General features: G+C 42.7%; 45 protein-coding genes, 8 tRNA genes, 1 rRNA gene, 1 pseudogene and 1 riboswitch (2 of these 56 cut by a window edge). Of the genes and pseudogenes, 43 read left to right on the top strand and 12 right to left on the bottom strand.

Features of this window, described 5'->3' with window-relative positions; genetic code table 11:
* The 3 genes from EYS05_RS03600 to EYS05_RS03590 form a co-directional block, all read left to right on the top strand.
* Nucleotides 1–1,284 (top strand): 23S ribosomal RNA (locus EYS05_RS03600) (it extends 1,606 nt beyond the left edge of the window).
* Nucleotides 1,285–1,382: 98 nt separating this feature from the next.
* Nucleotides 1,383–1,455, top strand: a tRNA-Asn gene (locus EYS05_RS03595).
* A gap of 94 nt (nt 1,456–1,549) precedes the next feature.
* Entirely contained in the window at nt 1,550–2,440 is an 891-nt protein-coding gene (locus EYS05_RS03590; protein ID WP_118515112.1) for a ribokinase, read from the top strand.
* A 155-nt stretch (nt 2,441–2,595) separates the two neighbouring features.
* On the opposite strand, the gene EYS05_RS03585 is transcribed toward EYS05_RS03590, so the two are convergent.
* Nucleotides 2,596–3,162: a flavodoxin family protein gene (locus EYS05_RS03585; protein WP_118515110.1), complete on the bottom strand. Its 567-nt coding sequence runs from the start codon at nt 3,160–3,162 to the stop codon at nt 2,596–2,598.
* A gap of 300 nt (nt 3,163–3,462) precedes the next feature.
* Here EYS05_RS03585 and EYS05_RS03580 point away from each other — a divergent pair.
* The 11 genes from EYS05_RS03580 to EYS05_RS03530 all read left to right on the top strand — a co-directional run bounded on the left by EYS05_RS03580 (nt 3,463) and on the right by EYS05_RS03530 (nt 8,236).
* Nucleotides 3,463–3,534: transfer RNA gene (locus EYS05_RS03580), tRNA-Glu, on the top strand.
* A 54-nt stretch (nt 3,535–3,588) separates the two neighbouring features.
* Nucleotides 3,589–3,661 (top strand) — tRNA-Thr (locus EYS05_RS03575).
* Between the two features lie 4 nt (nt 3,662–3,665).
* Nucleotides 3,666–3,739, top strand: a tRNA-Ile gene (locus tag EYS05_RS03570).
* 24 nt (nt 3,740–3,763) lie between these two features.
* A tRNA-Asp gene (locus EYS05_RS03565) sits at nt 3,764–3,837 on the top strand.
* A 9-nt stretch (nt 3,838–3,846) separates the two neighbouring features.
* Nucleotides 3,847–3,919 (top strand) — tRNA-Val (locus EYS05_RS03560).
* A gap of 24 nt (nt 3,920–3,943) precedes the next feature.
* Nucleotides 3,944–4,027, top strand: a tRNA-Leu gene (locus EYS05_RS03555).
* A 215-nt stretch (nt 4,028–4,242) separates the two neighbouring features.
* Nucleotides 4,243–4,995, top strand: a complete 753-nt coding sequence (locus tag EYS05_RS03550) for a tRNA threonylcarbamoyladenosine dehydratase (RefSeq protein ID WP_118625950.1) — start codon at nt 4,243–4,245, stop codon at nt 4,993–4,995.
* A gap of 158 nt (nt 4,996–5,153) precedes the next feature.
* A complete protein-coding gene (gene hydE, locus EYS05_RS03545) occupies nt 5,154–6,197 on the top strand; it encodes a [FeFe] hydrogenase H-cluster radical SAM maturase HydE (RefSeq protein ID WP_138276617.1) in 1,044 nt (347 codons plus the stop codon).
* 146 nt (nt 6,198–6,343) lie between these two features.
* A complete protein-coding gene (locus tag EYS05_RS03540) occupies nt 6,344–6,928 on the top strand; it encodes a TetR/AcrR family transcriptional regulator (RefSeq protein WP_138276616.1) in 585 nt (194 codons plus the stop codon).
* Between the two features lie 77 nt (nt 6,929–7,005).
* Complete coding sequence (locus EYS05_RS03535; RefSeq protein ID WP_138276615.1) at nt 7,006–7,416, top strand: metal-dependent transcriptional regulator; 411 nt, start codon at nt 7,006–7,008, stop codon at nt 7,414–7,416.
* A gap of 88 nt (nt 7,417–7,504) precedes the next feature.
* Nucleotides 7,505–8,236 (top strand): histidine phosphatase family protein, encoded by a 732-nt coding sequence (locus EYS05_RS03530; protein WP_021650251.1) that lies wholly within the window; start codon nt 7,505–7,507, stop codon nt 8,234–8,236.
* A gap of 364 nt (nt 8,237–8,600) precedes the next feature.
* Here EYS05_RS03530 and EYS05_RS03525 read toward each other — a convergent pair whose 3' ends face one another.
* Nucleotides 8,601–10,313, bottom strand: coding sequence for an ABC-ATPase domain-containing protein (locus tag EYS05_RS03525; RefSeq protein WP_138276614.1), 1,713 nt, complete (start codon nt 10,311–10,313; stop codon nt 8,601–8,603).
* A 261-nt stretch (nt 10,314–10,574) separates the two neighbouring features.
* Here EYS05_RS03525 and EYS05_RS03520 point away from each other — a divergent pair, with 261 nt between their 5' ends.
* From EYS05_RS03520 to EYS05_RS03500, 5 genes are all read left to right on the top strand, one after another.
* Nucleotides 10,575–11,969 (top strand): aminopeptidase, encoded by a 1,395-nt coding sequence (locus tag EYS05_RS03520; RefSeq protein WP_138276613.1) that lies wholly within the window; start codon nt 10,575–10,577, stop codon nt 11,967–11,969.
* A gap of 270 nt (nt 11,970–12,239) precedes the next feature.
* Nucleotides 12,240–12,947, top strand: a complete 708-nt coding sequence (locus EYS05_RS03515) for an ABC transporter ATP-binding protein (protein ID WP_118608647.1) — start codon at nt 12,240–12,242, stop codon at nt 12,945–12,947.
* Nucleotides 12,948–12,949: 2 nt separating this feature from the next.
* Entirely contained in the window at nt 12,950–14,731 is a 1,782-nt protein-coding gene (locus EYS05_RS03510) for an efflux RND transporter periplasmic adaptor subunit (protein WP_138276612.1), read from the top strand.
* Nucleotides 14,724–15,956, top strand: a complete 1,233-nt coding sequence (locus tag EYS05_RS03505; RefSeq protein WP_138276611.1) for an ABC transporter permease — start codon at nt 14,724–14,726, stop codon at nt 15,954–15,956. Before EYS05_RS03510 ends, EYS05_RS03505 begins: the two co-directional genes overlap by 8 nt.
* Before the next feature lie 158 nt (nt 15,957–16,114).
* Nucleotides 16,115–16,188, top strand: a tRNA-Arg gene (locus EYS05_RS03500).
* Nucleotides 16,189–16,426: 238 nt separating this feature from the next.
* On the opposite strand, the gene EYS05_RS03495 is transcribed toward EYS05_RS03500, so the two are convergent.
* The gene (locus EYS05_RS03495; protein ID WP_138276610.1) at nt 16,427–18,430 is read right to left on the bottom strand and encodes a diguanylate cyclase domain-containing protein; all 2,004 of its coding nucleotides are present in this window, start codon (nt 18,428–18,430) and stop codon (nt 16,427–16,429) included.
* Between the two features lie 364 nt (nt 18,431–18,794).
* Nucleotides 18,795–19,008 (bottom strand): annotated as a pseudogene (locus tag EYS05_RS18150) (transposase zinc-binding domain-containing protein); the annotation flags it as partial.
* A gap of 259 nt (nt 19,009–19,267) precedes the next feature.
* Between EYS05_RS18150 and EYS05_RS03485 the strand changes: the two are divergent.
* The 6 genes from EYS05_RS03485 (at nt 19,268) to EYS05_RS03460 (ending at nt 23,313) form a co-directional block, all read left to right on the top strand.
* Nucleotides 19,268–19,855 (top strand): hypothetical protein, encoded by a 588-nt coding sequence (locus EYS05_RS03485; protein WP_138276609.1) that lies wholly within the window; start codon nt 19,268–19,270, stop codon nt 19,853–19,855.
* On the top strand, nt 19,855–20,091 hold the full coding sequence (locus EYS05_RS03480) for a hypothetical protein (RefSeq protein WP_005424066.1): 237 nt from the start codon (nt 19,855–19,857) through the stop codon (nt 20,089–20,091). Before EYS05_RS03485 ends, EYS05_RS03480 begins: the two co-directional genes overlap by 1 nt.
* A gap of 10 nt (nt 20,092–20,101) precedes the next feature.
* Entirely contained in the window at nt 20,102–20,497 is a 396-nt protein-coding gene (locus EYS05_RS03475; RefSeq protein WP_015543171.1) for a protein-export chaperone SecB, read from the top strand.
* Nucleotides 20,498–20,910: 413 nt separating this feature from the next.
* Nucleotides 20,911–21,141, top strand: coding sequence for a hypothetical protein (locus tag EYS05_RS03470; protein ID WP_021650258.1), 231 nt, complete (start codon nt 20,911–20,913; stop codon nt 21,139–21,141).
* A 14-nt stretch (nt 21,142–21,155) separates the two neighbouring features.
* Nucleotides 21,156–21,968 carry a Cof-type HAD-IIB family hydrolase gene (locus EYS05_RS03465; RefSeq protein ID WP_138276608.1) on the top strand — a complete coding sequence of 271 codons (813 nt, stop codon included), beginning with the start codon at nt 21,156–21,158 and terminating at the stop codon, nt 21,966–21,968.
* A gap of 337 nt (nt 21,969–22,305) precedes the next feature.
* Nucleotides 22,306–23,313 (top strand): calcium/sodium antiporter, encoded by a 1,008-nt coding sequence (locus EYS05_RS03460; RefSeq protein WP_138276607.1) that lies wholly within the window; start codon nt 22,306–22,308, stop codon nt 23,311–23,313.
* A 131-nt stretch (nt 23,314–23,444) separates the two neighbouring features.
* Here EYS05_RS03460 and EYS05_RS03455 read toward each other — a convergent pair whose 3' ends face one another.
* The 4 genes from EYS05_RS03455 to EYS05_RS03440 all read right to left on the bottom strand — a co-directional run bounded on the left by EYS05_RS03455 (nt 23,445) and on the right by EYS05_RS03440 (nt 28,289).
* Nucleotides 23,445–23,918: a transporter gene (locus tag EYS05_RS03455; RefSeq protein ID WP_110102843.1), complete on the bottom strand. Its 474-nt coding sequence runs from the start codon at nt 23,916–23,918 to the stop codon at nt 23,445–23,447.
* A gap of 6 nt (nt 23,919–23,924) precedes the next feature.
* Entirely contained in the window at nt 23,925–25,016 is a 1,092-nt protein-coding gene (locus tag EYS05_RS03450) for an acyltransferase family protein (RefSeq protein ID WP_138276606.1), read from the bottom strand.
* A gap of 617 nt (nt 25,017–25,633) precedes the next feature.
* Nucleotides 25,634–26,755: an NAD/NADP-dependent octopine/nopaline dehydrogenase family protein gene (locus tag EYS05_RS03445; RefSeq protein WP_110102840.1), complete on the bottom strand. Its 1,122-nt coding sequence runs from the start codon at nt 26,753–26,755 to the stop codon at nt 25,634–25,636.
* A 43-nt stretch (nt 26,756–26,798) separates the two neighbouring features.
* Nucleotides 26,799–28,289, bottom strand: coding sequence for a YfcC family protein (locus tag EYS05_RS03440; protein WP_110102839.1), 1,491 nt, complete (start codon nt 28,287–28,289; stop codon nt 26,799–26,801).
* A gap of 210 nt (nt 28,290–28,499) precedes the next feature.
* On the opposite strand from EYS05_RS03440, the gene EYS05_RS03435 reads away from it, so the two are divergent.
* Together EYS05_RS03435 and EYS05_RS03430 are read left to right on the top strand one after the other, a co-directional pair.
* On the top strand, nt 28,500–29,165 hold the full coding sequence (locus tag EYS05_RS03435; protein ID WP_158293301.1) for a response regulator transcription factor: 666 nt from the start codon (nt 28,500–28,502) through the stop codon (nt 29,163–29,165).
* Nucleotides 29,162–30,508 carry a sensor histidine kinase gene (locus EYS05_RS03430; protein ID WP_110102837.1) on the top strand — a complete coding sequence of 449 codons (1,347 nt, stop codon included), beginning with the start codon at nt 29,162–29,164 and terminating at the stop codon, nt 30,506–30,508. The genes EYS05_RS03435 and EYS05_RS03430 overlap by 4 nt, the downstream gene beginning before the upstream one ends.
* 142 nt (nt 30,509–30,650) lie before the next feature.
* Here the strand turns inward: EYS05_RS03430 and EYS05_RS03425 are convergent, their stop codons facing one another.
* Nucleotides 30,651–30,845 (bottom strand): helix-turn-helix domain-containing protein, encoded by a 195-nt coding sequence (locus tag EYS05_RS03425; RefSeq protein ID WP_110102836.1) that lies wholly within the window; start codon nt 30,843–30,845, stop codon nt 30,651–30,653.
* Between EYS05_RS03425 and EYS05_RS03420 the strand changes: the two genes are divergently transcribed.
* The 7 genes from EYS05_RS03420 (at nt 30,844) to EYS05_RS03390 (ending at nt 37,091) form a co-directional block, all read left to right on the top strand.
* Nucleotides 30,844–31,833: an RHS repeat-associated core domain-containing protein gene (locus EYS05_RS03420; RefSeq protein WP_110102835.1), complete on the top strand. Its 990-nt coding sequence runs from the start codon at nt 30,844–30,846 to the stop codon at nt 31,831–31,833. The two genes, EYS05_RS03425 and EYS05_RS03420, sit on opposite strands and share 2 nt — an antisense overlap.
* 60 nt (nt 31,834–31,893) lie before the next feature.
* The gene (locus EYS05_RS03415) at nt 31,894–32,502 is read left to right on the top strand and encodes a hypothetical protein (protein ID WP_138276605.1); all 609 of its coding nucleotides are present in this window, start codon (nt 31,894–31,896) and stop codon (nt 32,500–32,502) included.
* 34 nt (nt 32,503–32,536) lie between these two features.
* Nucleotides 32,537–33,193: a hypothetical protein gene (locus EYS05_RS03410; protein WP_138276604.1), complete on the top strand. Its 657-nt coding sequence runs from the start codon at nt 32,537–32,539 to the stop codon at nt 33,191–33,193.
* An 82-nt stretch (nt 33,194–33,275) separates the two neighbouring features.
* Entirely contained in the window at nt 33,276–34,292 is a 1,017-nt protein-coding gene (locus tag EYS05_RS03405) for a hypothetical protein (RefSeq protein ID WP_138276603.1), read from the top strand.
* A gap of 30 nt (nt 34,293–34,322) precedes the next feature.
* Nucleotides 34,323–34,916 (top strand): hypothetical protein, encoded by a 594-nt coding sequence (locus EYS05_RS03400; RefSeq protein WP_138276602.1) that lies wholly within the window; start codon nt 34,323–34,325, stop codon nt 34,914–34,916.
* Nucleotides 34,917–35,678: 762 nt separating this feature from the next.
* On the top strand, nt 35,679–36,032 hold the full coding sequence (locus tag EYS05_RS03395) for a hypothetical protein (protein ID WP_138276601.1): 354 nt from the start codon (nt 35,679–35,681) through the stop codon (nt 36,030–36,032).
* A gap of 147 nt (nt 36,033–36,179) precedes the next feature.
* Entirely contained in the window at nt 36,180–37,091 is a 912-nt protein-coding gene (locus EYS05_RS03390; RefSeq protein ID WP_138276600.1) for a hypothetical protein, read from the top strand.
* 116 nt (nt 37,092–37,207) lie between these two features.
* Here the strand turns inward: EYS05_RS03390 and EYS05_RS03385 are convergent, their stop codons facing one another.
* Complete coding sequence (locus EYS05_RS03385) at nt 37,208–38,437, bottom strand: chloride channel protein (RefSeq protein WP_174235828.1); 1,230 nt, start codon at nt 38,435–38,437, stop codon at nt 37,208–37,210.
* A 61-nt stretch (nt 38,438–38,498) separates the two neighbouring features.
* Nucleotides 38,499–38,571, bottom strand: a riboswitch (Fluoride riboswitch).
* 179 nt (nt 38,572–38,750) lie between these two features.
* Here EYS05_RS03385 and EYS05_RS03380 point away from each other — a divergent pair.
* On the top strand, nt 38,751–39,314 hold the full coding sequence (locus EYS05_RS03380; protein WP_118625918.1) for a prolyl-tRNA synthetase associated domain-containing protein: 564 nt from the start codon (nt 38,751–38,753) through the stop codon (nt 39,312–39,314).
* A 4-nt stretch (nt 39,315–39,318) separates the two neighbouring features.
* Here the strand turns inward: EYS05_RS03380 and EYS05_RS03375 are convergent, their stop codons facing one another.
* Nucleotides 39,319–40,260 carry a glycosyltransferase family 2 protein gene (locus EYS05_RS03375; RefSeq protein ID WP_118625916.1) on the bottom strand — a complete coding sequence of 314 codons (942 nt, stop codon included), beginning with the start codon at nt 40,258–40,260 and terminating at the stop codon, nt 39,319–39,321.
* Nucleotides 40,261–40,467: 207 nt separating this feature from the next.
* On the opposite strand from EYS05_RS03375, the gene EYS05_RS03370 reads away from it, so the two are divergent.
* The 5 genes from EYS05_RS03370 to xylB all read left to right on the top strand — a co-directional run bounded on the left by EYS05_RS03370 (nt 40,468) and on the right by xylB (nt 46,179).
* A complete protein-coding gene (locus EYS05_RS03370; protein WP_138276599.1) occupies nt 40,468–41,442 on the top strand; it encodes a bile acid:sodium symporter family protein in 975 nt (324 codons plus the stop codon).
* Nucleotides 41,426–42,277: an AraC family transcriptional regulator gene (locus tag EYS05_RS03365; protein ID WP_118515068.1), complete on the top strand. Its 852-nt coding sequence runs from the start codon at nt 41,426–41,428 to the stop codon at nt 42,275–42,277. Before EYS05_RS03370 ends, EYS05_RS03365 begins: the two co-directional genes overlap by 17 nt.
* A 112-nt stretch (nt 42,278–42,389) precedes the next feature.
* Nucleotides 42,390–43,007, top strand: coding sequence for a DUF4867 family protein (locus EYS05_RS03360; RefSeq protein ID WP_118515066.1), 618 nt, complete (start codon nt 42,390–42,392; stop codon nt 43,005–43,007).
* An 83-nt stretch (nt 43,008–43,090) separates the two neighbouring features.
* Complete coding sequence (locus EYS05_RS03355; protein WP_118625912.1) at nt 43,091–44,575, top strand: L-fucose/L-arabinose isomerase family protein; 1,485 nt, start codon at nt 43,091–43,093, stop codon at nt 44,573–44,575.
* Between the two features lie 143 nt (nt 44,576–44,718).
* The gene (gene xylB / locus EYS05_RS03350; RefSeq protein ID WP_138276598.1) at nt 44,719–46,179 is read left to right on the top strand and encodes a xylulokinase; all 1,461 of its coding nucleotides are present in this window, start codon (nt 44,719–44,721) and stop codon (nt 46,177–46,179) included.
* Between the two features lie 74 nt (nt 46,180–46,253).
* Here the strand turns inward: xylB and EYS05_RS03345 are convergent, their stop codons facing one another.
* Nucleotides 46,254–47,144, bottom strand: coding sequence for an AraC family transcriptional regulator (locus tag EYS05_RS03345; RefSeq protein WP_138276597.1), 891 nt, complete (start codon nt 47,142–47,144; stop codon nt 46,254–46,256).
* 261 nt (nt 47,145–47,405) lie between these two features.
* On the opposite strand from EYS05_RS03345, the gene EYS05_RS03340 reads away from it, so the two are divergent.
* The 3 genes from EYS05_RS03340 to EYS05_RS03330 all read left to right on the top strand — a co-directional run.
* Complete coding sequence (locus EYS05_RS03340; protein ID WP_174235827.1) at nt 47,406–48,650, top strand: galactokinase; 1,245 nt, start codon at nt 47,406–47,408, stop codon at nt 48,648–48,650.
* A 280-nt stretch (nt 48,651–48,930) separates the two neighbouring features.
* A complete protein-coding gene (locus EYS05_RS03335; protein WP_118515058.1) occupies nt 48,931–49,395 on the top strand; it encodes a DUF1700 domain-containing protein in 465 nt (154 codons plus the stop codon).
* A 673-nt stretch (nt 49,396–50,068) separates the two neighbouring features.
* Nucleotides 50,069–50,272, top strand: partial view of a carbohydrate ABC transporter permease gene (locus EYS05_RS03330; RefSeq protein WP_227752301.1) — the start only. 663 nt of this gene lie beyond the right edge of the window; 204 of the gene's 867 nt are visible here — the first part of the coding sequence; its start codon is at nt 50,069–50,071; the stop codon falls past the right edge of the window.

Here is a 50,272-nt window from a genome sequence, read left to right as displayed (position 1 = left end):
TCATATTGTACCCGTACCGTAAACCGACACAGGTGGATGAGGAGAGAATCCTAAGGCCGGCGGAAGAAGTATTGCCAAGGAACTCGGCAAAATGGCCCCGTAACTTAGGGAGAAGGGGTGCCTGCGAGAGCAGGCCGCAGAGAATAGGCTCAAGCAACTGTTTAGCAAAAACACAGGTCTATGCGAAACCGAAAGGTGAGGTATATGGGCTGACGCCTGCCCGGTGCTGGAAGGTTAAGAGGAGAGGTTAGCAGCAATGCGAAGCTTTGAATTTAAGCCCCAGTAAACGGCGGCCGTAACTATAACGGTCCTAAGGTAGCGAAATTCCTTGTCGGGTAAGTTCCGACCCGCACGAAAGGCGTAATGATTTGAGCGCTGTCTCGGCAATACATCCGGTGAAATTGAAGTGCCAGTGAAGATGCTGGCTACCCGCGCCAGGACGGAAAGACCCCATGGAGCTTTACTCCAGTTTGGCACTGGGGTCCGGTGTTGCATGTACAGGATAGGTGGGAGGCTGAGAAACGGTAACGTCAGTTGCCGCGGAGCCGCTGTTGGGATACCACCCTTGTGATATTGGGCTTCTAACCAGCCGCCGTAATCCGGCGGTGGGACAATGCCAGGCGGGGAGTTTGACTGGGGCGGTCGCCTCCGAAAGGGTATCGGAGGCGCCCAAAGGTTCCCTCAGAATGGACGGAAACCATTCGAAGAGTGCAAAGGCAGAAGGGAGCTTGACTGCGACACCGACGGGTGGAGCAGGTACGAAAGTAGGGCTTAGTGATCCGGTGGTATTAAGTGGGAATGCCATCGCTCAACGGATAAAAGCTACCCTGGGGATAACAGGCTTATCACTCCCAAGAGTTCACATCGACGGAGTGGTTTGGCACCTCGATGTCGGCTCATCGCATCCTGGGGCTGTAGTAGGTCCCAAGGGTTGGGCTGTTCGCCCATTAAAGCGGTACGCGAGCTGGGTTCAGAACGTCGTGAGACAGTTCGGTCCCTATCCGGCGTGGGCGCAGGATATCTGAGAGGAGCTGTCCTTAGTACGAGAGGACCGGGATGGACGGACCGCTGGTGGACCGGTTGGCTTGCCAAAGCCATGGCCGGGTAGCCAAGTCCGGAAGGGATAAACGCTGAAGGCATCTAAGCGTGAAGCCCCCCTCAAGATGAGATATCCCATTCTTAGTGAAGTAAACCCCCTTGAAGACGACGAGGTAGATAGGGCAGAGGTGGAAGTGTGGTAACACATGGAGCTGACTGTTACTAATCGGGTGAGGGCTTGACCAAGAAACGCAGGTTAAGAATTGATTCAAGAGTTTGATTAACGATCAACAAGCATGTATGTAGTTTTTAAGGTACAAACCTTAAATTAAATATTTTAGTAATCCTCCTTAGCTCAGTCGGTAGAGCATGCGGCTGTTAACCGCAGTGTCGTTGGTTCGAGTCCAACAGGGGGAGTTTTTTTATTTCCTGTAAACTTTATGTTTGCAGGATTTTTTTGTATAATAAAGAATAGAAGATAATGCAGATAAAATCAGAAGGAGGGGTTTTAATGAAGGTTTTGAATTTTGGATCGCTGAATTTGGATTATGTATATCAGGTAAATAGTATTTTGATACCGGGCGAGACACAGGCATCGACTGACCGTAAGATTTTTTGTGGTGGGAAGGGATTGAATCAGTCTATTGCTCTGGCGAAGGCAGGAGTGCCGGTTTATCATGCAGGATTGATCGGAGATGGTGGAGAAATTCTGCTGGAAACTTGCCGTGATAATCATGTAAATACCGAATTTATCCATCAGATTTCAGGTCCGTGTGGACATACAGTGATACAGGTAGATCAGAATGGTCAAAACTGTATTTTGCTCTATGGTGGCGCAAACCAGAGCATTACGAAAGAATTTGTAGATGAAGTCCTTTCACATTTCGATAAGGGAGATATGCTGCTTTTGCAGAATGAGATCAGCGAACTGGACTACATCATAGAAAAAGCCAGCGAGAAAGAAATGCAGATCATTCTCAATCCATCTCCTTATAACAATAAATTGGATAAATGCGATCTAAATAAGATTTCCCTGTTTCTTGTGAATGAAATTGAAGGTGAGCAGATCACAGGAGAGAAAGAACCAGATGAGATTCTGAAGAAATTCAGTCAGATGTATCCAGATGCTTCTGTAGTACTGACACTTGGAGGAGACGGAGCTGTATATCAGGATAAAAAAGGTATATACAGACAGGGGATTTTTCCGGTAAAGGCTGTTGATACTACGGCAGCCGGAGATACTTTTACCGGCTATTTCCTCGCGTCTGTTCTGGAAAAAATGAGCCCGGAAGAAGGCCTCAGAATGGCCGCAAAAGCATCTTCAATCGCTGTTTCCAGGCTAGGAGCAGCAGCATCTGTGCCAATGCGGAATGAGGTTATGGAGGCACTGGAGAGGGAATAAGAATTATGGCAGTATAAATATTGGACGTGTCATAATTATAAAATGTAATAGGACCATGTTGAAAATACAGATGAAAAATAATACAGCGCAGCGAACGGTGAATCTTCGCTACGCTGCATACTACTATAATAAGGGAAAATAGTCTCCCGATAAAACTATCTGATAAAATTAGTCTTGATCTTTTCTTCAGTTTCCGGAGCATTGATACCGGCGTTCTTTCCGGCTTCAATACATTTCAGAAGCCATGTCATGTTGTTGCCAAGTGTACGCATGATCTGAAGACCTTCTTCATCTTTATGGACTTCATCCGGGGTATTACCATGAACCATTGTCCAGTAATTTCCGGAGACTACCGGCATCTGATGATATGTAAAATATTTAGTCAGAACGTCCAGAGTTGCAGTTGTGCCGGCGCGTCTTGCAGAAGCCACAGCTGCGGCTGGCTTGTGTACCATATATTTTCCTGCCATAGAAGCAAATTTATCCATAAATTCCATGATCTGTCCGGATGGGGAAGCCCAGTAAACAGGAGAGCCGACAACAAGAGCATCAGCCTCTTTCATTTTTTCAGCTGCGGCTGTGACATTTTCGCGGGAAGGATCTCCAGCCTGGAAGATCTCAGCTTCAATGCCATTCTTTTTTAAAGTGTTGGCAACTTCTGTGAGTGCTGTATAGGTGCAGCCTTCTTTGCGCGGACTGCCGTTCAGTAATAAAACCTTCATTATAATGATCATCCTTTCAAAATTCTTTTAACATCATTATATACGTACAAAAAATAAAGTCAATCTCTTGAAGGACGCTCATAGATGATGAAAAAACGAGAATTACAATGCGAAACGTGTTGTGGATCACGGAGTGAACAGTAAAACTTTCGCATTCTATAAGGGCTTGAGGCCAGTTTTGCAGGTTTGTAAAAAAAATTGAAATTTTTCAAAAAAAAGCTTGCAATTATAAAAAAGGTATGGTATTATTTAATTCGTCGCTGAGGGAAATACAAAACAGCGAAACACAAAAAGAAATATGGCTCCATGGTCAAGCGGTTAAGACACCGCCCTTTCACGGCGGTAACAGGGGTTCAAATCCCCTTGGAGTCACTTAAAACTAAACTGGATATTCATTGACTCGATTCAACATTTGGTGTTTAATACGCCGATGTGGCTCAATTGGCAGAGCAGCTGATTTGTAATCAGCAGGTTATCGGTTCGAGTCCGATCATCGGCTTTTTGGACCTTTAGCTCAGTTGGTTAGAGCAACCGGCTCATAACCGGTCGGTCCTGGGTTCGAGTCCCCGAAGGTCCATTTTAAAAGTTTTATATTTTGTATGGCCCAGTGGCTCAGTTGGTTAGAGCGCCGCCCTGTCACGGCGGAGGTCGAGAGTTCGAGTCTCTTCTGGGTCGTTCATATTTGGGGTCTTAGCTCAGCTGGGAGAGCATCTGCCTTACAAGCAGAGGGTCATAGGTTCGAGCCCTATAGGCCCCATTTTTGAACAAATTAATTGAATATGCGGGTATGGTGGAATAGGCAGACACAAGAGACTTAAAATCTCTCGGGGGCAACTCCGTGCCGGTTCAAGTCCGGCTACCCGCAGTATCAGTGAGATTCCTTTTTCAGGGATCTTTTTTTGTGTCATAAAATATATTGATGAAAACGGGAAAATATTCCTAGCTTATTAGTAGGGATATTGACAAGGCTATTTTCCCATGATAGAATCCTGACAGTTGTAAAACGAATCGGACAGATATAAAAAAATATCCGTTGTCGGTATAAATATACATGGAAAGAATATAAGGAGAGGTCAGAAAATGCTGAATCAGTTTTCAAGAACAGAATTATTAATCGGAAAAGAAGGAATGGAAAAGCTGAAAAATTCCAGAGTCGCAGTATTCGGAATTGGCGGTGTTGGCGGATATACGGTGGAAGCACTGGTCAGAAGTGGCGTAGGTACCCTGGATCTCATTGATGATGACAAAGTATGCCTCACTAATATCAATCGCCAGATTTACGCAACAAGAAAGACCGTAGGAAAATATAAAGTTGATGTAGCCAGAGAACGTATTCTTGAAATCAATCCGGATGCAGTTGTAAATATCCACAAAACATTTTATGTGCCGGAGACAGCGGATTCCTTTGATTTTTCTCAGTATGATTATGTAGTCGATGCGATCGACACTGTAACCGGAAAGCTGATGCTCGTAGAGCAGGCAAAGGCTTCAGGAACACCGATCATCAGCTCTATGGGGGCCGGAAATAAGATGGATCCGACAGGTTTCATGGTGACAGATATTTATAAAACGTCTGTCTGCCCCCTTGCAAAGGTTATGCGTCGTGAACTGAAAAAACGGGGGATCAAAAAACTGAAGGTGGTTTACTCACAGGAGAAGCCCATGACTCCAATTGATGATATGGCGATCAGCTGCAAGTCTCATTGCATCTGTCCTCCGGAAACAGAAAGAAAATGTACCCAGAGACGTCAGGTACCGGGAAGTAATGCCTTCGTGCCTTCCGTAGTGGGACTGATCATTGCCGGTGAGGTTGTAAAGGATCTTATTAAATAAAAATTGAATCATTCTGTGTTACTGAGAACGGAATGAACAGTAACCATTCTGTAAGAACAGATATTGCATGTATACTTATATTGTGCAATATCTGTTTTTTTGTGATAAAATATTTTTTACAGATAGTTTTGTAAATAAAAGAGAAGGACAGATAAAGTATGGGGATCGTTGAAAAATTTATAAAATTAGGACAGCTGACAAAGGAAGAATATCCGGAACTTCTGCACTTATATCAGGATTCGGATGCGATTCGTCTGCTTCGGGAAGAGGCTGTCCGTATACAGAAAAAATATTTTGAAAACAAAATATATACAAGAGGTCTGATAGAGTTTACCAATTACTGCAGAAATGACTGCTATTACTGCGGAATCCGCCGTTCTAACAGGAATGCCAGCCGTTACCGCCTTACGAAGGAGGAAATCCTGCAGTGCTGCGAGAATGGCTATGAGCTGGGATTTCGGACATTTGTGCTCCAGGGAGGGGAAGACCCATGGTTTAATGATGACCGGATGGTTGACATCATTCGGTCCGTCAAACAGGGATATCCGGACTGTGCGATCACGCTGTCCATTGGGGAGAAATCAAAAGAAAGCTATCAGAGGTTTAAAGATGCCGGAGCAGACCGCTATTTACTCCGTCATGAGACGGCCAGCGAGGAACATTATCGTTATCTTCATCCGGAGAGTTTAAGTCTTGCAAACCGTAAACAGTGTCTTTATACCCTGAAGGAACTGGGATATCAGATAGGTGCCGGATTTATGGTAGGTGCGCCGGGACAGACGCTGGAGTATCTGGCGGAAGATCTTGTTTTTCTTAAAGACCTGAATCCGCATATGGTGGGGATCGGACCATTTATCCCGCACCATGATACGAAATTTGCAGAGGAACCGGCAGGAAGTGTGGATATGACACTGTTTCTGTTGTCTGTCATCCGGATCATGCTTCCACAGGTACTTCTTCCGGCAACCACAGCACTGGGGACACTGGACCCCAGAGGCAGGGAAAAAGGTTTTCAGGCGGGTGCAAATGTAGTAATGCCCAATCTTTCTCCGGTGAAGAACCGTAAACAGTATGAACTTTATGATAACAAGATCTGTACAGGCGAGGAAGCAGCAGAGTGCAGAGGGTGTCTTACCAGACGTGTGGAGTCTGTAGGCTATGAAATCGTTACAGACCGTGGAGATTCTCCGATGACGGACTGACACTGGGCATAAAATACTTTCTTTTTTCAGCGATTTAAGGTAAAATACAAGTAAGACCAGATTGCTAAAATATTAACAACTAGTCAGAAATAAGCGGAATTTTCCTGCAAAGCGGAATGCAGGAATAATGATGGAGTGCGTAAAATATGGAAAAATCAGAAAATGCTGTGCGGAGCAGACTTCTGGAAGCGGGGAAGGAAGAATTCAGAGACAGGGGATTTCTGAAGGCTTCTCTTCGTGCGATCTGCAAAAAAGCAGATGTGACTACGGGAGCGCTATATTTCTTCTTTGAAAGTAAAGCAGCTCTTTTTGAAGAAATCGTGGAAGAGACGGCAGAGGATCTGAAGCGGATCATGGGAGACTTTACGGATGAGGAAAAACAACTGCATCCGGAAGAATATGACAGGATACTTATGGAATTTATCTGGGAAAACAGGGATATCGCAAAAATCCTCATAGATGGAGCTGAAGGTACCAGATATCAGAATTTCCGTGAGGATGCCTGCACGAAAATGGAGCAGATCCTTAATGAACGTTTTCAAAAGGAATGTGGACAAGAAGTTGATCACGAGCTGGTACATATCCTGGTACAGATGAAATTTCAGGGATATTGTGAACTGCTCCGGGGAAACTGCTCCAGGGAAAAACTCCTGGAAATTTCCAGAATTCTGCAGATATGCTCCAGCCAGAGCCTTCTGGCAATTGAGGCAGAACTAAACAGAAAGCAGTAAAAACCATTGCTCATTCTCCCGAAGTATGTTATGATTAACTTGGTTAGTTTTAACAAACCGAGGGAGGTGTAAATAACGTGAGATCAAATGAATCATCTGAAGATTATTTAGAGACGATCCTGATCCTTGGAAACAGGAGCTCTCTTGTAAGAGCTGTGGATATCGCGGCAGAGATGGGCTTTAAGAAACCGAGTGTCAGTGTTGCCATGAAGAATCTTCGTCAGAAAAATCTCATCACAGTAGCTGACAACGGAGATATCCGTCTGACAGAGGATGGACATAAGATTGCCGATAAGGTATATGAACGTCATCAGCTGATCTCTTCCTGGCTGATGATGCTGGGAGTCCAGGAAAAAACAGCGCTTCATGATGCCTGCAGGATCGAGCACATAATCAGTGAGGAGAGCTTTCTGGCATTGAAAAAGGCAGTTTATGAGCTGAGGGAGCAGCAGGCTGCGCTCCATGGAGAAACCGCAGATCAGGTTTGACCCCTGCAGCAGAAGATATCAGGAATTGACAACTGAAAAAATAAGAATATAATGGAAATCCAGGTTATGAAATGGAGGACACCAAGAGATGAAATTACTTTTTATACGACATGGAGACCCGGATTACACAATAGATTCCCTGACCGAAAAGGGCTGGAAGGAAGCGGAATTTCTTTCTGAGAAGATCGCAGCTCTTGATGTCAGGGATTTTTATGTTTCTCCGCTTGGAAGAGCAAAGGATACCGCATCCTGCACGCTGAAGAAAAACGGAAGAACAGCTACAGAGTGCAAGTGGCTGAGAGAATTCGATGTAAAGATCAGAAGACCGGATCTTCATGGGGAAAAGATCATTCCCTGGGACTGGCTTCCCCAGGACTGGACGAAGATCGAAAATTTCTACAGCTTTGACCGCTGGTGGGATAATGACATCCTGCGAGAGGGAAAAATGAAAGAAGAGTATGATTGGGTCACACAGAATTTTGATAAAGTTCTGGCAGAGCATGGCTATGTGCGGGAAGGACATTATTACAGAGCAGAAAAAGCCAATGAAGATACGCTTGTGTTTTTCTGCCATTTTGGTGTAAGCTGTGTACTCATCAGCTATCTTCTCAGTATTTCTCCGCTGGTGATGCTGCAGAATTTCTGTGCGGCGCCGTCATCGGTGAGCACCATTGTTACAGAGGAGAGGCGAAAAGGGATCGCGTCCTTCCGCATGAGCTCTTTTGGAGATATTTCTCATCTGTATGCACATCAGGAGCCGCCGGCTTTTGCTGCCAGATTCTGTGAGACATACGATAACAAAGAGCAGAGACACGATTAAAAAGCGAAAGAAATGGTTGTAATAACCATAGAAAATAATGATCAGCAGGATTATTTTGGGAAATGATTAGACTTCGTTAATAAATTTTATAAATTTATTAGAAATTGTACAAATTTCTCTCACATTTATCCTGTATGATATAAACATCTTAAGAGAACAGAAGCTCTTAAGAAAAACTCTTTCCTTTCCCTAAAATATGTATGAAGATAAACCACCGTTCCATTGGCAAGACAGAGCCGACAGGACGGTGGTTTTGCATTGCAGAAAAATACTGCCGAATGACAGAGGAGATGAAGGTTTCCAATGTTTATCGGCAGCATTTTTTTGTTGGCTGAGATTATTGAATGTACAGCTTCAGGCACGGCTACGGCCTGCGATAGCGGTTAAAGCAGGAGTAGATTTCCTGGATCCTGGGCATGGCATAACCGCATGGAATATAAGAGCCTTCCGAGAAGAAGGACAATCCCTGCTTTTTCAGCTGAGCATCCAGATAAGCGACGATCTCCGGCAGAGTACGTTTTCCGTCAATAAGATGTTCGCAGGCATATTTCAGAAGCAACGCCAGGGATGCAGTCTGTTCGGAGTCGATCAGCTGTTCCACATAGCGGAGATCCACTTCGGTTTTTCCAAGAGAAAAGCCATCTTTGCCGTGAACCTTGGTTTTCAGTCTTTCCGGCTGTCCGGGACGGCTGTGGCGGGATGGAGCCACTTTGGCCCTGGTCATGATGCGATGGCTTTCCGGAAGGCGGAATGCAGGGGCCTCAATGTCTGAGAGAGGATATTCCTGACAGAGCTTTCCGGTAACTGCTGTGATGTCCACCGGATGATAATTATCCATCTGGATCACAGTATCCGCAATATGGAAAAAAGCTCCGGAGCTTCCGGCAACCAGGATAGTGGAGATCCCTGCCTTTTCATAGAGATCCCGGGCACGTTCCAGAAATGGAGTGATGGGCTCCTTTTCCCGACAGATCACCCGCTGCATGAAGGAATCACGAACCATAAAGTTGGTAGCAGAGGTATCCTCGTCAAGGAGAAAGACTTTACTTCCTGCCTCCATACTTTCCACGATACCGGCAGCCTGTGAAGTGCTGCCGCTGGCATCCTCTGTAGAAAAGCAGAGGGTGTCTTTTTTATTTGGAAGATCGTTGATAAAAAGAGAAATATCCACATCTTTGATAAAACGGCCGTCCTCGGAGCGGAGCTTCTGGGCAGAAGGATCGGTAATGACATACTCCCGGCCATCACCGGAAATGTGATCGTAAATTCCCAGCTCCAGTGCGTTAAGTAAGGTGGATTTGCCATGGTAGCCGCCACCTACGATCAAGGTGATGCCGCAGGGAATGCCCATGCCTGTGATGGTTCCTCTGTGGGGCAGCTTCATGGAAACTCTCAGGCTTTCCGGAGAAACAAAAGGAACAGAGTTTTTCATCGGGCGTGAAGAGATTCCGCTTTCCCTGGGGAGGATAGCGCCGTCACTGACAAAGGCAGCCAGAGAACGTTTTTTCAGTTCCTGACGGATAAATGCCTGATCTTCGGCAAGGCAGATGGCTTTTCTCAGCGCTTCCGGGTTAAGATTTCGGTAAAAAAATGCCTTGTGAACACAGACCGGAAGAAAATCAAAGAGGATTTTTTCTAGTTCGGGGGAGCTGATGGTTCTGCCATTGGCCGGAAAACCGATGAAAAAACGTGCAGTGATGCCTTTTTCCGTTATTTCACAGGCAGTACGTGCAAGAACCTCCTGACCGCAGTGGCTTACTGAGATCAGGCCGCTTTTTCCGGAACCCTTTGCACGGAAGGTATAACGGTTTACCTGCTGTTCAAACTGGCGGTTCAGAAAGTCTCCCAGTGTGATGCGGGTTAGGGAATCCTTATAATATTCTGCCGGAAATCCGGTGTCGCGGTGGGAGAGCTTTACACTGATGTGAGAGGGAGAGGCAAAAGGATCCCCCTGTACGTGGTCAATGGACAAAATATAACGGTCAAACTGGTATGCACCCCGCAGAGACTTGTATGCAGGATAGCTTTTGCGGTTGATGCTGTGAAGAAGCTCTTTTAACTGAGCAGATGATTGCATGTTGTTTCCTCCTTTGCCCTGTGGAAGAATACAGGTAAAGTCTACGGTGAAACAGAAAGTTTTCCGTGTGTAAGATACCTGAAAATTTTGGATACAGGGCCAATTCTTAAGAACTACTATAACGAATCATAAAGATTTTGTAAAGAATGGGAATTGCGGTGGAAATTCGTAAATGTTTGACATATAATAGTAGACAGATTGCAGATAATATGATGAGAAACGGCAGTTGTCGGAAGCTATAAAGAAAGGTGGACCACTAAAATGGAAAGAAGAAATGCGTGGCTTTCTTATAAGGAAGCAGAAGAAACAGAAATGGAGAAGCTTGCGAAGGCTTACAGAGAGTTTTTGGATAAAGGAAAAACGGAACGTGAATGTGTTGCAGAAATCGTAAAGGAAGCAGAGGCTGCCGGATATGAATCTCTTGAGTCGAAGCTTGAAAAAGGCGAGAAGATCAAGGCAGGTGACAAGGTTTATGCAGTAGGGATGAAGAAGATCGTTGCCCTGTTTCATGTAGGAACCGAGGAGCTTTCCGGAGGGATGAGCATTCTCTGTGCACATATCGACTCTCCGCGACTGGATGTTAAGCAGAATCCTCTGTACGAGGATACGGACCTGGCTTATCTGGATACCCATTATTATGGTGGCGTAAAGAAATACCAGTGGGTGACACTGCCTCTTGCTATGCATGGCGTTGTTGCAAAGAAGGACGGAAGCATTGTGGAGATCAGCATTGGTGAGGATGCGGAGGATCCGGTACTTTACATCACAGATCTTCTGGTCCATCTTTCCGGAAAACAGCTCCAGAAAAAGGCAGCAGAGGTTATTGAGGGTGAGATGCTGGATATCCTGATCGGAAGCAGACCTCTTGCAGAGCTTCCGGATGATTCAAAAAAGGATGCGGTAAAACAGAATGTGCTGAAGATTTTAAATGAGAAATATGGTATTGAGGAAGAGGACTTTCTTTCTGCAGAGCTGGAGATCGTTCCGGCAGGAAAGGCAAGAGACTGTGGACTTGACCGCAGCATGATCGCAGCATATGGACAGGATGACCGTGTATGCGCTTACACATCCCTTGCGGCAATGCTGGAGATGGAGGAGACGCCGAAGCGTACCGGCTGTTGTCTCCTTGTAGATAAGGAAGAGATCGGAAGCGTTGGTGCCACAGGCATGCAGTCCAGATTTTTTGAGAACAGCGTGGCAGAGCTTCTGGACGGAATGGGCTGCTATTCTGAGCTTGCATTAAGAAGAGCGCTCCGTAATTCCAGCATGCTTTCTTCCGATGTAAGTGCCGGCTATGATCCGGCCTATGGTGAGGCTTTTGAGAAAAAGAATGCAGCATATCTTGGACGTGGTATTGTTCTTAACAAGTTCACCGGGGCAAGAGGAAAATCCGGTTCTAACGATGCCAATGCAGAGTACGTTGCAAGAGTTCGCAGGATTTTTGATGATCACAATGTTGCTTTCCAGACAGCAGAGCTTGGAAAAGTTGATTTTGGTGGAGGCGGAACCATCGCTTATATTGCGGCACTTTACGGAATGGAGGTTATTGACAGTGGCGTGGCAGTGCTGAGTATGCATGCTCCGTGGGAGGTTACCAGCAAGGCAGATGTATATGAGGCATACAAGGCATATAAGGCATTTTTACTTGATGCATAAACGGATGTATAAATGTGCGTCAGTTCTGAAGACATTCAGGTGATCTTTTCGTTACAGATCAATGAGCGGGGATTTCCCGGAAATGACAGAGCAGTCTGCCTGCTGCTGTTTTGGCTTGGAGCGTTCCGACGAGAAACAGCAGTATCCCCTGCAGACTTCGCTCTGTATTTTTTACCTGATCAGGGAAGCTCTCTGCTTCAATGGCGAAAAGCAATAAGCAGAGGAGAGGCTTGCCTGGGACTGATTTACTTTATAAGGAGTAATTTTATTATGGAAGATGCATTGGTACGGGTAGTAGATCTGTGCAAGGTTTACAATCCCGGAGAAAATGAGGTGCGGGCGCTGGATCATGTGGACCTGGAGATCCATAAGGGTGAATTTGTGGCTATTATCGGACAGTCCGGTTCCGGAAAATCCACTTTTATGAACATGCTGGGCTGTCTGGATGTCCCCACCTCCGGGAAATATTATCTGAATGGAACAGATGTATCCACAATGAAGGATAATGATCTCTCGGTGGTACGAAATAAGGAGATTGGTTTTATCTTTCAGGGCTTTAATCTGATCGCAAATCTTACGGCGCTGGAAAACGTGGAGCTTCCTCTGATCTACCGCGGGATCGACCGGAAAACAAGAAGAAAGCTTGCTGTGGAATCTCTTAAAAAAGTCGGACTTGAGAAACGTATGGATCATAAGCCAAACGAAATGTCAGGGGGACAGCAGCAGCGTGTGGCTATTGCCAGAGCTATCGCAGCCAGGCCGCCGGTGATCCTGGCAGATGAACCAACGGGAAACCTGGACTCTGCATCCAGCAGGGAAATTATGGAAATCCTGAAGGGAATGCACAGATCAGGAGAAACCTTGATCCTGATCACTCATGATAATGGGATCGCGGCTCAGGCCAGACGTGTGGTCCGGATCATGGATGGGAAAATTGAATCAGATACGATCAATGAGGAATTTGTCGAGGAGGCTTAAGAATGAAAAAAGGGAAAAAGATTGTGATCGGTGTGGCAGCAGTGGCTGTTGTGGCAGGCGGTATTTATGCGGCATCCGGTGCAGGCCGTGGGGAAACACAGACTCCGCAGATTGCTGTTACCAAAGCGGAGACAGGAGATGTGGAGGAGATCGTAGATGCAACCGGAACCGTTGTCAGTGATGAGCAGAAGACCTTTTATTCTCCTGTGAACGCACAGATCAAAAGCGTATCCTTTGCAGAAGGTGATACGGTTTCAAAGGGAACGAAGCTGATAGAGTTTGAAGTGAAGGATCTGGAGAGGGATAATCAGAAAGCAGAGCTGAATGTACAGTCCGGACAGTATGATTACAAAAATTCCATCAATAAATCTAATGAGGCCCAGCAGAAGCAGAACAGCGCAAAAGCAAAGGTTTCCAGTCTGGAACATCAGGTAAGGGAGCAGCAGAATTATCTGGCTTCCCTGAGATCACAGCTGGCGTCTGTACAGGCTCAGGCTGCGGCAGATGCGCAGGCACAGGCCCAGGCACAGGCCCAGGCAAAGGCAGAGGCCCAGGCTGCCAGGGATGCAGAGACTCAGAGAGCGTATTCAGAAGCGCTGACTACATATCAGAATGAGACACTTCCGCAGTACCAGAAGGAGTTGGGACAGCTGAATTCCGATTATGTAACGGCACAGAATGCTTATAATCAGGCAGATACCAGGTATCAGATGGCTTTTGCACAGTGGCAGGCAGAGCAGAGCGATGAGAATGCCCAGGCGCTGGATGAAGCGGAAGCAGCAAGAAGTCAGGCAGAGATCACCTGCCAGGAAGCAAAGGAAGCTTATGAGGATAAGAAGGCCAGCCAGCCCAAAATGCCGGAGTATTCCGATTACAGCAGTAGTGCGGCCGGTGATTTTGTTACCGATGGAGCTTCAGAGGAAACACCGGGGCTGACAGATCAGGCATCTGCGGATGCTTCTTCTGCAGGAAGTACAGTGGATACTTCTGCCATTGAGAATGCGATCGAACAGGCAACCTCTGATCTGGCGGATCTGCAGTCGGACCTTGCTTCCAAGAAATCCATTGCAGAGGCGGATTCTGCCAGCCTTACAGAAGAAGAGAAAGAAAAAATGCGTGTCAGCAACAATCTTACTGAGCTGGATGCAAAATCTGCGAAAGAGCTGGTAGAAGAAGGAAAGAAAGGCATTTCGGCGGATTTTAACGGCGTCATTTCCAAATCAGCAGTCCAGCAGGGCGCAGCGGCAACACAGGGAATGGAGCTTTTTACCCTGCAGAATACAGATAAGGTCAGCGTTGATATCAATGTGTCCAAGTATGACTACGATAAGGTAAAGGAAGGCCAGAATGCCGACATTACCATCGGTGACAGGAAATATACCGGCAAGGTGACAAAGATCAGTCACATTGCCACAACTAACGAAAAGGGCTCCACACTGATCTCTGCCACAGTGAGCATCGACAAGCCGGACAAGGATATTTTTCTGGGAGTAGATGCGAAGGTAAAGATCTATGCAGAAAAGGCAGAGGATGTGGTAACGGTTCCAGCAGGCGTGGTAAATATCGGCAAGGATGGTTCCTTCTGTTATGTGCTGAAGGATGGTGTGATCACAAAACAGGATGTCACTACAGGAATCAGTTCGGAGGATTCTGTTGAGATCACAGAGGGAATTAAAGCCGGAGATGAGGTCATCGAGGATCTGGGGTCCCTGGAAGAGGGAATGAAGGCAGAGGCAGCGTCTGCAGACAGTGCAGCAGAGACAGGGGAGACTGCCGATGAGTAATATTTATGAATATATCAAAATGGCGATCCATAACATCATGGCCAACAAGGGAAGATCCTTTCTCACCATGCTTGGTATCATCATCGGTATTGCATCAGTGATCGCCATTGTGTCCATCGGTGAGGGTACGAAGAATCAGATGAACAGTGAGATCGATGATATCGGTGGCGGCCAGATCGCTGTTTACTGCAGTGATGATGCCATAACAGACCAGGTCTGGATCGAGCCGGGGGATATTGATGCAGTCCGGGAGCTGTATGGTGTGGAAGGTGTTAATGTTTCGGATTCCTATACAGGCGAGACCGTAACCGGAAAGGGTGATTTTAATCTTACAGTGACCGGGGAGGCCCAGGATGCCAAGCTGGTGGACAATGCTTCTGTGAAGTACGGAAGCTATTTCGGGCAGAAGGAGGTCGAAGAGGGAAAAAACGTCTGCGTGATCTCCGATGCCGATGCGAAAAGGCTTTTCGGAACAGATGATGTAGTGGGAATGACACTGGACATCACCTGCTATGATCTGACCAAGACATTCCGCATCTGCGGAGTCACCACACAGAAGGAAAACGGAACCTTTGTCAGCTATACTTACGATGGAATGCCGGTGACCATAAATGTGCCTTATACGGCCATGGATGACTTTACCGGAAGCAGCGGAGAATTTTATCAGATCATAGTTCAGGCGGATAAGAGTCTGGATTCCCAGGCGGTCGCAGACAAGATCATAAATCTTCTTGAGAGACGTCACCAGTGTGCCGGAGATGAGTATTTCCAGGTACAGAGCTTCCAGGATGTCATGAAATCCATGAATCAGATGCTTGGCATGGTGACTGCGTTTATCTCTTTTGTTGCGGGCATTTCACTTCTGGTAGGTGGTATCGGTGTTATGAACATCATGCTGGTGTCCGTCACAGAGCGTACCAGGGAGATCGGTATCCGGAAATCCCTTGGAGCGAAAACCTCGTCCATTATGTTACAGTTCCTTGCTGAGGCGGCGATCCTGACGATCATAGGCGGGCTGATCGGTATTGTGCTGGGGATTGCAGGCGGCTATGTGATCTGTGCGGTGATCAGCAGCAGTATGGGAATGACGATCGCACCTGGGATCAGTGCAGGAACTATTCTGGCGGCTACGCTGTTCTCCTGTGCGGTAGGTGTGTTCTTCGGAATCTATCCGGCGAGAAAGGCAGCGAAACTGAGTCCGATTGAGGCGCTTAGACGGAATTAAAAAACTGTTGCTTTTGCATCAAAAATAGCAATAAAAAATATTTTTAAAAAAAATCAAAAAAAGTTTCAAAAAACCCTTGACATTTTATAGGTCTTAGAGTATCATACATATTGTTGCAGCGGTGATACGAAATATCACAAAGGAAAAGTAACAAAGATGTGCGTTTAGCTCAGCTGGATAGAGCGTTTGGCTACGGACCAAAAGGTCGGGGGTTCGAATCCTCTAACGCACGCTAATTTAAGAAGCCGGAAACCTTGAAAAATCAATGGTTTCCGGCTTTTTTTCGTTTTCAGGTTTGTGTAAAAACCTGTGACTTATCTATTTCGGGGATGTTTAAGATTAATTTTTACACCTATGATGGTAATTTAGAAAAACAATCCGCAGTATTTGAAATCAATGTATAAATATTTGTAAGCTAAGGGGCTATCTATTTCCCGACAGCCCCATTTTAAAATATATTGCATCCCGTTTTACGGTCGACGAACGGAGTTTTTGCGGAGCTTTTTGGCTTCATAAAGGTCTTTATCAGCGTGTTCGATGATTGTAGGAATATCTGTTTCCGGGCTTGGCTTGAATTCGGTGATTCCAAGAGAAACCTCCACGAGAAATGGTTTGCCGGATTCTGCATTAAAAGCAGCACATGCATCCCGGACTCGTTTGCGGAAAATATCCTGGAAGTTTTTTTCCTGACAGTTAAGGAGGATCAGGAATTCATCACCGCCAGTGCGGGCAACGACGTCCTGGCTGCGGAGACAGCCGTTAAAAATATTAGCGACACTTCGCAGGGCAAAATTGCCTGCCGGATGTCCCCACGTATCATTGATTTCTTTAAGGTGATCCAGATCAGCGCAGATAATATAGGCGCGCTGATGTTCGCTTTTGCTGCAAAAATTCTTGATCTGTTCAGTGAAACCTCTTAAGTTAAGAAGTCCTGTCAGTTCATCATATTTGGAGATTAATCCAAGTTCCCGGTTACGTTCACGGACAAGCTCAAGATCCCTGGACATTTCCTGACGACGGAGAACTTCTACTTTACTGATTTCAAGATAATGAAGAGAAAGGCCAATCTGCAGGCTTATCACATAGAAGAACGGAAATTCTTCCGGTTGGATATCGCATGCAAGAAGACCATACTGCTTTTCTCCGGAGAAGAGCAGAAATACCATAAACTGGTGACGGTCGTTATCTGCCATTAACTGACAGATGCCATTTTCAGCGTTTACAGGCTGGCGGTCATAAAGATGAAAAGCAGCTGTTTCTTCGTCTCGATAATAGGCAGCAAGCCGAAGATTTTGTGGAGATATCCATTCATCATTCTGATGATAGATGACTGGTTCATCCAGAAGAAAGAGGTAAGTACATTTGGTTCGAAGCTCACGCATGTTTTCCATTGCTGACAGAAGAAAAGCATATTCATCATCCATACAGTCATTCAGATTTCTGGCTAAGTAAGGAATAAACCAGGACTTTCTCTGAAAGTTGATCAGTTCAAGTTTCATATTTGTGATTGTGCGATTTAACTTATGAATCTGTTCAGTAAGGTTTACAGGAGTACTGCGGATTTCCGGAATTTTTTCCTGACATCCACAGGATTCTCTGACACATAGAGAAACAGGAACTCTTCGGGACAAAACTTCACTGCCATCCAGTTTGGCTATCAGATCATAGACAGCCATTTTTCCCATCAGGACGCCATCCTGCTGAACGGTTGTAAGAGGAGGCTCCATACCGGAAGCACGCTCGCAGTCATCAAAACCAGTAATGAGGATATCCTTGCCAACTTCAAGACCACGTTGTTCACACACGCGGTATCCGGAAAATGCCATTTCATCATTTGCAAATACGATGGCCTGTGCATCCGGATTATCATCCAGAAGGTGCTGAACTTGGCGGTCAACAAATTCAGAGTAGTCACCCTGTGCGATCATCTGTGGAGTGACCGGCAGATTGTGTGCAGCCATTCTTTCAAGATATGTGTTTTTGCGTTCATTTGCATCAGTATTCTGAGAAGGACCCGCTACAAAAAGAATTTTTCGACAATGATGCTCATTGATCAGATGCTCCATGACCAAGTGGATTCCGTTTTTGTTGTCACAGATCAGGGAATGACAGTTTGGAGAATGAACAATCTCTGTAAGAAATACTGTAGGAATCGAATTAAATTTCAATGCAAATCTTTCCGCAGTTTCATTCTTTAATTGAAGCCCAAGAGTTCCGTAGTTGATGATCAATCCGTCAAGACCACCGATAAGACTGTAATCGTGGATAGTTTTGAATTGATAATCAAAAGAATCTTTGTGAGTTCCACCTAGCAGATCTTCAAAGAAATCTTTGGTCTGTGTTCCGAGAAAAAAACACACATTAACATTTAATTCTCTGGCAGCTTCGGTAATGCCGCGGATATGTTCTTTGGGAAAATAAGTATGCACGCCACCAATAAGAATGCCGATATTGTAGCGATCAGATTTTTTCATTTTTTTTTTTAGACCTCCATATGCAAGTGAACAAGTTATTTTTTGTATATTATACCAATAATATATCATTAATACAAAAAAATACATATGAAAAATCCACAAAATAAAGCACAAAAAAAGGAAGAACAGCGTTGAGTTCTTCCTTTTTCGAAACATACCTGATTCTATTAAATTGCGTCCAGTGCCTGAGCGATATCTGCGTCGTGCGCCTGGCGGCGCACGTTTCTTTTATAGGAAAGACAGCCTGCGGCGTTCTCCTAAATAAAAAAATGCCCGCACGGAGGCGGGCACAACGACAAGACGCTTCTTGGATTAGAAGATATAAAAGTCTTCCTCTCCAAAATCGTCATCAAGTTCGTCATCATTTAGACTTATTCATTTTGAAGAACATACGTGAGACGACACTGGTAACAGTGAAAGAGGCAGTCGAGCAGAGTACGGTCTTCAAGAAAAAAGTCACGAAGGTTTTTATCAATAGTAAAAACACAATGGCGGTGCTAGACATTAACAAGTTTAAAAGACATGGAAGTAGTGCGTTCCATGGAATACTTGTTTCCGCAGGTAGGGCAGAAACAGCTTCCCGCAACTGGTTGATGTAGATAACCTGCAGGCGGTACATTTTGGGAACATTGACCAGTGGCTTGAAGAGAGATAAAAGGAAAGTGATTTTGAAAAAGTAAAAGTGATAAAAAAATTCTTCTATTGTTATTGTATGGAAATGAGATTGCAGAGCTTGCTTGAGCGTGGTAAAATATATAATCATATCTGTATTGAATAAAATCTGAAATTGAGTTACTTAAAAAGTGACGTTGATAAAAATCCAAAAGAGAGTAAAGAATGAATGAAATAGGATATCATGGAACCTGTTCAAAACACAAAGACAGTATAGAAAGCAATGGATTTGATCCTGCGAAATGTAACTATCGTGCTGATCATTGGTTGGGACAGGGAGTATATTTTTTTGACGATTATGAGAAAGCATTATGGTGGTCTGCAACAGCTGTTTTACATAATAACGATTTTGGAAGAGTGATTTTTAGGGCGACTATAGAAGCACCGGATGAAGAAGTATTGGATTTGGATGATAATAAACAACTGGATGCATTTTTCGCTGAGATTATCCAATGCATAGATGAAATTAAAAAAAATTGTTCTGGAAATATGCCTGTATTTGATGATAAAAATTTTCGTGCTCTTTTCTTTGATTATTATAAGCAAAAAAAGAATATCGCTGTTATTACCAGAACATTTCAGAAAGATTATGCAGGTTATACAATGCGAAGAAACAAGAAGGATAAAGAATTACAGAAGAAAATAGTGAATATTACAGGCCTTGGATTTAATGAACGTCAAATTTGTGTTTCAAAAAAAGAATGTATTAAATCAACAAAACTAATATATAATGAAGAAGAAGAGGTGATTTAATGTTAGATAAAGAATTGTTCTTTTCATTGTGCGAGAAGTATAATGTTGAATTGAGTAAAACTGCTAAAACTCCTATGATAAGAGATGCAGAGGGAGTGCATGCAATTACAGAGGAAGATGTAAAACAGATTTTGACGCCGCCTCAGAAGTATTTTGATTATTCGAATAACAACATTAATACAAGTAATGTAAAGCCAGAGTTTGATTTTATGGATGATTACGCAACTGCATGCTAGGAGAAAAAATATGGAAGTCAGATCTAAATATGAAAGTGCTCTTATTTTAGACAAAATTGAAATTATAGAAAGTAGCTTTAGAAAAAAAGATGGATCGTTAGATGATCTGGAATTAGGAGTTCAGGTTGATCATAGTCTGAATAAAATCGGTGATGATAAGTTTGAACTTATTCTTACAACTAAAGTTGCAGATCAAGATGAAAAAGTATGTGTTTGGGTAAAAGGAAGAGCAATATTCAATACTCAGCAGGAAAACATGAGTATTCTTGAAAGAAATGCTATTGCTATTCTGTTCCCATATATTAGAAGCTATATTTCTACCATAACAACTCAGCCGGGAATGGCACCTATTTTATTACCGGCAATGAATATTGTTGCGATGCTGAATGATCAAAAGAAAAATTAACATAAATGCTGTTGACATCAGTATATGGATTATAGTACTCTTAAAAAAGAAAGAAACGGGTTTGTTACCGTACGGCTATTGCCTGGGTGGGGTGCTCGTTTCTTTTTTTATAAAAAATATAGTTGTTGACCTGAAAACTGCATGCTACATAAATTTATAGATATTTATAATCAGAAATGAAGCACTTGTGCATGTGTTATTTATTACTGTTAATCTTACGGAGTGATATCAGGTGAAAGTAAGTAAATTGTGTTGACACTGACATTTGGCCAGAGTAGAATAAAAAAACAGAAAAGGAAAATTTTTGTAAAGCTGTTTGTTTGATACAAGCAGTTTTTTTTACAGAAAAAGTGAACAATAATGAAAGGACAAAACACCTGAAATACAGGTGAATCTATCAGGAGGAAAAAACAATGCCAGGATATCTGATCAAAGATACAACAAAAGAAGAACGTAAACAGATCGTAGAGGAATCTCTGGGAAATATCTCCGCAAACTGTGATGGTTGTATGGCGAGACTTGCGGATATGTATCAGGATTATATTGATGGAAAAAAAGAGATCCGTGAGATCAATATGGAGTTCAATGCCAGATATGTCCGTGGAGATATGGATAAAGAGGAAAAAAGAAGCTGTCCGATGTAGAGGAGTAAAACAACATGATAAAACTGATCGCAACAGACGTAGACGGAACTCTTGTAAAAGACGGGACCATGACTATCAATCCGGAATATATGACAGTGATCCGGAAGCTGACTGAGCTGGGAATCACCTTTGTGGTGTGTTCCGGGCGGCAGTATGACAGTGAGAGGAAGCTGTTTGAGCCGGTGAAGGATCTGGTGTATTTTGTGTCAGATGGCGGTACGGTGATCCGGAAGAATGATAAGATCCTGAAGGTACATACACTTCCGGATGAGGTTTGGAAACGCATGCATCATATGGTGAAAGAAAAAATGCCGGAATGTGACTGCTTTATTGCCACACCGGAGTGTTGCTATGCGGAGAATGAGAATGGAAGGATGTTCCGGTGGCTGCGGGATTCCTATGGTTATGATATGAGAAAAGTGGATGATCTTTCTTCTCTTCAGGGAAAACAGGTGCTGAAATTCTCTGTCTATCACCAGGAACGGTGCGAGGAGCTTTGTGCCCCGTATTTTACACCGGCATGGAGGGATAAGGTAACGTTGGCGGCTGCCGGAAAAGAATGGATGGACAGTACACCGCCGGAGGGCGAAAAAAGTACAGCTGTCGAATTTATCCAGCAACAGTTAGGAATTTCTCCGGAGGAAACCTGTACATTCGGAGATAACCTCAACGATATCGCCATGCTCCAGAAAGCGGGAATGAGCTACGCAGTAGCCAATGCCAGAGCGGAAGTGCAGACAGCAGCTAAAGGAGTGTGTCCCTCTTATAGTGAAGATGGAGTCTTACAAATTCTGAAAGAGATTGTTTCTGAAAGCGGAAAACAATAAAGATACATAAAATATGTGCTTCCGGTAAAGAAAAGTCACCGGACAGGGGTTGACTTTTAAAAACAATTCTGTTAAATTGAAAAAAATCGAAAATTTCAATTCCATGAGGGAGTAGTTCGCACGTAAGTGTGATTTGTCAACAGACCCGGTTTTTTCTGAAAAACCTGGCAAATCTTAAAGAATGAGACTCATGTATGCTCTGTTATTTTTTATTGCAGCAGGGCATACATGGGTCTTTTTTATGTAACAAAAGAATGCCGGAAAGAATTTTTTCAGCAGGGCAGGCGACAATGAATCTCCGGGTTATGGGAAATAAAAACAGAAAGTGAGAAGAAAAATGGAAAATCTGGTAAACAGTTCACCGCTGATCCTTGTGTTAGTCTTTCTTGTGATCGGCTTTGCTTTCTTGATGAAGGGTGCGGATTTCTTTGTAGAAGGAAGCTCCAGTATCGCAAAAAGGCTGAAGGTGCCGCCGATCATCATAGGACTTACTATTGTGGCAATGGGAACATCACTGCCGGAAACCGCAGTCAGCGTTACGGCGTCACTGGTCAATAACAATGAGCTTGCGGTCAGCAATGTGGTAGGTTCCAATATTTTTAACCTGATGGTGGTTGTTGGAGTCTGTTCCATCCTGACGCCGATCCTTGTACAGAAGGAAACCATCCGGAGGGATATTCCGTTTTCCATGATCTGTGCGCTCCTTCTTCTGGGGCTTGGAATCCTGGCAGCAGGAGATACGATCGGAATGAGACTTGGTCATCTGGATGGAATGATCCTGCTGGGATTTTTTGCAGGTTATATTGTGGCAATGATCCGAAGTGCCATGAAGGCCAGGGCAGCAGGAAAAAATGTGGACATGGAAGGAATGGAAGAGCTGGAAGGAGAAATCGGCATCCTTTCCTGGCCGAAGAGCATCCTTTTTATTGTGGGAGGCGCACTTGCCATTGCTTTGGGCGGAGATCTTACCGTGGATGCTGCCAGCCGCATTGCCATTGATCTTGGAATGAGCCAGACACTGGTGGGACTGACCATTGTTTCCATCGGAACTTCCCTTCCGGAGCTGGTGACTTCCGTGGTTGCAGCCAGAAAGAACGAAGTGGATATGGCTGTGGGAAATGCGGTAGGCTCCAATATTTTCAATATTCTGATGGTTCTCGGAGCTGCATCTGCCATCAATCCGGTGGCACTGATCCGGGAAAATATTATTGATATTGTCATACTTATCGTGTTCTCGCTGATCGTGTGGATCTATGCGGCGACAAAGCAGAGGATCAGCCGGAAAGAGGGAATTTCCATGGTGTGTATGTACCTGATCTATGCAGGGTATATTATCTGGAGATAGCTGCTGTGGGCATGCAGTTGGTCCGATGTGGACAATAGTATCGTATAGAGTTTATACCAATGCAAAATTTATAAGAAAAGCTCCAACTGTATCAATATCGGGATGCAGTTGGAGCTTTTCTGTAATTATGCTCATTTGCACTCAGAAGAGAAAGCTTTTTTTGAAGATTCTTCTGAAGCGTTCTTCTGATGTGGTGTCATATCATCACTGTCCGTCATCAGATATTTCCGGACGGCAAAAAGAATGGCGATACCGATGATCCCGATCAGTGTCTGTACAGGATCGAGATGTTCCACGACCATCTGCCTTGCTGTTGCAAAAAGCAGGACTTCGACAACAGTCTGGGCGGAATGGCGGCAGAGCATTTTTACAAACTCCACACCGACTACAAGGGACAGTGCCTGCGACAGGAAACTGGTAAAAAAGCTGGTGTCCATATCCATGACGGAGGTACCGGCAGTTGTAAGGATCAGTCGGAGTCCGGACAGTGCGATCACGATAATGATCACGATGGATAACACGATCTCTGTGTAACGGGCTGTGTTGTATATCAGTTCATTAAAATGCTTGCGGATATTGTGGTTAACTGCGGTTCTGTCTTTCATGGGAAGTTATCCTTTCTTTTTCGCAGAAGCGGGATGATCGATAAAACGGGTTGCAAAATAGCCGAATACGCAGGTGATGACAACCATACATGGCAAAAACAGCCAGAAGCGCTGCTGGCTCATGGTGTTGAACCATGGAGCATTGGCCTGAAGAATCATAATGATGGGCATATGCCACAGATAGATCCCGTACTGGTTCCGTGCCACGAAATACAGTGGATGCAGAAATCTGAAATCCATTTCCGGCAGGAGGGAGAATCCCACAAGTAGTATACTGAGCAGGACCGCCAGGATGGAATGGGCCGGATAACCGGAGGAAGCAGTGCCATAAAGCCCGTGACTGTGATAATAAAAGATCCATACCAGGATCAGTGCGGCGCTTGCAATAGAAACCGGAAGTCCAAGCTTCCGCCGGTAATCCTGCATACGATCTCCGGTCTGTTTCCAGAAAGCGGCAGCAGCCATTCCCAGCACAAAATTATCCAGCGCAGAGAATACCTGACGCTCGTATACAAAATATACAGAGTTATCCGAAATCCCGGAATTGTGGAGATAACGGACGACTGCGAACCGACAGATAACAGTGAAAACAATGGACACAATGGCAGAGACGAGCCAGTTTTTCCGGACTGCCTTATAAAGGAACGGGGCGACCAGATAAAATTGAAAGATCACGCCCATCGTCCACAGCGCACCATTGATGGAACCATGAGTCACCGGGGAAAAGTTCTCCGTAAAAGTATAATACGCCAGGATGTGCCGAAGTCCCTCATTGCTGAACATTTGCGTGGACATAAAGATCAGAAGGACCGTGATACATACATAATACTGGGGCATAATGCGGATGCAGCGTTTTTTCATAAAAGCCCGCCAGCCGGGGAGACAGCCTCGTGCCTCCGAAGAAGAAAGGGAAAGATAAATCCCATATCCGCTTAACAGGAAAAACAGTGTAACTCCTACTTCACCTCCAAGAGTCAGAAGTGTGTGGATGGCTGTATGCGACTGCCATGGCTGCCCGGACAGAACGTAGCAGTGATACAGCATAATGTAGAGAATCGCCCCCGCACGGAGCAGATCGATATTTTTGATACGCTTCATAAATAAATCCTTTCCTGAAAAAAATAAGTCTGCCCCATGACTGAAACGGGCAGACAGAGATAAGTTCAGTATAGCATGAACGTGGGAGATTGGAAAGCTGTCGGAGGGAAAATTTACTATTGTAAAAACGAACACAAGTTTGTATAATGGAAAATATAAGAAACGAACATATATTCGAAAAAAGAGGAGCGTGAGAAGTGGTGGACATCGAAGAAAGAACACCCGACAGAAAAGCAATACGAGTACATTGCCCGAGTTGCTCCAACAGCAGATTGTTCGAGCTGACAGGTGACTGTTCCAGAATCCTCCGGATCAAATGTCCCAGATGCAGAAAAGAGGTGGAGATACAGCTGGCACATTGCAATGAACAGCGATACAGAAAGCAGATCTTTTATTACAGAACACATAAGAGATAAGAAAACCACATAAAAACTGAGTGAGAAGCCGGCCGGCAACTGTAGATTGCGTAAGAGCCAGACTCAAAGCCAGGAAATACTTCCCTGATTTTAATATCAGGGGTTTTTTCCTGGCTTTTTTCTTGTTAGGGCAAGGCCCTGCTTTGCATTGTGGAGTTTTTCGTTAATCCGAAAAACGGAACTTTGGAAAACATGGCTGATTTATGCTTCTAAAAACTCAAGAATCTCTTGTTTTGTCCAATGATTAAATCCCATCTTCGCCAGGGTCCTTCCAGTTTTCATATAATTTTCATCATTATAATAAGATGCTATTGTTACAAGTGCCTTTGCAATCGGAACATCTACACCGCACAAATCTGCAAGCTCACAAAACGGAACAAACAAATATGGAACATCTTCCGTAATATAACGAGCTTTTGATGTGTTAGGTGCATTTTTTATTTTAGAATGAACACTCGACTCACGATTAAAGTCATAAATACATTTTGCATGCGATGCGTAAAGAACATTATTTGCTTCCAGCTCTGTTCTCAAATGCATATGTAAACTATCTCCAACTGCAAGACGTTCTAAATCCAATGCATCCTCAACTTTTGCGACCGCTGTAGAGCAACAATCCGCATAAAAATTGAACTGACCATCAAAGTTCTCGCACAGACCCATGTTCAAAATTGACAATACCGGATGTGCACCAAAATTGATATTTTCAAAAGCAGCCACAATAGGATTTGATAAAAATTCCGGTCGAATCGGGAATACCTCATTAACCAAATTCATCAATTCTGGAGTTTTCTTACTATTCGGGAATATGCTCATTGGCATAAATTCCTTTACACCCATAATAGCTACAGCACCAGCATGAGCTAAACGCGTTGCCCAAGGCAAGCTAATGGTATCTAAAAATGTGATGTCCATACCCGCTTTCTCTGATTTCTGAAGGCATTTGTTCAAGATTAATCCACCATAATTTCCAGGAACAATAAAGATTTTCATGCCATCTCTTAAATATGGAATCATACTATTGAACATAATTTCCTGCGCAAAGGAAGGACAAACCATCATAAAGATATCTGAAAATTCCATAGCAGCCTTAATATCTGTAGTTGCCAACGCAATTTTTGAGAATCCTGCATTTAACATAGGACATTCATGTAGTTCAGCAACGGCCTCAATTCCCCCTGTTTCATTAACTGCATTAATCTGAGCCGGAAAATTAGGGGAATCATAAATACAGACATCATGCCCCATCTGGCCCAAACTATATGCCATTGCCATTCCGCCATTTCCTGCACCAATCACTGTGATTTTTTTCGTTGTTTTCATAATGCAATAATCTCCTTTTCCTTTTTAATATATTAATATAATTTTATAAAAGCACTGCAATGGTTACGATAGTACTAACAATTGCAATCACAATAAAGAAGAACGGAAGAACTGCCTTTACCCAACGTGGAAAAGGAACTCCTGCAATTGCTAATGCCCCCATGAGAACCGCCTGCGTAGGTGAAATAAGATTCATAGTTTCAGAACCAGCTGCACAAACCATGACTGCAAATTCTTTACCAACACCAAGAAATTCACCTAATGAACCAATAATGGGAATGGTTGCCGTTGCTAATCCTGATGATGATGGAATAAAAAAAGACAAAAATATGTATACAATATATGCAAGAGCTGGGAATACAACTCTGCTAACACCACTCATTAAGATTTCTCCAAAATGAAGAATTGTATCCATAATCAAGCCATCTGTCATAATGACAGATAGACCTTTCGCGCAGCCTAGAGTAATGGCAACTCCCAGAATATTTTGACAGCCTCCAACAAACAGGGAAATCATTTCCTTTTCTTTCATATGAGACATTTTGCCAATAATAACAGCTGCAAGCAGAAAGATTACAGTGAGTTCTTTCATTCCCCAGCCTCCCAAGGGCTGCATGTTTCCAATGAGACGTCCCACTAATGGAATTTGACAAAGATTTTCGTGAATATTATCAAATACGTAAATATTGAATTTACTGCTCCATGGAATGATTGCTAAAATCATTACGATAAAGGAAGAAGCAAACACTGTTAAAATAGCTTTTCTTTGTCTGGTAAATTCAGGAATATCATCGGTACCTAATTTATGAATATGTGATTCTATTTCATCGCGTATATCATAAACAACCGATTTGGTCGGATCTTTACGAACCTTCTCTGCATAATGCATAGTAAAAAGAATAGAAGCGATTACTGTGGCTATATAAATAACAACTCGAATCAGCATACCATCCGCAAGAGAAATTCCGGCAATATCAGAACCTATTCCTACCGAGAAAGGATTGATCAACGCACCAACAATTCCCGCTCCAGATCCAAGGAATAAAACCATACAAGCAGTCACTGCATCATAGCCCATTGCAATAAACATCGGAATAAGAATCGGATAAAATGGAATAGTTTCTTCCGAAAATCCAAACGTTGTTCCACCAATGGATGCGATAAACATTACTATAGGAATCATTAGTTTTTCTCGACCATTTAAACGATTGATCACATACATAAGACCTGCATCAAGTGATCTACTCTTTCCTATAATTCCCAAACATCCACTTAACACGAATACAAATAAGATAATGTCAATTGCACCACGGAATCCTTGCATTGGTGCAGCCAAAATATCCCAAATTCCCTGTGGATTCGATTCTACCTGCATATAAGTTCCCGCTACCGGAACATTATCCACACGAGTATATTCGCCCGCAGGAATAAGATGTGTTAAAATTGCCAACACGATCGTCAGTATTATCAAAATACAAATTGATGATGGCATTTCAAATTTTTTCTTTCTTACTTTTTGCTCTGAATCTTTCATAGTTCCCTCCCCCAATTTTTTTTTGATATTTATGCAGTTTTGCTTGCTGTACTCATAGTATACGATTTAATTTTGTGTCAAATATGATACTATTTCGTTTTTTTTTATTTATATTTTGTTTGTTTTTAATAAATTGTGTTAAATTGTGTTTTTTTATGTTTATAAAATAAAAATATGATAAAATATCTACACAAATTAGGAGGGATGAATATGGCAAATATATGTCTAATTGATGATGAAAAAGCATTAAATCAAGTATTAAAAACCTATTTGGAACGCGATGGTCACTCAGTTGCTCCCTATTACTGCATACAAGATATCTATAGGCAAGCAAACTGGTACTCATTGTATGATCTTTATATTATTGACATCATGCTTCCAGATGGTAGTGGCACCGAATTGATGAGAAAGATTAAAGATAAAAATAGGAATATCCCCGTTATCTTGATTTCTGCCCGTGGGGAATGCATTGATCGTGTATTAGGATTTGAAATGGGGTGTGATGATTATTTAGCAAAACCTTTTTTACCAGCAGAACTTTGTTATCGTGTTTCTAATTTGTTAAAAAACAATAATATATCTCTCAAAAAACTTATCAACTTTAATGGGTATAGCCTTGATGAGGCCAAACGAACGATCTGCACTGAGCAACAGCTTCAAATACCTGTTACCAGTAAGGAGTTTGATATTATCCTTTATTTTGTAATGCATCCTTCAGTTGCCATTTCGCGAGATCAGCTTCTTACAGATATTTGGGGTGAAAGTTACTATGGCTATTACCGTGTAGTAGATAATCATATAAAAAATATCCGTAGAAAACTTCCAAAATTTCACTTAGAAACAATCTACGGTTTCGGATACAGGTGCACATTATGATAAGAAAAGAAGCAATCAATCAACGATTTTACAAAAATTTTTTTATTATTTCTGTTATTCTTGCTTTTGCAATTGCTGCTGCCTCTCTCTGCATCATCTACTATTGGTCATTTTACCATTATAATCATATTTTTGAAGATCGCATAATTGATGAAGAAAATCTCAAATATGCCGCAGAAATGGGCATCAAAAACGAATGGCTCTTGGGCGTAAGTACAGATTCTATTGATGTTTTGGAAGCTACATACAACGAAGAGACCAGAGATCATATTTACCAGCAAGCTTTGAACCAACAGGAAATCGAAAAATTTTATCGTGAAAAAATTGATAATAAAGAATTAATTTATTGTATTTCTTTAACGCCAAAAAATGGGGAATTTTTTTATAAATACTCTGTTATCAGAGATCTCTATCATGAAGTATTCCCATATATTGTGGGATCTTTAGCTGCATTTGTTATTTTACTTGTATTTATTTTATATTTTTATTTTCGATTTATTGAAAGACAATTTTCTTCTGAATTGGCAAAACTTCAAGCATATGCACACAAACTGGAAAATCTGGCTTTAAACACTGAACCAGTTAAGCCATGCAATAATAATAATCTTATAGATGCACTTGAAAATAGTTTTTATGAAATGCATATTAAACTTTTAAAAAAAGAACAGTTGCAAAAAAGTTCTCTTCAATATATTTCTCACGAAATGAAATCTCCTATCATGATTATAGAAAGCTATGCCGTTTCAGCTAAAGAAAAAATTTATCCGATAGGAACTTTAGATGATTCTTTAAATATTATACTAGAGCAAACAACCAGAATGAAAGAAAAGGTTTCGTCACTATTACAGTATGTAACGCTTAGTACGAAAGAAATTCAAAAAGAAATTTTTAGTTTGTCTGATATGTTTGATACGATTTTTGCCGATTATCATACACAAATCCACATGGTAAAGTATGTACATTTTCACATCCATCCATATTTAAATATTTTTGCTGACAGGCATAAAATACGGGTAGTTCTGGAAAACATTTTGGAAAATCAGCTTAAATACAAAGATTCTCAAATAGCGATCAGGGCTTACCAAAATCAGAAAGATCAAATTATCATATTATTTTATAACGACGGAGCATCTATCGGCCCCGAGTTAAAAAACCAAATCTTTACGCCATTTGCAAAAGGCTACAATGGCTCCAATGGTCTTGGGCTTTCTATCACTAAAACGATTCTTCTCCAACACCAGGGAGATATAGAACTCTTATCAACACGAAAGGGAACGCTTTTTCGCATAACCATTCCTATGTCAATATCAAGTTGTTGCTCCATTGATTCTGGCAAATCTTAACATTGTTCAAAACACCTGTATCTTTTAAAAGACGTGAATCACATTTCTATGGTTCACGTCTTTTTATCAATTATTTGATCTTAATGCTTGGTTGTCCACTTCGTATCCGTTTTAATATCTTGTACTGCCGTTCTAATTCTGCTTATTCATCCATCTGCAATCTCTTTTGATTGGTATAACCCGAATCCGGACGCTTTTTGATACGTGCATGAAGGCGCACTTTCTTAGATACTGTTAAGGGATCTTTACCGGTAATTCTTCCAATTTCTGAGAAGCTTTTGTTCTCGGTAAGACCTTTCTCGATATTAACACGCTGTTCAAATGTTAAATACTGCATGGCAGGAGATCTTCTGGTAACAGAAAAAGGTGAGGGACGCCGAATCTGGTATTACTATGATTCTGCAGCAAATCCCGTTTCAATGCGAGTGTCAGGAAAAGACTATTTTTACGTAAGAAATCTCCAGAATGATGTCATTGCACTGATTGACGACACCGGAGAGACTGTAGTAGAATACAAGTATAACAGCTGGGGAAAAATCCTGAGCATCACCGGCAGCAAAGCCGGCACCATCGGAAAAACAAACCCGTTCCGCTACAGAGGCTACTACTACGATGAAGAAACCGGAATGTACTATCTGAAGAACCGGTATTATGATCCGGAGATACGGAGATTTATCAGTGCGGATTCGTATATTTCCGGATTTAACAGCACAATGTGCAATGTATTCAGCTATTGTGGAAATAATCCGGTATCTAATAGAGATCCAGAGGGAACTTTCTTTAAAAAGATAGTGCATTTTTTAAAATCTACATGGAAAAAAACGAAGAAAGCGGTTGCTAAGGTATATAATTTTGTAAGGGAAAATGTTGCAACATTTGTTGGAACAGAAAGTTATCAGACCAGTAAAGTAGATGAAGTTTTAGTAGATGGAGTGGTTAAAGTTACTCAGACCATATCGACGCGTAATACTTCTCACAACTCAGAAATGGTAACGGTATATGCAAATCATGTTAATGGTAAGAGTTTTGAATGGGGTTATTCTATGGATGTAGGTGTTGTACACTCAGGCACTTCTATTAGTCAGGGGACATTAACCCAAAGTTTAAGTATAGGAAAAAAGAAAACTATAGGAGGTAGTGTGGGTCTTAACAATAAAGGGTCTCTTATAGTGGCAACAGATTATACAGTTACATCCGATAAAAGTGAAACAACAACTGAAATATCAGTAGAAATTTCATGGATGGTTCTGGCAGCGGCATTAGGGTGCTTACTTATACCTGAATTAATGGTGGCAATGCCTGCCTTTGTAAAATTTATGGCTTAATAATTAGCAAAAAGGCTACTATTCAATTGGATTATAGTAGCCTTTTGAGAAAGGAATCATATGGCGAATCTGATATTGAGCATTTTCGAAAGAGTTATAACAATATTAATGTTTATTGCATTGGCAGTTGCTCTCGTATGCAAGAAAAAATCTAAAAAGGTACCGCTTTTTATCATCAGACCAATTTTTCTGGTTGGTTTGTTATTTATCATGTTTCAGGCAGTATTTGTGCAACGAAATTTTACCTCGCTGGATAAAGCGATTCGGGCATATGATGTTAAGGCGAAGCCAATAGCAACCTTGCAGGATGAGAAATCTACATATGTTATCATGGATGAAGATGGATCTATTGAAGGAAGAATTTTTCCAAAAAATGGAAAGAAATGGAAATTGCCGGATTCAGCATTTTTCAGAAAAAGTATGAGCTATCCTTCAGAAGATGCCAATATTGATATGAGATCAATAGAAATACATGGAGCATGGTATATTGTAATACTCCCACATTATCTTATGGGGGAGAATTCTATAGATGAGGTTCACGATTCGGCTGGAACAGAATTTTTAAAAACGGAATATGAGAATATAACGGTATATTATGGATATCTGAAAACGAAACCAGATGATTACTGGATTTCTGTAGATGGAGATAAAGTAGCGATCAATCTGTGAAGCGTCAAGATTGTAGGAAAAGGAGAACATAAAAATGAATATTTCACTGTCTAACTGGTGGTCGTGGGGAATCTTATTGCTGTTGCTCATGATAGTGGCAGTTGTGGATTCCAGAAAAAGAATCCCACGAAAAATATCCATATTTATACTGGTTCCGCTTTTGTCTGTGGTCATCATATTTATGATGTCCGAAAATAACAAAGAGGCTGAACAAAGTTTCCATACACTTGAGGAAGCAGTAACAGCCTATGATGATCGGTCAGATGTCGTGGCGACATTACGAGGAAAAACTTCAGCATTGGTTATTATGGATGATGGAGATGTGATGGACTCACAGATTTTTGAAAAAACAGAAAGCGGCTGGAAACTTCCGGAAGATTCAGAGTTTCAGGACACAAAGCGTTTTACAGGAGACCGGATTATAGTCGACGTATCTACCGTAGCAGTTGATGGGGAATGGTATGTTGTGGTGTCACCATATCCGGGAATAAAATCTCCCATAACGAATGTATACGATTCGGAAGGAACAGAATTTTCCGAAGCAAAAGGAAGCGAAAACGTTTACTATGGATATCTGAAAAAATACCCAGAGGACTACTGGGTTTCTGCAAGTGGACAGAAGATGGTTCCAATCGGGATTTTGAAGGATTGGGTCAGAGCTATGAAAAAAATTCTTCTGGATGGAAAATAATAAGTAGTCATTAAAATAATAGATATCATAAAACATAAAACAAAAGATTATGGGATTTCTGTAAATGGGGAGAAGATATCACTTGAGTGAAAAAACAAAACGTTTTTTTCTGATAACATTACTTCTGACACCAGCTTGCTACCAGATCATGCCGGAGATCAGAATGGCATTAGTATTGGCGGCAATGGGAGAAGCTGTATTATCGGCAGATAGAATTTGGGCAAGAAATGAAAGTTTTCCTTTTGCAAATTTATATGATGACAGGAATCCTCTGTATGTACGAAAAATGTTGAAAAAGAGGAAATGTTTTTCCGGGATAAATGGATATTTTGTAGTACAGATTTTGCTTTTGAGTTATGTTCTTCTGATGACAGCAGGGTTCATTTCTGATCATATAATACATAGAAGATATCAGGAAATCAGACTGGAATTTTTCTGGATTTACTGGGGAATAATAATGAGTCTTGGTGTAGTGGAGGCATATTATATCCATATTTATAAGAAAAGTTTCTGCTATCCGAGAAATAAAAAAGGTATCTGGATGCCATTCAGCTTTATCGGATATGAAATGCAGGGACTGGCAGGAAGGATACTGCCTGATCCAACAGAAGAAATGGAGAAAAATCAGCCTTTGGTGTTCGAAGAATGTCTTTTTAAAAACGGATATGCTAAAAAAGCAAATTATATATTAAAAGAGAATGACCAAATCTGTTTTTATCAGAAAAGAAAAAATCAACAGGTAAACTTATGGGCGATCATTGATATAGCAGATATGAAGAAAATGCATATCCAGCTTCTGAATGATGCATTTGAGATTTTCTGGTGTAATGAGCTGACCAGAGAAGAAAAAAAGAAAGATGTACGTTTTACCTTTGTGATCCAGACTGAGAGAATCAATGATGCTATAGGCAGGATTTTTTATGACGGATCAGGAATACGGATGTATAAACATCGAAGTCGTATGGCCGTTTTGTATGAGAAAAAACATGACATCATAAAAATAAAATGTACGGACCGTGAGTCCAGATATAAAAATATTTACAGAGAAATGAGAGAAGAACTGAAGCGGGTGATCGGAAGACGGGATATAGATCGGTAGACTGTATGCAAAGGGAATGTGAAAAAAAATATGCTGATCAAAGTGATAGAACCAATTGTATATCTGATAATTATTGTTAATCTGGTGATCGCTATTTCTTATAAAAGAAAATCAAAAAAGACACCAGTTAAGGTTGTTGTACCAATTGTTATATTAGGAATCGGACTCTTTGTGTGTGATACAATATATACTCACCGAAGTTTCAGTTCTGTAGAGAAAGCTGTAGAAGCATATGGTGATAATGCTGAGATTATCCGTATTCTCCAGGGAGAAAATTCTACATATGTTATCATGGATAATGAAGGAACAGTAGAGGGGAAGATCTTTCCGGAAAGTTCTGGAAAATGGAAATTGCCAGATTCTATATTTTATGGTACAGGCAGAGAGTATCAAGATGTAAAGATAAATATCGATATGTCAACGATAGAAATCAATGGGGAATGGTATGTACTGGTAGCACCGAATGATGATAATTATGTAATAGCCGATGTGAAGGATTCTGTGGGAACAAAATTTCTGGAAGCAGAAAATAACAAAAATGAAAAGATATGTTATGGATACATGGAACACAAACCGAAAGATTACTGGATTTCTGTAAATGGAGAGAAGATATCACTTGATTAAAAGAATATGTATTAGAAAAGAAAGAGGCAATTATACAGAGAAATGATCGACATGTTGAGCAAATCAATTTATTTATGCGTATATGCCCTGGTATTTGGAGGATTACTGAAATCTTTTTATTTCTATTTGGCGCCGGTCGGTGTAATGGAAATTTTGGCGGTTCTGGTAAGCCTGATGATCTCAAATATTCTATTTATTCCTACGGTTATTATACCGTCAAGATGGAAAACCCCTTATAATGTGCCGGATAGTTATAACTGTCAGAATCCATTTTATGTACACGGTATGTTAAATGACAAAAAGGAATCGAAATATGCTCTTCCTATCAGGAAAAACGGAAAGTTAAAAAGTTTTTTGTTTTTGCGAAAAATAATGATTCTGTGGCTGGGAGTGTATTTTACATATCTGGGGATGCAGTATGTAAATCCAGGTATAAATAGTACAGTGATAGAAATCCTTCTGAATATCTCGCTGGCTTTTATGATCATGGCAAGATCATGCATGTGGATATTTTATGTGAAATTTTATAAAAAGAATTATAAATACCCAACAGATAAAGAAGGAAATTGGGCGCCATTCAGTTTTCTGTGCCAGAATATCAATATGTATTATGAAAATCCGGTGTGTTACAGGGATTTACAGATACATTCTGATGTAATGGAAAAAGATTTTGGAATTTATCAATATATAAATACGTATAAAGCTCCTCGAAATGGAAAAACTTTTTTCTACAGATATGACAAAACAGATGAGATACATATTTTGGCATATGTAAAAACAGATTTGTTTCAGGAAGCGGATATCGGAAAATTAAATAAAGCTTTTGTAGAATTTTGGAAACAGTATATTACAACGAAAGAGGAAAAAAAGGAAATATATTTTTCCTTTGTGATGGAAGTAGAAGATGATAATCGTATTCTGAAGAGCATTGTACGGAATAATTCAGGGATAATGATGTATAAAAGACGATACCGTCTTGGAGCGGTATATAACCGTTATTATAATCGCCTGGAAATCCTTCCGTTATATAGATATTCGAGATATAAAAAACAATATGAGAAAATGAAAAAAGATCTGTTGGATTGTCTGGGAATATCGGATGTTGTACAGGCTTGACGATTAGGGGGGATCATAATAAACCGAAAAAGAAAAAATAATATACCTGGAAAAATTTTATTATTTTGTATTTTATTCTTGTCATATCGTTGGATTTTTGAAGATGATAGATTCACATTTGGAGTAGCCGCTTGGGGATATTTGGCATTGACTGGATGGGTATTCAGATGTGGCGAAACACCGGATCAGGATATTTCTTCGGAAAGTGTAGATGAAAATCCTCTATATGTTTATGGGATGATGAGAAAAAATCGAAAATGGCTTTCCGGAATCAGAGGGTGTTTTCTGTTTCAAATGTTGCTTTTGACAAATGTTTTTTTTGCAGCAGTATATTCCTGTTGGAAATGTTGGACGAATAGCAGTGGGAATGATGCGATTGAAAAAGCGTTATTACCACTGTATATTTTAATGACAGCGGGGTATGTTCAATTTTTGAAGCATAGTGCTAGGATTCATGCAAGAAGCTACAGGTATATAGAGAATAAAAAAGAAATCTGGATGCCATTCAGTTTTATTTGTTACAAATATGAGAGGTTAATAGATATCAAAATAACTTTTCCAGAAGAGGTCGAAGAACGAAACGTTGTATTTGAAAAAGGGCTTTTACATAACCAGTACCAAAAAAAGTCAGAATATGAACTGGACGAAAAAGGAAAAGTAAGTTTTTTCAAGAAAAATAGAAATAATCAGGTGAATATCTGGGCGCTTATAGATATTACAGATATGGATAGAAATGATGTTTTGTTGTTAAATGATAAATTTGCAGAGTTCTGGATCAATGAGATGAGCAGAGAAGAAAAAAAGAAGGATATTCGTTTTACATTTGTAATCCAGGTAGATGAAATGAATGATTATCTGCAGGAAATTTTTTATGAAAGCCAGGGAATCTTTATGGATAAGCACAGAAGCCGGCTGCCTGTATTATATATACGCAAACACGATATCCTGAAAGTAAAATGGGCTGATGATAATTCAAGATATATGAATATCAATAAGGAAATGAGAAAAGAGTTAAAGAAAATATATGATGATTCGGAGATAGAATCCATTAATAGCTGAAGAAAGGAATCATATGGCGAATCTGATATCCTTAGAAGCCCATTACCTTTAGGTGATGGAGAATTTATTCGGTCACAACCGAGTCAGCCATGACCGAATAAAAAATATGTACATATCTACTCTTCAAACCTGCAAAGTGCCTTCTGCTGTGCTCCATAAATGGAGTGATTTCCGTTGATCAGATAAGCGAGGATGCATACCAGGATGAGGGGAAGGGTATTTCGGGTGCCGAAGACTTCCAGGCCGATGAGGATCGGGGCGATGAGGGTATTGGTGGCGCTGCCGAATACTGCGGCGTAGCCAAGTGCCCCGCAGATAATGGGAGGGATCCCGAGGATGGAACCTAGGACGACTCCAAGGGAAGCGCCGATGGAGAACAGTGGTGTCACTTCGCCGCCTTGAAAACCGATGGCAAGTGTAAATACAGTAAACAGAAGCTTCAGAATCCAGTCATATCCGTAGATCGTTTCTCCGGCAAAGGAAGCGGAGATGAGATTGGTTCCAAGACCTGTGTAGCGTCCGCCATAGCTCACAAACAGCAGAGCTGCCAGTGGAATGGCCATGACACCGATGCGGATCAGCGGATTTGAGATTTTTTCCCCGAATAATTTCTTTGCTTTTTGAAGAAGTACGGAAAAGCATCGTCCGGCAAGACCAAAGGCAAGTCCGAGAGCAATGAGAGAGATCATGCTTCGGAGATTGGTCACAGTCCAGGTGTCCTGGATATCCACAGCAAATTTTTCCAGTCCCAGGAAATGAGAGGTGAAGGAGGCTGTATATGCGGCAATAAGTGCCGGCAGCAGCGCATCGTACTCAAGATATCCGGCAACGATCACCTCCATGGCAAAAAATACAGCTGCCAGTGGCGTCTGGAACAGACCGCCAAAACCGGCAGCCATACCGGTGATCAGCATGACAGGCTTATTTTCCCGGATATGCAGCCTGCGTCCTGCCTCGTGAGAGAGTGTAGCACCGATCTGCACGGCAACACCTTCACGACCGGCACTTCCTCCGAAGAGATGAGTGATCCAGGTGCCGATCATTACCAGAGGGACAAGGGCCAGAGGAATCTGGTCTCTTTTTTTCTGCCCGGTTTCGAAGATCAGGGACATGCCCTTTAAGCTTAAGGTGCTGAAATGATGATACATCCACACAATAAGAAGTCCGGCCAGAGGCAGGAAGGGCAGCAGATATCGCCAGTGTGCGGTGCGAAGATCAGAGATCGCCAGCAGGCCCCGGCCGAAGATGGTATCTACGATTCCGACGCAGATTCCCACGACCACTGCAAGGACAGCATATTTCAGCTGTAGGATCCGATGTTCTTTTTGGATAGTTTCTTTTGTCATAGTAACTCCTTTCAATCTCCCGGATCTTAAAAATCCATCAAAAAAAGCTGGTAACCCCGTGCATTGCACAGAAGTCATCAGCTCATTGGCGGTTTCGATAAAGATCGGGGGAGAACTTCATTCCCTTTCTGCCTGAGAGTATAGCATCCGAGGCTGATATCGTCAATAGTCAGACGGAAATCCGGAGTATCTTATTTGCTACAGGTGTGCTATGATTAAACAAATCGGCAGGTTACGGGTGAAGCAGCAAAGCGTAATATGCTGCGACTAAGACTTGCACATATAAGAATGTAAAAATAACGGAGGAGACACCATGGAAGAACCAAGAATTGACCAAACAGTCTATACAGGAAGACCGGAGAACACCGAGGGCCGTCTGGAGAAGGAAATCGCAGTGTACGATTTTCTGGACAGTCTTGGGATTGAATATAAAAGAGCAGATCATGAAGCACTGATGACCATGGAGGCCTGCGAGGCAGTGGATCAGCTTCTGGGAGCGCAGATATGCAAAAATCTTTTTCTCTGCAACCGACAGAAAACGGATTTCTATCTACTGCTGATGCCGGGAGAGAAGCCGTTTAAAACAAAATTTCTGTCCAAACAGATCGGAACAGCCAGACTTTCCTTTGCAGACGGAGAGCAGATGGAGGAATATCTGAACATTACCCCGGGGTCCTTAAGTCTGATGGGACTGATCTTTGATAAAGAAAAGAAGGTACACCTGGTGATCGATAAAGAAGTCCTGGATGAAGAATATTTCGGATGCCATCCGTGTATCAATACTTCCACTCTGTTGATGAAGACCAGTGATGTAAAAGAAAAAATCCTGCCGGCGCTGGGCCACGAATATCAGGTGGTCGAGCTTCCGACAGAATAGAAAATCAACGTATGGGTGTAAAGTCCTTTTTGTTGGACTCTGCTATGATGTAATGGGGGCGCTGCTTGACCTCCATATAGGTTTTGGCTATGTATTGTCCCATGATACCCAGGCAGAAAAGCTGCAGGCCGCCGATGAAGATGATGACACAGATGGTGGAAGCCCAGCCTGGGACCGGATCATCGAAGATCAGCTTTCGGACGATGATGGCTACCAGGACCAGAAAGGAAAAACCGGTCATGGTCGTTCCGAACCAGGAGGCGATGGTCAGCGGTACCTGAGAGAAATTGATGATGCCGCTGACGGCGTATTTAAACAGCTTCCAGAAGTTCCATTTGGTTTCACCGGCTACGCGTTCGATATTTTTGTAGGGGAGCCAGCAGGTGCGGAAACCGATCCAGCCGAAGATTCCCTTGGAAAAGCGGTTGTACTCACTCATGGAGACAATGGCATCCACCATACTGCGTTTCATCAGACGGAAGTCTCTGGCACCGTCCACAATATCTGCATCCGAGATCTTATTGATCAGTCGATAAAATTTCCGGGCAAAAAAGCTCCGGATAGGTGGCTCTCCGTCACGGCTGACACGTCTGGTGGCAACGCTGTCATATTCTCCGGATTCCAGCTTCTCCAGCATTTCCGGGAGAAGGGACGGCGGATCCTGAAGATCAGCGTCCATTACTGCTACATAATCGCCGCCGGCATTGCAGAAGCCTGCATACATGGCAGCTTCCTTTCCGAAGTTTCTGGAAAAGGAAAGATAGATCACATGAGGATCCTTTTCGGAAAGCTCTTTTAAAATCTCAAGGGTTCTGTCTCTGGAACCGTCATTCACAAAGATCAGTTCATAATCACAGTTCATTTGCCTGAGGACAGAAGTGGCTTCCGGGTAAAAAAGCGGAAGAGATTCTTCCTCATTGAAGCATGGTATAATTAAAGAAATCATTTTTTGCCTCGTTTTCCCGATCATAAAAAATGATCATTTTGGCGGTTATCTGTAGTCCGCCCTGGTTTCAGGTTGCTTTTGGATGGATACTATCATATCATATTTGTCCGGAATCGGCTATAAAACAGAGGATTTTTTTCTTGCACCGCTGTTTTTTTGTGATAAACTGTAAAAAAAGACAGAAAAAAGATAAACAAGAGGTGTGATATGCTGGAAAAATTTAACAGCTTTATGGAGAAATGGATGGCTTTTGTGACGCCGGCTTGTCTGCTTACGGGGGTACTGTTTCCGGATATTGCGAAGCATGGCGTGCCCTATGTGACGTATGCTTTTGCATTTATGACCTTTATCGGTGCGCTGAAATCCAGGTTCCGTGATGTGGCAGATGTGTTTAAGAGGCCGCTTCCGCTGATCCTGATGCTGCTGATCCTTCATGTGCTGGGACCGGTGGCCGCCTGCAGTCTGGGACATCTTCTGTTCCCGGGCAATATGAATTATATCACAGGAATGGTGCTGGAATTTTCCGTACCTGCGGCGGTGATCAGTCTGATGTGGGTATCCATTTATAATGGAAACAGTCCGCTGTCACTTTCGCTGGTTGTGATCGATACGATTCTGTCTCCCTTTCTGATCCCGGCAGTATTGAAGCTTCTGGTGGGCTCCAGCGTAAAAATGGATACTGCGGGAATGATGAAGGAGCTGGTTTTCATGATCGCTCTGCCGGCAGTCCTTGCCATGTGCCTTAATGAAGTCAGCCATGGAAAGGTTATGGAGACCTGGCCGAAAAAGCTGGCACCTTTTTCAAAAATGTGCCTGATCTTTGTGGTAACTTCCAATTCCTCCAAGGTTTCTCCTTATATGAAGCATCTTAACGGAGAACGGCTGGAGGTAGCAGCAGCGATCCTGGTCCTGGCAGCAGGGGGATATGCCATCGGCTGGATCATTGCCATTCTTACAAGGCAGAATAAAGCGGCAACGGTTTCCATGATCTATGGTTCCGGAATGCGGAATATCAGCGCCGGTGCGGTGATCGCGGGAGCGTATTTTCCGGCGGAAACATTATTTCCGGTTATGATCGGAACGTTATTTCAGCAGATCCTGGCGGCTTTTTACGGAAGTATGATGCGCCGGATCCAGACCGGACAGCAGGAAAGGGAGAAGGAGCATGGAGTTTCAGCATGAATTGATCATTCCCAATGAGGGATTTCCTTTTAAGCTTTTTCTTTTTGAAGGAAGAAACGGAAATTATGTAAGGGAAAAACACTGGCATACTTCGATCGAGATCTTTGCGGTGATGGAGGGGAGCCTTTATTTTTATATCGATGAGAAAGAGTATCCGCTGAAGGCAGGGGAGTTTCTGATCATTAATTCCAATGAAGTACATTCTATTCAGGCGCCTGTACGTAATGAGACCATCGTACTGCAGATCCCGCTGAAGCAGTTTTCGGATTATTTTACCGCTCAGAGATTTATTCGTTTTCGGAGCAGAAACGAAGAGTCTGAGGAAACAGACAGGCGGATGGTTTCGCTGATCCGGGAGATGTACCGGGTGTATGTATCCGGGGAAACGGGGTACGAATTCCGTATCAGGGCAGTGTTCTATGAAATCCTTTATCTTATGGTTTCCGCATACAGGGAAACAGAGGTGGAGGAGAATGCGCTGAAGATCAGCCGAAGATTGGACGCTTTGTCAAAAATAACCACTTATATGCGGGAGCATTACAAGGAGGATCTCAGGCTTTCCGGACTTGCAGCCATGTTCGGATATTCCGATGCATATCTGTCAAGGATGTTCCGGAAATATGCGAGGGTCAATTTTAAGACATATTTACAGGATATCCGCATGGCATACGCCTATAAGGAGCTTTTGAATACAGATCATACCATCAGCTCCATCGCACTTGACAACGGGTTTGCAAGCAGCAGGGCTTTTTCCAGGGAATTTGTAAAGCGTTACGGGATCCTGCCGGGAAGAGTGGAGCGTCAGAATCATAAAAATGTCAAAAAAGTGCTATGAATGAGTCAAGAAAAGCGGCGAAAAGCATACCATGATGTGGTATGCTTTTTTCAGTTCAAAACGAAGATGCAGAGAAGCTGTGAAACAGTAATTTTGCAAGGAGGGTTAAATTGTGAAAATTCAGAAAGTAACAGATCCGGCTTTCCGCAGATACGGAAAAGTTCTGGAGGGATACAATTTCGGTCCGCTTCTGAAGGAGATGAAGCATACACCGGTCCCGGAGGATGTGGTATATGTTCCGTCAGCAGAGGAGCTGGAAGCTCTCGATGTGGAAAAAGAGCTGAAAAACAGAGCGTTTGGTGGATTACCTGTTCAGATCGGATATTGCAATGGTCACAACAAAAAGCTGAATGCCCTGGAATATCATCGGAATTCCGAGATCAATGTAGCAGTGACAGATCTTGTACTGCTTATCGGACATCAGCAGGATATAGAAGAGGATCTTACATACGATACCTCAAAGGTGGAGGCATTTCTGGTACCGGCAGGAACCGGGATCGAGGTTTATGCAACAACTCTCCACTATGCACCGTGTCATGTGAATGAGAGCGGATTTCAGTGTGTAGTTGTTCTTCCGAGAGGAACCAACACAGAGATTGATTTTTCAATGTCAGAGGACGGAGAGGACGGTCTGATGACAGCCAGGAATAAATGGCTTATCGCTCATGAGGATGCGAAGATCGAAGGCGCATTCAATGGATTGAAGGGTGAAAATATCACACTTGACTGATTTTTGATGAAGTGAATAGTTACAAACGAACGATAATATCACCGGTGGAAAATCTGCCGGATATAAAAAGGAGAATGAAGATTATGAACAACATGCCAGAAGTTAAGATCGGAATCGTTGCAGTCAGCAGAGATTGTTTTCCAGAGAGTCTTTCCGTAAACAGGAGAAAAGCTCTTGTAGAAGCTTACACAAAGAAATACGATGCAAAGGATATCTACGAATGTCCGGTCTGTATCGTAGAGAGTGAGATCCATATGGTCCAGGCTCTGGAGGATATCAAAAAAGCAGGCTGTAACGCACTCTGTGTATATCTTGGAAACTTCGGACCGGAGATTTCTGAGACACTTCTTGCAAAACATTTCGAGGGACCGAAGATGTTCATCGCAGCAGCAGAGGAAACACAGGATAATCTTTGCCAGGGACGTGGAGATGCTTACTGCGGTATGCTGAACGCAAGCTACAATCTGCAGCTTCGCAACGTAAAAGCTTATATTCCAGAGTATCCGGTAGGTGACGCAGAGGACTGTGCAGATATGATCCATGAGTTCCTTCCGATCGCAAGAGCAATCGAAGGACTTAGCAACTTAAAGATCATCAGCTTCGGACCGCGTCCTACAAACTTCCTTGCATGCAATGCACCGATCAAACAGCTTTACAACCTTGGCGTAGAGATCGAGGAGAATTCTGAGCTGGATCTTTTCGAGGCATTTAACAATCATGCAGGTGATGAGAGAATCCCGGCAATCGTTAAAGAGATGGAAGAGGAGCTTGGCGCAGGAAACAAGAAGCCGGAGATCCTTTCGAAACTTGCACAGTATGAGCTGACTCTGAAGGACTGGGTGAGAGATCACAAGGGATATCGTAAATATGTAACACTGACAGGTAAATGCTGGCCGGCATTCCAGACACAGTTCGGATTCGTTCCGTGTTACGTAAACAGCCGCCTGACAGCACAGGGAATTCCGGTATCCTGTGAGGTTGATATCTACGGAACATTAAGTGAGTTCATCGGACAGGTTGTAAGTGATGATATCGTTACACTTCTTGACATCAACAACTCCGTACCGAAGGATATGTACAAAGAGTCCATCGAAGGTAAATTCAACTACACACTTCAGGATACATTTATGGGCTTCCACTGTGGAAACACAGCATCCAGCAAGCTGTCCTTCTGTGAGATGAAATACCAGATGATCATGGCAAGATCCCTTCCAATCGAGGTTACAAACGGAACTCTTGAGGGAGATATCAAACCTGGCGACATCACATTCTACCGTCTGCAGAGTACAGCGGACAACAAGCTTCGCGCATATATCGCACACGGCGAGGTTCTTCCGGTTGCAACACGTTCCTTCGGAGCTATCGGTGTATTCGCAATTCCGGAGATGGGACGTTTCTATCGTCATGTGCTGATCGAGGGAGGATTCCCGCATCACGGTGCTGTAGCATTCGGACATCACGGAAAAGCTCTCTTCGAGGTGTTCAAATATATCGGTGTACCGGTTGAAGAGATCGGTTACAATCAGCCGGCAGGCGTGAGATATCCGACAGAGAATCCTTGGAGATAATTAAAACAGGCAGATAAGATCATCCGCAGATGCGGACTGATCCTGCTAAATCAAGTACGATTCAGAAACCGCGAGCTCTCAGGCGTGCAGACGCTGCGAACTGAGAGCCGCGGTTTCTGTATTTACAGGAGGAAAAAATTATTATGTATTATATTGGCGTTGATCTTGGAACTTCAGCTGTAAAGCTTCTTCTTATGGAAGGATCCGGAAAGATCTGCAACATTGTATCAAAAGAATATCCGCTGTTTTTCCCGCATCCGGGCTGGTCTGAGCAGAATCCGGAGGACTGGTTTACTCAGAGCATGGAAGGAATCAAAGAGCTTACAGAAGGAATTGACCGCAAAGAAGTAGCAGGAATCGGTTTTGGCGGCCAGATGCACGGCCTTGTAACTCTGGATAAAGATGACAATGTGATTCGTCCGGCGATTCTCTGGAATGACGGCCGTACAGGTGAGGAAACAGAATACCTGAATTCAGTCATCGGAAAAGATAAACTCTCTCAGTACACAGCAAACATTGCATTTGCAGGTTTCACTGCGCCGAAGATCCTCTGGATGCAGAAGCATGAACCTGAGAATTTTAAAAAGGTTGTAAAGATCATGCTTCCGAAGGATTATCTTGCCTATCGTTTAAGCGGATCCTTCTGCACAGATGTTTCCGATGCTTCAGGTATGCTTCTTCTGGATGTGAAGAACCGCTGCTGGTCAAAGGAAATGCTTGAGATCTGCCATATCACAGAGGCACAGCTTCCGCAGCTGTACGAGAGCTGGCAGGTAGTCGGAAACCTGAAAGCGGAAGTTGCAAAAGAACTTGGCTTCTCAGAAGATGTGAAGGTTGTAGCAGGTGCAGGCGACAATGCTGCAGCAGCTGTCGGAACAGGAACTGTTGGCGATGGCCAGTGCAACATTTCCCTTGGAACATCCGGTACGATCTTTATTTCCAGCAAAGATTTCGGAGTGGATGAAAACAATGCACTGCATTCCTTTGACCATGCAGATGGAAGCTATCATCTGATGGGATGCATGTTAAGCGCTGCTTCCTGCAACAAATGGTGGTCAGAGGAGATTCTTAAGACAAAGGATTTCGTGGCAGAGCAGGCACCGATCCGGAAGCTTGGTGAGAATCAGGTATTCTTTCTTCCATATCTGATGGGAGAGAGATCTCCGCATAACAACCCGGATGCAAGAGGCGTATTTTTCGGAATGTCCATGGATACCACAAGAGCAGATATGACACAGGCTGTTTTGGAAGGCGTTGCTTTCGGACTTCGAGATTCCCTTGAGGTTGCAAGAAGTCTCGGAATCCATATTGAGCGCACCAAGATCTGCGGCGGCGGAGCCAAGAGCCCTCTCTGGAAAAAGATCATTGCAAATGTGATGAACCTGAAGGTGGATGTGCCGGAGAATGAGGAAGGCCCGTCCATGGGCGGTGCAATGCTGGCAGCAGTAGGCTGCGGTGAATACCCAGACGTGGAAACAATCTGTAATAAGCTGGTCAGGGTAGTAGATACGGTAGAACCGGAACCGGAGCTGGTTGCAAAATATGAAGAAAAATACCGGAAATTCCGCAAACTGTATCCGGCAATGAAAGAGTTGTTCAGATAACAGCCATTTTCACAGATAAATATTGTTCTGCTTCATATGTATGGAGCACTGAACGGTTAAAGATCAGGAGCATGTCACAGCTCCTGATTTTTTCTGTACTGTCTTGGTGTACAGCCCTTGATTTTCGTAAAGATCTTTGTGTAATAATTAGAGTCCGAAAAACCGGACAGCAGTCCTGATTCCGTAATAGAACAAGAGGGATTTTCCAGATATTCCAGGCTGCGTTCAATGCGGTATTCCTGGATGTATCCGAAGAGAGTGATATTCATACATTTTTTGAAAAGCCGGCTGCATTCGCTGGGACTTAGGTGGATCAGGTCTGCAACATCATTCAGGAGGATCTTTTCAGAGTAGTGTTCTGCGATATAGGACATGATCTGACGGATGCGGCGGTAGTTTTCTTCATCCTGGCCGGATGGAAGAATTGCCCGGGAGATCGTATTTTCATACAAGATCTTCCAGAAGTGCTGCAGTCTGGCGATGATCTCAAATTCATACATGGGTTCCCGGCTGCAGTCCAGCTCGATGATGTCACGGATATCTTTTATGGCCTCGGAATGCCATTTGCAGGATAGATCAAGCGGTACGGCAGACAGGGAAAAGCTTCGGAGGATCGGTTCTGTATATTTCTGGAAAAGAAGGCTTCCCGAAAATCCGTAGATCAGTTTGGGGTCAAAGGTTATGGGGATATACTGACAGTCCTGATCTTGATACATATATCCGGCATGAAGGGCATTGGCATTGCCAAAGATTGCCTGTCCCTCTTTCAGGTGAAAAGTATTCTGATTGATCTTGTAGAGCATTTTGCCCTTTTCGATATAGGTAAGCTCGATCTCCGGATGCCAGTGCCACAGAAAGGAACCGGTCTCATAGCCGGAAAGCCGCTCGTAGCTTACCAGGAATGGGAAGGAGCTGTCTCCGTGTTTTTTCAGTTCTTTTCCGGCGGGATCTGTGATGATCTGCATGGTGTTACCTCCTTCCTTCTGTGCGCGGATTCTGAAGTGTATATCTGCTTTTCTTAGTGGAACTTATTTTATCAGAAAAGGCATAAAATGCAAAGGGATATTCCGGGATCACCACAAAATAATACGGTTTTTACACAAAATTGTTATGGACAGAAAAGACGGGACTGTTATAATAAAAGTACATGAAGCGTGACAGAGCGGAAGATTTTTTCAGGTTTTTCCGGATCTGGGGTGTAAACTATATAACAGGAGGAAGAAAAAATGGGAACAATTAAAATTCCGGCAGCAGACGTGCTGAAAAAAATCTATGGTGAGACAGAGGAGAGCAGCGCCCGTTATACCAATCTTGCTGTGAATTTCGAGAAGAAATATCATCATGACAAGGCAGAGTTTTTTACTGCTCCGGGCCGTACGGAGATCATTGGCAACCATGTTGATCATAACGGCGGTCAGATCATTGCTGCAAGTATCGATCTGGATACCATCGGTGTTGCTTATCCAAACGGAACCAATGTGATCCATATGATCAGTGAGGGTTACAAACAGGAAGTAGTTGTTGATCTTGACAAACTCAGCGCAGAAACCTATACAAAAGGTACAGATGCTCTTGTTGCAGGTATTATGGAGTATATGCAGAAAAAAGGCTATGCTACCGGTGGATTTGACGCTTATGTTTCCACCAAGGTTATTGCCGCTACAGGTGTAAGCTCCTCTGCTTCCTTTGAGATGCTTGTATGTGCGATCACCAATTATTTCTTTAATGAAGGTAAGCTGGAGTACGGCGAGTATGCGAGAGCAGGTCAGTATGCTGAGAATGTTTACTGGAAAAAGGCTTCCGGTCTGATGGACCAGATGGCTTGTGCTGCCGGCGGTCCGATCCTTCTGGATTTCTCTGATAAAGAGAATATCAGCTGTGAGAAGATCGCATTTTCCTTTGAGGATATGGGCTGCAGACTTGTGATCGTAAATACCGGCAAGGGCCATGCAGATCTCAGTGAGGAATATTCTTCTATTCCTATGGAGATGCGAGAGGCTGCGAAGGCTATGGGCGTAGAGCTTCTCTGTGAGTCCAGTATGGAGAATCTTCTGGCACATGTGAAGGATATTCCGAATGACCGTGCTGTTCTTCGTGCGATGCATTTTTATGAAGAGAACAGACGTGTTGCAGATGCAGTGAAGGCTGTTGAGAATAAAGACGGTGAGGGATTCCTGCGTCTTCTTGAGGAGTCCGGTAATTCTTCCTGGGAGTGGCTGCAGAATTGTTATTCTCTGCAGAATTGCAAGGAGCAGAAGATCACGTTGAGTCTGGCGCTTACCAAGCTGTTTCTGAATAAGATCGGTGCTGGTATCTGCAGAGTTCATGGTGGTGGTTTTGCAGGAGTTATCATGTGCGTGCTTCCGATCGAGAATGCAGATGCGTATGTGGACTATATGGCTCAGTATGTCGGAAGGGAAAATGTCTATCCGATGAATATCAGGAGTACAGGGGCTGTTCATGTTGAGTAATTTTTGACGGCATAACGAACGTCATGGAGGGCGGTTTGTTTCTGAATGCGGCTTTGGCGGCATCCGGAAATGAACCGCCCTTTGCGATGTGCTATGATTTTTTATTTTTTAATCAAAATTTTATGATTTGTTTCTGATTTAAATTTATGGGTTATGGTATAATGAGAAAAATTATAAGAGAGTATTAAAAAAATTTGCAGAAATTTTCAAGGTGAGGTTTCTGGAGTTGTTTTGAGTTTTGTTTTTTCATTATATTTCGTAAGAAAGGTTTGACATATTTATGAGCAGAAGAGAGTTTCTTGAGGTTTTACGGGGGCAGCTGTCCGGACAGATGACCCAGGGGAGAGCTGCGGCTCATGTGCGGTATTATGAGGATTACATTCAGTCTCAGGTCCGGAACGGCCGAAGTGAATCAGATGTCCTGGCAGAACTGGGAGATCCCAGGCTGATCGCCAAGACTTTGATCGATACAGATGACAGTGCAGCTGTTTATGATGAGTCAGGTTATTCTGAAGAGAGCTACGGCGCAGATGATTATGCGGATAATGGGACGGAGAGCAGTGCCGGAAAGGCAAGAAGCTTTAAACTGGATCTGAGCACATGGTATGGAAAGGCGATCGTGATCGCTGTTGCAGTGTTAATTGTGATACTTTTAACAACTGTTTTGGTGGCAGTTGCTCCGTTTTTTATAATTTTTGGTATAGTTTTGTATTTAATATCCTGGTACAGGAAGAAAAAAGTATAATTGTTCCACAATAGCTGTGAAACAAAGATAATTTCCGTGTAATGAAATGGCTTGCTTGTGAAAAAAGTACTTATAAGATTTGCATAAAAAATACGTATTTGGTATTGATTTATAGTGAATTTTACTGTATAATTCATATCAACAAGTTGAGATTGTGTCTGTTTTGTATAAAAACAGACGATGCCATTGAGAAAAGAGAACGGCAGAAGATATGCATCGAAGGATGCGTTATTTTCTGCCGATTTTTTTATCTGTTTTTTTATGGAAGGTGATCAGAATGGATTGCCTTGTTGAGGTACAATAAATTGTGCAAAATAGATAAGAAAGTAACAATTTAAAATAGATAATTATCAAGAATAGATAAAGAAATACCAAAAAAAGAAAAAAATAACTGTTGATTATATTCAAGAAATGTGTTAATATTTGGTAAAAAGTTGGTAAAGATAACAAATGTGCAAATACGAAGGAGGGTAGTAAGGGGGCATTTTTGACAGCAGGACGTAAATGAGCGTTTTGCTTAATGTATTGGGGTAATTGCTGGAAGATATAACGGAAGTGTTTTTCAGCAAAATGTGTAATGAGCAACATGATCAGCACTGTCAGGGAGACAGAGATATCAGGATGATGCAGCTGATCGGTAGTACGTAAATTTATGAAAAGCAGGTGATATACAATGAAAAGTAAAAAATCTTTTTTCAGGACAGTGGAGCCTTATCTCTATCTGGTTCCTGTAATGATCCTTTTTATACTGTTTGTATTCTGGCCGTTCGTTAAGACGATCCAGCTGAGCTTTGCCAGAACCACACCTCTTGGTCAGGTGGCACAGTACGTAGGACTTGACAACTATACGAATATTTTTACAGACGGAACGTTCCTT

It is taken from the genome of Blautia sp. SC05B48 (assembly GCF_005848555.1).
In the GTDB taxonomy this organism is placed as follows: Bacteria; Bacillota; Clostridia; order Lachnospirales; family Lachnospiraceae; genus Blautia_A.
The sequence above is the reverse complement of the archived record's forward strand: the minus strand, read 5'-3'. Positions and strand labels throughout refer to the sequence as shown.

Excerpts from the sequence above, each read along its gene's own strand:
- EYS05_RS03455 (WP_110102843.1), bottom strand. The coding sequence starts at position 23,918 with ATGAAAGACAGAACCGCAGTTAACCACAATATCCGCAAGCATTTTAAT.
- EYS05_RS03425 (WP_110102836.1), bottom strand. The coding sequence starts at position 30,845 with ATGCAGTATTTAACATTTGAACAGCGTGTTAATATCGAGAAAGGTCTT.
- hydE (WP_138276617.1), top strand. The coding sequence starts at position 5,154 with ATGGGGATCGTTGAAAAATTTATAAAATTAGGACAGCTGACAAAGGAA.
- EYS05_RS03460 (WP_138276607.1), top strand. The coding sequence starts at position 22,306 with ATGGAAAATCTGGTAAACAGTTCACCGCTGATCCTTGTGTTAGTCTTT.
- EYS05_RS03415 (WP_138276605.1), top strand. The coding sequence starts at position 31,894 with ATGGCGAATCTGATATTGAGCATTTTCGAAAGAGTTATAACAATATTA.
- EYS05_RS03440 (WP_110102839.1), bottom strand. The coding sequence starts at position 28,289 with ATGAAAGATTCAGAGCAAAAAGTAAGAAAGAAAAAATTTGAAATGCCA.
- EYS05_RS03540 (WP_138276616.1), top strand. The coding sequence starts at position 6,344 with ATGGAAAAATCAGAAAATGCTGTGCGGAGCAGACTTCTGGAAGCGGGG.
- EYS05_RS03430 (WP_110102837.1), top strand. The coding sequence starts at position 29,162 with ATGATAAGAAAAGAAGCAATCAATCAACGATTTTACAAAAATTTTTTT.
- EYS05_RS03530 (WP_021650251.1), top strand. The coding sequence starts at position 7,505 with ATGAAATTACTTTTTATACGACATGGAGACCCGGATTACACAATAGAT.
- EYS05_RS03520 (WP_138276613.1), top strand. The coding sequence starts at position 10,575 with ATGGAAAGAAGAAATGCGTGGCTTTCTTATAAGGAAGCAGAAGAAACA.
- EYS05_RS03485 (WP_138276609.1), top strand. The coding sequence starts at position 19,268 with ATGAATGAAATAGGATATCATGGAACCTGTTCAAAACACAAAGACAGT.
- EYS05_RS03375 (WP_118625916.1), bottom strand. The coding sequence starts at position 40,260 with ATGATTTCTTTAATTATACCATGCTTCAATGAGGAAGAATCTCTTCCG.
- EYS05_RS03475 (WP_015543171.1), top strand. The coding sequence starts at position 20,102 with ATGGAAGTCAGATCTAAATATGAAAGTGCTCTTATTTTAGACAAAATT.
- EYS05_RS03365 (WP_118515068.1), top strand. The coding sequence starts at position 41,426 with ATGGAGTTTCAGCATGAATTGATCATTCCCAATGAGGGATTTCCTTTT.
- EYS05_RS03465 (WP_138276608.1), top strand. The coding sequence starts at position 21,156 with ATGATAAAACTGATCGCAACAGACGTAGACGGAACTCTTGTAAAAGAC.
- xylB (WP_138276598.1), top strand. The coding sequence starts at position 44,719 with ATGTATTATATTGGCGTTGATCTTGGAACTTCAGCTGTAAAGCTTCTT.
- EYS05_RS03410 (WP_138276604.1), top strand. The coding sequence starts at position 32,537 with ATGAATATTTCACTGTCTAACTGGTGGTCGTGGGGAATCTTATTGCTG.
- EYS05_RS03385 (WP_174235828.1), bottom strand. The coding sequence starts at position 38,437 with ATGACAAAAGAAACTATCCAAAAAGAACATCGGATCCTACAGCTGAAA.
- EYS05_RS03450 (WP_138276606.1), bottom strand. The coding sequence starts at position 25,016 with ATGAAGCGTATCAAAAATATCGATCTGCTCCGTGCGGGGGCGATTCTC.
- EYS05_RS03585 (WP_118515110.1), bottom strand. The coding sequence starts at position 3,162 with ATGAAGGTTTTATTACTGAACGGCAGTCCGCGCAAAGAAGGCTGCACC.
- EYS05_RS03510 (WP_138276612.1), top strand. The coding sequence starts at position 12,950 with ATGAAAAAAGGGAAAAAGATTGTGATCGGTGTGGCAGCAGTGGCTGTT.
- EYS05_RS03435 (WP_158293301.1), top strand. The coding sequence starts at position 28,500 with ATGGCAAATATATGTCTAATTGATGATGAAAAAGCATTAAATCAAGTA.
- EYS05_RS03340 (WP_174235827.1), top strand. The coding sequence starts at position 47,406 with ATGGGAACAATTAAAATTCCGGCAGCAGACGTGCTGAAAAAAATCTAT.
- EYS05_RS03335 (WP_118515058.1), top strand. The coding sequence starts at position 48,931 with ATGAGCAGAAGAGAGTTTCTTGAGGTTTTACGGGGGCAGCTGTCCGGA.
- EYS05_RS03345 (WP_138276597.1), bottom strand. The coding sequence starts at position 47,144 with ATGCAGATCATCACAGATCCCGCCGGAAAAGAACTGAAAAAACACGGA.
- EYS05_RS03370 (WP_138276599.1), top strand. The coding sequence starts at position 40,468 with ATGCTGGAAAAATTTAACAGCTTTATGGAGAAATGGATGGCTTTTGTG.
- EYS05_RS03420 (WP_110102835.1), top strand. The coding sequence starts at position 30,844 with ATGGCAGGAGATCTTCTGGTAACAGAAAAAGGTGAGGGACGCCGAATC.
- EYS05_RS03480 (WP_005424066.1), top strand. The coding sequence starts at position 19,855 with ATGTTAGATAAAGAATTGTTCTTTTCATTGTGCGAGAAGTATAATGTT.
- EYS05_RS03550 (WP_118625950.1), top strand. The coding sequence starts at position 4,243 with ATGCTGAATCAGTTTTCAAGAACAGAATTATTAATCGGAAAAGAAGGA.
- EYS05_RS03470 (WP_021650258.1), top strand. The coding sequence starts at position 20,911 with ATGCCAGGATATCTGATCAAAGATACAACAAAAGAAGAACGTAAACAG.
- EYS05_RS03505 (WP_138276611.1), top strand. The coding sequence starts at position 14,724 with ATGAGTAATATTTATGAATATATCAAAATGGCGATCCATAACATCATG.
- EYS05_RS03590 (WP_118515112.1), top strand. The coding sequence starts at position 1,550 with ATGAAGGTTTTGAATTTTGGATCGCTGAATTTGGATTATGTATATCAG.
- EYS05_RS03400 (WP_138276602.1), top strand. The coding sequence starts at position 34,323 with ATGCTGATCAAAGTGATAGAACCAATTGTATATCTGATAATTATTGTT.
- EYS05_RS03515 (WP_118608647.1), top strand. The coding sequence starts at position 12,240 with ATGGAAGATGCATTGGTACGGGTAGTAGATCTGTGCAAGGTTTACAAT.
- EYS05_RS03495 (WP_138276610.1), bottom strand. The coding sequence starts at position 18,430 with ATGAAAAAATCTGATCGCTACAATATCGGCATTCTTATTGGTGGCGTG.
- EYS05_RS03380 (WP_118625918.1), top strand. The coding sequence starts at position 38,751 with ATGGAAGAACCAAGAATTGACCAAACAGTCTATACAGGAAGACCGGAG.
- EYS05_RS03525 (WP_138276614.1), bottom strand. The coding sequence starts at position 10,313 with ATGCAATCATCTGCTCAGTTAAAAGAGCTTCTTCACAGCATCAACCGC.
- EYS05_RS03445 (WP_110102840.1), bottom strand. The coding sequence starts at position 26,755 with ATGAAAACAACGAAAAAAATCACAGTGATTGGTGCAGGAAATGGCGGA.
- EYS05_RS03355 (WP_118625912.1), top strand. The coding sequence starts at position 43,091 with ATGAACAACATGCCAGAAGTTAAGATCGGAATCGTTGCAGTCAGCAGA.